The organism is Rhodococcus sp. NPDC056516, assembly GCF_042794655.1.
Lineage (GTDB): Bacteria > Actinomycetota > Actinomycetes > Mycobacteriales > Mycobacteriaceae > Rhodococcus_F.
In genome coordinates this window covers 56,968-114,638 of sequence record NZ_JBHTTG010000007.1, presented here as the reverse complement: position 1 = coordinate 114,638, position 57,671 = coordinate 56,968, and the positions used below count along the sequence as shown (strand labels likewise).

Genomic DNA, 57,671 nt, shown 5'->3' with positions numbered 1-57,671 from the left:
TGTTCTTCATTCTCGTCGCGATCATCTACGGAGTGTTCACCGCTCTGTCACGCACAGGTATCGAGTGGGCCGGACTGACGGCCATCGTCCTGTCTGCAGGTCTGACGCTCATCGTGGGTACCTACTTCCGCTTCGTTGCTCGTCGTCTGGACACCCGTCCCGAGGACTACGACGACGCTGAAATCTCGGACGGTGCAGGAGAACTGGGCTTCTTCAGCCCGGGTAGCTTCTGGCCGATCCTGCTGGCCGCCGCTGCTGCTCTGGCGGCAGTGTCGCTGGCGTACTTCCAGCCGTGGCTCATCGCAGTCGCAGTTGTCTGTGTGCTGGCCGCAGCTGCCGGCCTGGTGTTCGAGTACTACACCGGACCCGAGAAGCACTAGTTTCACCTGCACTCGAACAGAGGCGCCGAATCCATCCGGATTCGGCGCCTCTGTTGTCGTTGATGCAGGTGTAGGGCGGACAAGCTTGCCGAGTATCAACGGCTGTCTGTCAGTCGTGGAGTAGGTATTCGAGGTCGTAGCGGTGCAGACCGTCCACGACCTCGAGTTCGAGAGTGCCCGAGATACCCTTCAATTCGCCGGTTCCGGAGCCCGGCACGATCTCGTACAGGAGCTTCTGCGTTCCATCGATCATCTGACCGAACTGCTGCAGGGCGAACGACCCCACCGCTTCCTCGACTTGCCCGGTGACAACCTCCAACGCGACGTAGCCGGCTTCACCGTGTGTCGGGTCGCCGGCGGACAGCATGAGGCCGGACGACGTACCTTCGATGCCGCCGACGAATGTCTTGTCGAACTCGAAGCGGCCGACGCGTCCGGCGAGCTCAGGATCGGCAGGGCGGAGATCGATCTCGAAGGTGCCGAGCGCATGGAATGTCATGGTCCGAGTATCTCACCAGGCGGCAACGCCTCGTGGGGACTCTCGAGAACGTGAAACACTTCGCCTATGATCCTCGAACATGCCGTCCTGCAGGTCGATCCGGCGCAGTCAGCGCAATTCGAGTCCGCGTTCGACGTGGCCCGCGCCATCATCTCCGAGGTTCCCGGATTCATCAGGCTGCGGCTCTCGCACTGCGTGGAAGCGCCGGAACGGTACCTCCTGCTCGTCGAGTGGGAGGACTTGGAGTCTCACACCATCGGGTTCCGTCAGTCCGCGGGATACGAGAAGTGGCGAGAACTTCTCCATCACTTCTACGAACCGTTCCCGACGGTCGAGCACTATTCGTCCGTCTTCGAGGTCTGAGATTGGGCGTACTGCCCTTCACACCGGCCGCATACGGCGAACCGGGGGAGTGGCAGAACACCTGGTGGTTCTTGGAACTGAATCGCTCAGAGAACGAGTGAGGCCCCGAACCGGAATCCGGTTCGGGGCCTCACTGGTCAGCTGTCGTTCTTAGTGGAGTTCTCCACTGGAACCGTTGGTCTTGCCGTTGGTTCGGTTCTGGTAGTCCAGAAGGATCTGAAGCTGCTCGTGCTCAGCTTCGTGATGAGCGGCTTCGAGAGCCTCGCTCTCCTCGACCGGGTCAGCGGTGATGAGGCTACCGCTACCGGGCTTACCGGCGAGGCCGAGCTTGTTCATCTTCTTCGGGACAGCGGCACCCTGGTACTCGAGCGGGATCGGGTGTCCGTGCTCGTCGACGGGGCCGAGCGGCTGGTGGATCTCGATGTACTGGCCGTTCGGCATCCGCTTGATGATGCCGGTCTCGATGCCGTGCTCGAGGACTGCACGGTCACTGCGTTGCAGGCCGATGCAGAACCGGTACGTCACAAAGTACGCAATGGGCGGAAGGATGACCATGCCGATACGGCCGATCCACGTCATTGCATTCAGCGAGATGTGCAGGTGGTACGCGATGATGTCGTTGATGCAGGAGATCGTGAGCACCAGGTAGAACGCGATGGACATTGCACCGATAGCGGTACGGACCGGCACGTCGCGCGGGCGCTGCAAGATGTTGTGGTGAGCGTCGTCTCCGGTGAGGCGCTTCTCGATCCACGGGTACGCGATCAACAGTGCGAACACGAGACCCATGATCAGGGCGACGGCGAACACAGCGGGGATCGTGTAGCGGTTGAACAGGTAGATCTCCCACGCCGGCCACAGTCGAGCAAGGCCGTCCGTCCACATCATGTAGATATCGGGCTGGGAACCAGCCGAGACCTGAGACGGGTTGTACGGACCGATGTTCCACACGGGGTTGATCTGGAACAGACCGCCGAGCAGTGCGAGCACGCCGAAGGTCATGGCGAAGAACGCGCCACCCTTCATCGCGAAGACCGGGAGAATACGAACGCCGACGACGTTCTGTTCCGTACGGCCGGGGCCGGGGAACTGCGTGTGCTTCTGGTACCAGACCAACGCGAGGTGGCCGGCGATCAGGGCCAAGATGATGCCCGGGAACAGCAGCACGTGCGCGACGTAGAGGCGCGGAATGATGAGGTCGCCGGGGAAGTCGCCGTCGAAGATCAGCCAGTGCATCCAGGTACCGACGATCGGGATACTCATCGTGATACCACCGAAGGCGGCGCGGAGGCCGGTGCCCGAGAGCAGGTCGTCGGGGATGGTGTAACCGAAGAAGCCTTCGAACATCGCCAGGATGAGCAGCAGGCAGCCGATGACCCAGTTCGCCTCACGCGGGCGACGGAATGCGCCGGTGAAGAAGATGCGAGCGAGGTGAACGATGATCGACGCCGCGAACATCAGTGCAGCCCAGTGGTGAATCTGGCGAACGAAGAGACCGCCGCGCACCTCGAAGGAGATGTTCAGGGTCGTCTCGTAGGCGCGAGACATCGTCACACCGCGTAGTGGCTGGTATGCGCCCTGGTAGACGACGTGTGCCATCGACGGATCGAAGAACAGCGTCAGGAACACACCGGAGATCAGCAGGATCACGAAGCTGTAGAGCGCGATCTCGCCGAGCATGAAGGACCAGTGCGTCGGGAAGACCTTGTTGATCTGCCTGCGCATGCCTGCAGCGAGGTGGTAGCGGGAGTCCATAGCCTCCGCTTGTCCAGCCGCTGCCGCGCTGATCTTGGACGGTTTGGTTGTTGTTGTGGTCACGGTCGACGCTCCCAAAATGCCGGGCCGAGTGCTTCGATGAAGTCACCGTCGGCGACCAGGAAGCCCTCTTCGTTCACTGTAATAGGCAACTGCGGAAGTGCGCGAGCAGCGGGACCGAAGATCGGCTTGCCGTAGGTCAGTGCGTCGAACTGCGACTGGTGGCAGGGGCACAGAATACGGTTGCTCTGCTGTTCGTAGAGCGAGGTGGGGCAACCCAGGTGGGTGCAGATCTTCGAGTAGGCGAAGTAGTCGCCGTAGTTGAAGCTTTCCTGGCCCTTGCGCTTGGTGACACGCGCGGTGTCTTCCGTGCGCAGGCGGATGAGCATCACCGAGTTGCGAATGCCGCGCAGTGCTGCGAGCAGAGCATGCTCGTCGCCACGGTCGGACTCGCGGAACGGGAAGACCGTTTCCATCGATCCGGCATCGAGATCTTCCGGACGAACGAGGACGATGTCCTCGGGACGGCCGGTGTCACGACGCAGGTAGATGGTCTCGCCCGGGTAGTTGGGGGTCCAGCCGGACACCCACAGGGGTGAGTCGTCGCCCTTGGCCCACGGGTTCTTGATGAGTCCGCCGAGAGGCATGACCATCATGACGCCGAGTGCGCCACCACCGAACATCAAGCTGCGCTTGATGGCCTTGCGGCGGGGGAGGGTGGACGTATCGAGGGTGTCACCGAGTTCGGCAACGATCGTGCGACGATCGACCTCTGTGGAACCACCGTCGTGGCGATCCTGGATCGAAACCTCTTCGGGGATGAACTTCTTCGTGAACTGAACGGCACCGATACCGACGCCGAGGATCGCCAGACCCATGGTCAAGCCGATCAGCGGGGTGTACAGGCTGTACTTGCCGTAGTTCTCGTCACCGGCACCGGCGTACTCCCAGGGCCAGAACAGGTAGATCGCGATGAACGCGATCGCCGAAACGCCGGCGAGGCCGAACCAGAAGGCGACGTTGCGCTCTGCGCGCTTCTCCGCCCTGGTGCCCTTTACCGACCAACGATCACGGCGGTAGACGACGTCGACGCCATCGAGATTGGTACCCAGCTTGACCAGGTCGTCGCGTGACATCGCGTCGAGCTCTTCATCTGTGTACTTCTTAGGCGTATCGCCGCCATGCTGGCCAGCGTCGCTCATGACCTTGCTCCGATCCACAATGCTGCACCGACGACAGCGATGATTCCGACGGCCCACATGGCGAGACCCTCAGAGGCCGGACCGAGGCCACCGAGCCCGTACCCACCGGGGTCCTTCGACTCGCCCGACGACTTGACGTAGGCGATGATGTCCTTCTTCTCCTCGATCGTCAGCTGACGATCCGAGAACTTCGGCATGTTCTGGGGGCCGGTAACCATGGCAGCGTAGATCTGCTGCTCGCTGGCCGGATCCAGGACCGGGGCGTACTTGCCCGAGGACAGTGCGCCGCCGCGGCCGGTGAAGTTGTGGCAGGAAGCGCAGTTGAGCCGGAAGAGCTCACTGCCGCGTCCGATGTCGCCACCGCGCAGCGAGGACTGGGCGATTTCGCCGTTCTCGTCGCGGATGAGCGTCGGGCCGCCGCCGTTGGCCTGGATGAAAGCGCCGAGGGCGTCGGTCTGCGCAGCATCGAACTTGGGGTCCTTGCGTGCAGCCTGGGCCTCGTTGCGAGCTGCGGGCATACGACCAGAGGAGACCTGGAAGTACACGGCTGCTTCGCCGACGCCGATGAGGCTGGGACCGCGGTCCTGCACGCCCTGCAAGTTCGCGCCGTGGCACGTGATGCATGACGTGTCGTAGAGCTGCTTGCCTTCACGAATCAGGGCTGCTGAATCGTCACTGGCGGTCGCAACCTGCGGAGCTGGTGTCAACGCCGAAGCGAGGAAACCTGCGCTGATCAATCCCATCATCAATACGAGCGCGCCGGTAACGCGCCGGCGGATTTTCCGCTGGCGACGCGACTTCGCGGCATTCGCTGAGTTATCGGATGCGGGAGGGGGGGATGAACTCATCTGTATCCCTTTGGTATGTCGGGACGGAACTGGACGTCAGGGGCTGCCTGGGGCGTACAGCTGATTAACGGATGAAATAAATCGTGGCAAACAGCGCGATCCACACGATGTCGACAAAGTGCCAGTAGTACGAAACAACGATCGCGGCGGTGGCCTGGGCGGGCGTGAACTTGCTGACCCGGGTACGTGCGATCAAGAAGACGAAGGCGATGAGACCGCCGATGACGTGCAAACCGTGGAAGCCGGTGGTCATGTAGAACACCGAGCCGTACACGCTGCTCGAAATCGTGGTGCCCTCGTGCACAAGGTGGTAGTACTCGTAACCCTGGCCGGAGACGAAGAACGCCCCCATGATCAAGGTGATGGTGTACCAGCGACGAAGTCCGAAGACGTCGCCACGCTCAGCCGCGAAGACACCCATCTGGCAGGTGAACGAAGATGCGATCAGCACCAAGGTCACCGGCACGGCCAGATACAGGTTCAATTCGGTTGGCTCCGGCGGCCAATTTCCGTTCGCCTGAGCTCGTGCCACGAAGTACATGGCAAAGAGCCCTGCGAAGAACATGAGCTCACTTGACAACCACACGATGGTGCCAACGCTGACCATATTCGGCCGGTTCAGCGAGTGCACGCGTTGGGTGATTGCCGATCCTGAAGTCCCTACTGCGCTCGTCACAGACAGAAGTATGACGCTTCGTCGTAAGAGACGACCACTCGGGTCCACCATCGGCGCGTCGCTCGGCTCGAGTTCGCGGGATCGGGCGGCGAACGCGCTGGTGGCGTGGTCGGAATATGCTGGCGCGATGGCAGCTACACACAAGAGTAGACCGTGGTTCCTGAGAATTTTCGGCACAAAGATTCCGACGCCGCTCGACGCGGGGCGGTCGGATCTGGTCGTCGTTGCCGAGGGCTTCGACGACGCCGAGGCGAGTTCGACCGCTCTCGAACGTGCCAGCTCCACCGAGCCGGAGTTCCAGGCGGAGTCCGAAGTGGTTCTGCGGCACCATCTGGACCTGCCGGAGGGTGCGGTTGTCGATGCCGAGAACATCGTCGCCCAGGACGGCTATGTGCGAGGCGTGAGTCGGCCCGAGGACGTGGCTCAGGCGGTCGAGAATTCGGTTCGCGTCATCTTCGAGCGTGTCCAGGTGCTGGACGCCCTGCATTGCTCCCAGGAGCGATCACGAATGGCCGGTCTGGCCCAGCGACTGGGTGGTTCGGTAGCCGGGTGGGATGCGCTTCAGCCCCCACCCCTTGCGGAGGCGACACCCAAGCGCGGCCGCCGAAAGTCCTGAGCGGCCCTATTCGGTGTCCTCGCTACCTCACTGACTAGGCTGCGAGGGTCAGAGACAGCACGTAAAGACAGCACGAAATCCAGCCCACATGAACGACAGGGGACCAAGGCACTATGGCCGGCACCGACGCATCCAACGCCGTGAACGTCGATTCGAGTGCAGTGATGCGGTCCTGGCCGATGATTCTCGGATTGCTCACGGACGGCAGTGACTTGTCGGAGGCGGACTCCCGTTGGGCGATGGGCGAGATCATGTCGGATAACGCCACTTCCGCTCAGATCGCAGCTTTCGGCGTCGGGCTGAAGATGAAGGGCGAAACTCCCGCGGAGTTGGAAGGGCTCGCTGCCGCGATGCTCGAACATTCCCGGCGCGTGCCGGTCGATTCCGACGTCGTCGACATCGTCGGTACGGGCGGTGACCGCTCCAACACCGTCAACATCTCGACGATGGCCTCGATCGTGGTTGCCGCGTCCGGTGTGCGAGTTGTCAAGCACGGCAACCGCGCTGCTTCGTCCAAGAGCGGCGGAGCGGACGTGCTCGAGGCGCTCGGCGTTCGCATCAACCTCGGGCCGGAGCAGGTGGCGAGGTGCGTCGAAGAGGTCGGCATCGGCTTCTGCTTCGCGCCGGTCTTCCATCCCGCACTGCGCTTTGCAGCGGTGCCCCGCAAGGAAATCGGCATCCCGACGGCGTTCAACGTGCTCGGTCCACTGACCAATCCGGCTCGCCCGCGCGCCGGCCTGATCGGGTGCGCATTTCCGAAGCTGATCTCGGTTGTCGCGGGAGTACTTGCGCAGCGCGGCAATTCGGCATTGGTGGTGCGCGGAGACGACGGACTCGACGAGCTGACCACCTCCACGACTTCGACGGTCCACATCGTCGGCGGCGGAAGTGTGCGAACCGTCACGTTGGATCCGCGTGATCTCGGAATCGACCGCGTTCCTCTCGAGGAGTTGCGCGGAGGAGACGCCGAAGTCAACGCCACGGTCGCGCGAACGCTGCTCTCCGGGCAGAAGGGCCCCGTCCGGGACGCGGTCTTGCTGAATGCGGGAGCAGCCATCGCGGCATTCAACGGTGTCGGCGACGACCTCGAGGGTGCGATCTCTGCCGGGATGAACGCCGCCGCTGCCGCGATCGACAGCGGCGCGGGCGCTGAACTGCTTCACAAGTGGGCGGCACTCACCGCTGATCTGGCCGACCAAGCCTGATCGACGTCAGTCGAAGAGGCGTCGATCAGGCTCGGTCGACGGGCTACTCGCCCAGCGAGAAACCGGCTTCGACGTCGGCGCTGGAGAACGACTGGAATGCAATGTGTGTGGCGGTTCGGAGAACACCGGGCACCTTGTTGATTCCTCCGGTGACCACGTCGGCGATCTGGGCGTGGTCACGTACTTTCACGATGGCGATCAAGTCGACGTCACCTGCGCACGAGTAGACCTCGGTCACTCCGGACAGGTCGGCGACGGCCTGAGCGGTTTCCGGGATCCGGGCGGACTCGGCGTGAATCATGACGATGGCGTTGATCATTTCTCTCCTCGATTTCCCGGCGGGTTGTGATGACCCGGTGGTTTCGATCGAGCTTAGGGGTGCCGCCCCGCCGTTACGTCATCGATGTTCGGATTCGGTACCGGCTCGCGCGAGTCGGCACCAGGCTTCCCACTTGCCGGCGCCGCCCACCGGTTCGACGTAGCCGGATGTCGCCGACACGATTCGGACACCGTCCGATCCGAGCCACCTGGCGATCAGTCCCAGTTCTTCGGGCGAGGCGCCGCGAAACGGGGCGTCGTCCGGCAACACGGTTTCGGCCGCCGCTGTGATGGCGTCGACGACGGGCATCGGGTGTGTTCCGCGCCCGGCGAGTCCCGCGGAGGCGAGCCGTCCGGAGCGGATCACGGACAGCTCCCAGCCGCCGTCCCCCGTGGGGCGGGCGAGAACGAGTTGTTCGATCGCCGCGACTGCGGCGAGCCGCTGTGTGCGCCGCACTGCGGTAGCGACTGCGACGGTTCGGTCACGTAGACGAGCAGCATTCTCGAACAACGCGTGTGTGGACAGTTCGTCTATCCGCGCCTGCATCTGTTGTAGAGGAGCGTCGTTGGTCCCCCGGAAGAAACCACGCACAGCCTCAGGGGCCGCCGCGTAGTCCTCTGCAGTGATTTCCGGGGCCCAGGAGGCCGGACACGCTCCCAATTCGCGAGCGGGGCAGTCAGGGCCGTGGACGGCGCCCCGCCCCAGTCGCTTGGTGCAGGTGCGTAGCCGACTGAACTCTGCGACGGTTTCGGCGACGTCTACTGCATCGGCGCGAGAGGTGAACGGGCCGATCGAATCGGCCGTCGGCGTGCGAACCACGGACAATCTCGGGAATGCCTCGTCCGTCATGGTGATCCACCAACCGCGCTTGGGAAACTTGGAGCGGCGGTTGTACGGCGGCGCATGCGCGCTCAGCAGGCGCAGTTCGCGGACCCCGGCTTCCAAAGCATGCGCGCACTCGACGTGGTCGACGCGAGTGGCCAGCGCGACCATTTCCTTCATACGGCCGCGCGTCTCCGAACCGGTGAAGTAGTTGCGGACGCGGCGTCGTAGATCGGTAGCAGTTCCTATATAGAGGGCTTCGTCCGAAGGACCTCGGAAAAGGTAGACGCCGGGGCTTCTCGGCAGGTCGGCGGCAAAGGACCGTTTGGCCCGTTGATGCGAGGAAATATTGGGCAGGTAGTCGACGAGTTCGCTGTAACTGTGGACGCCCTGGTTTCCGACCCTGTCGATCAGTCCGTGGAGGACGTCGACGGTCGCACGCGCGTCGTCGAGAGCCCGGTGCGTCGGCTGGGTGGTCACTTGGAAGAGATGGGCGAGTGCGGAGAGCTTCACCGAAGGTGCTTCGTCGCGTGTGAGTACCCGTCGGGCGAGTTTGACGGTGCACAGGACACGGAATGCCGGCCACGGGCGTGCGCTGCGTGACGCCGCTGCTTTGAGGAAGCCGATGTCGAACGGCGCGTTGTGTGCCACCAGCACCGCGCCCTCGGCGAACTCGAGAAATGCAGGCAGGACACGCTCGATCGGCGGTGCGCCGATCAGCATGGCCGTGGTGATTCCGGTCAGCTCGACGATGTACGGCGGAATCGACCGGCCGGGGTCGACGAGTGTGGCCATTTCACCGAGTACCTCGCCGCCCCGGATCTTGACGGCGCCGATCTCGGTGATGGAGTCCTGGTCGGCGCTTCCACCTGTGGTCTCGAGGTCGACGACGACAAACGTTGTCTCGCTCAGCGGTGTGTCCAACTCGTCGAAGCTCAGTTGCCGCCCGACGTCGAATTTCTCCCCGTCGGAGAACGGGGGCGGAGACGGAAATTCTCGGGCCGAGGCGGGACTCACATCGCAGACAGTAGAAGGACCCCCCGACAGGAATTGGCGAGTGCTGACGCGGAATGCGGTTCACTCCGACTTCCATTGGGAAAGCAGCGGATCGACCCCCGACAAAAGTATGAGAGACGAGGATCACACTTGTGGTGGGAACTCGCGAATGCGGCCTTGCGCCTACTTGCCGGTAGGGCGATTCGTGAGGTTGTTGCTACGACGATCAGTCGCCGAAAATGCTGGATTGATCGAAACAGGTTCTAGTTTCAAGTAATCGGCGTTGAACTGCAGGGAAGATCGGATTGTCGGGTTTGGTGACCCTTGCCAGTGGGTATCAAGCGCAGGTTTGCGGGCCAGGTGAGCCTCGCCGAACAGACCTGTTGTTATCTCTTCGTGACCCGTTGGGAGTATCGCGGGCGCGGCAGCACGATTTCCGGCGAATCGGACGCGATTGTCACGAAGCGGTCGACATCGTCGCGATCATTTCGTAACCTTCCTGAGACCTAACGAAGTCTTGCCGGACCAAACAGGACCGGCATCGTCAGGAACCGCCTAATCGGGATCTCCGCGAGGAACCCGAACCGGGAACCCAAGTTTCCACTGGGGTGAATCCCGCCTGGGGTGCAGCACGCACGATCGCTGCAGACCACGCGGGTAGGGCTGATCTTCCCAGCCCGAACCCGTCAGCTAACTCGGTCGGCGGATGAATGGAAGAAATGGAGCACCCCTTAAGTGGCGTCACAGAGTTTCAAGCGTTCAGCGCAGTTGGCAGTAGCCGGCGCGCTTGCAGTCGGTGCATTTGCTGCAACCGCTGCACCTGCCTCGGCAGACCCCATCACGATCCCCGGCGTCGGCACCTTCGAGGTTCCGGGCGTTTCTATTCCTCAGTTGCCGGTCATCCCGGGCATCACCGACATCGCACCGGCCGCACCGGCCGCTCCCATCTCCAGTGTTGGTGAGCAGGCAGTTCGCGCCGCCGAGAGCAAGCTGGGCTCCCCGTACGTGTACGGCGCATCGGGCCCGGACGCATTCGACTGCTCCGGACTGGTCCAGTGGGCATACAAGCAGGCCGGCCTGAACCTGCCCCGCACGAGCTACGACCAGGCTGCAGCCGGCGTTGCCGTTGCGCAGTCCGATCTCCAGGTCGGCGACGTGATCTCCTTCTACGGCGGATCGCACTCGGGCATCTACGCCGGCAACGGCAATGTCATCCACGCGTCGACCGCTGGTCAGCCCGTGAAGCTCGCACCGGTGTCCTCGATGCCGTACGACGGTGCTCGCCGTTACTGATTTCTGATCACGCTCGACGGCTGTCTCCGGTAGGCAGTCGGAACGATCCGCCGCTGCAAGGCGGCGGAGCTCGGGGGAGCTCCGGATCTTCGAATGTGGGCCTCGAATCTTCTGATTCGAGGCCCACATTTTTGGTTTCTCGACAATCCGCCAGTACTCCACCCCGACACGCCTACCGGCGAGTAGACACAAACGTATGCCGTTCCGTAACCTTACCGAGACATTGCGCGGCCGAGACAGGTACTGTGGATAGTTGACAGCCAGCTAACAGATCGTCGACCGGTCCCGGTCGACGTCGCTTCATCGAGACGGAGAGTTGCATTCCGTGGTTTCATCGAAAAACAACAGTCGAGTACGCGCCGCATTGACAGTGGGAGTGCTGGCGTTCGGACTCGTCGCAGGGCCTTCGATGCAGGCCGGTGCCGACCCCGTCATCACCAATCCGACCGAGGCACTCGACAAGCTGGGTGAGCTCTCCCGGGTATCCGAGCAGACCAACGAAGCGCTGCACAACGCGCAGATCGATCTCGACGCGAAGCTGGGCGTCGCGAACGATGCGGACGCGCGATCGGCAGCCGATCAAGGCCTTCTCGACGCGGCTTCGGCACGCGTCGCCGAGTTCGCTCCGGCGGTAAACCGCATTGCCACAGCCAATTACCAGGGTGCGCGGACCAATCGCCTCTTCGCTTTGATGGTGAGCGATTCGCCGCAGCAGTTGCTCGACCAGATGTCCGCGCTCGACGTGATCTCCAACGACGCCGCAGTGCAGGTCTCCCAGTTCAACCAAGCTACTGCCGATGCGCGTGCTGCCTCGGAAGCGTCGAAGCGATCGGCCGAAGAGGCTCGCACCGCCGCCGATCAAGCCCGTGCACTCAGTGACGACTTGCAGCGCAAGCAGAGTGAACTGCAGACGCAGATCGCCGATGTGACCAAGGCATTCCAGAACCTCACCGATGCCGAGCGTAACCAACTGAGCGGTACGCCTTTCCCGCCGGACGTCGATCTCAGCAAAATTCTAGCTAACTTGACGCCAGGTTCTGGCGCCGCGGCGCTCCAGGCAGGCCTGACCCGTATCGGTGATCCGTACGTCTGGGGCGCAACCGGCCCGAACGAGTTCGACTGCTCAGGTCTGGTGGTCTGGGCCTACAAGCAGATCGGGAAGTCTCTGCCCCGTTCGAGCCAAGCGCAGGCGCAGGGCGGTGTTCCGGTCTCGAGGGACCAACTACAGCCCGGTGACGTCGTGACTTTCTACAGCGACAACTCGCATGTCGGTATCTACGCCGGCGACGGAAACATTCTGCATGCGTCGACGTTCGGCGTACCGGTAAAGGTTCAGTCGATGGCAGGCATGGAGTTTTCCACTGCGCGTCGTTACTGACGGCTTGCTACGTCCGGGCGACGTGTGGCCAGCCGCCGTGAAGCGTCGAGTCGAGTTCTCCTACACTCGGCACCGTGCCGACTGAACCGATGACGACGCCCGACGTCGGCGCAGATCGAAAACGCCGTTGGGAGTACCCAGCTCTCGTGGCACTCGGTGTTGCCGTGGTGCTCGTTCTCGGATTGACGATCTTCCTGACGAACAGGTCCGATTCCGACGAAAATGCAGCCAGCGAACAGGATGCCGAACGAACCGCTCAGGTACAGGCCTTTCTCGATGCCTGGGCTGCGGCGCAGATGTCCGACGATCCGTCAGGGCTGGCGAAGTTCGTCGACGATGCCGCCGCACCCGGTGTGCTCGAAGCGGAAATTCGACGAGCCACTGCAGCGGGAGCGCTCGACTTCTCCGACTGGGGATACGAGATTCCCAGCGGCGGCCTGACTCCGGCGCCGCGAACCGGTGCGCCGGACGGAGACGTCGAAGTATGGAATGCGCAAGTCCTGTTGCGGTACGCCCTCGACGGCGTCGACGCGTTACCCACTCGCAAGGGCGTGTCCATGACGCTGGCGAAACGCGCTGATCAGTGGTCGGTTCTTGCTGACGGGGCGATCGTCGGGCTGGACGGAGCCCGAACGACGGGCGAATCCTGGAACGGCCCTTGGGACTTCGGCCCGCTGGCCGTCGCCGAAAATTCTGCGGGTAACGCGCTGGTGATCGGGCATCCGGGTCAGCAGGCGTTTGTCGATGCCTTGGCGTCCGATGTGGACTCGGCCATCGAGAACACGACGCAATTGTGGGGTCCATGGTGGTCCGAGCGAGCGGTGCTCATGGTGGCTGGGTCGGCGGAGGAATTCACCGCGCTGGTCGGCTCCCATCACGACGGCGCTTCGATTGCCGCAGTGTCGGTCGCGGATGCGACGGCGGACGGGTCTTCCGACGTGAGCGGCCAGCGGGTGGTTTTCTCGCCTGCCGCGGCTTCGAGGTTGACCGACATCACCAGGCGAACGGTGTTGCGCCACGAACTCATGCACATAGCCGCCCGATCGAAAACCCGTGACGGGTCACCGATGTGGGTGTTGGAAGGGTTCGCCGAATACGCGGGCAACCGCGGCTCCTCGCGGGCCTGGGGCGAGATCGCGCCGACTCTGGCAGCAGCGGTACGCGCCGGCGATACTCCTACCGAGTTTCCGGACGACACGCAGTTCGGCGGTGTACCGGTCGTGAGTTCACTGGCGTACGAATCGGCGTGGTCGATCAACGCGTACATCGCTGATCGATTCGGAGAGGCCAAGCTGACCGACCTCTTTCGGGCCCTGGCCTCCGGAAAGATGACGGCCGAAGACCTCGACTCGCGGATCAGAGCGGTGCTCGGCGTCGGAACCGAGGAACTACGAACCGGATGGGTCGACTGGACCAACAGCCATCTGGGCTGAGTAGTCGGCGGTACGGTCGTTCGCGGCTGGGTCGTTCGTAACTGCGAGGTGACCTTGTCACGTCTCCACGAACCGGGTGCCCTACGGTGGACGGATGCGCCGGACCCTCTTGGTGACCAATGATTTTCCTCCCCGCCCCGGAGGTATCCAGTCTTATCTCCACACGTTCGCAGGGCATCTGCCGGCGGACAAGTTGGTGGTGTACGCGCCGCGGTGGCGGGGCGACTCCCACAAGAAGTTCGACGCGGCACAGCCTTTCGAGGTCGTTCGGCACCCGACGACGCTGATGCTGCCCTCGCCTTTTGTCGCTCGTCGGGCCGCGAAGCTGGTCAAGAAGCACGACTGTGAGTCGGTCTGGTTCGGTGCGGCGGCGCCGTTGGCATTGTTGGCGCCGGTTGTTCGGCGCGCGGGAGCGAGCCGAGTGATCGCTAGTACCCACGGCCATGAGGTCGGATGGTCGATGATTCCCGGTGCGCGGCAGTCGTTGCGCGTGATCGGTGATCACACGGATGCTGTGACGTTTGTCAGCAAGTACACCCGTGGACGGTTCTCGGCGGCTTTCGGCCCGCAAGCGGCACTCGAGCACTTGCCGTCGGGCGTCGACACGTCGGTATTCCACCCGGACTCGGTCGCCCGCGCAGAACTGCGCAAGCGATATGGGCTGGGGGAGCGGCCCACGATCTTGTGCTTGTCGCGGCTCGTGCCCCGCAAGGGCCAGGACATGCTCATCAAGGCGCTTCCGGCCATTCGCAAGAGCATCGACGGGGCGGTACTGGTGATAGTCGGCGGTGGGCCCTACGAAGACCACCTCCGTCAACTGGCGCGTAAAACCGGGATGGACGATCACGTCGTCTTCACCGGCACGGTGCCCGCCGCGGAGTTGTCGGCTCACCACACGATTGCCGACGTGTTTGCGATGCCGTGTCGTACGCGAGGCGCCGGCTTGGACGTCGAAGGATTGGGAATCGTCTACCTCGAGGCTTCGGCGACCGGCGTTCCAGTCATCGCCGGGCGCAGTGGTGGCGCTCCGGAAACGGTGCAGCAGAACAAGACCGGGCTCGTGGTCGACGGCACCTCGGTTCGTGACGTGGCCGAATCGGTGATCGAGGTTCTGTCCGATCGTGATCGAGCGGCCGCGATGGGAGCAGCCGGCCGGGCGTGGGTTGCCGAAGAATGGAAGTGGGACACGCTCGCTTCGAAGCTGCGTAATCTCCTCGGCTGAGCTACTGCGGACTCGAACGCCAACGGCCCGCACCGAATTCGGTGCGGGCCGTTCACTGCGGCGGAGACCTAACTGTCGAAAAACTACTTGGCGTAGATCTTTTCGATGTCCGCGGCAAAGCTCTCGTGCACGACGTTGCGCTTGAGCTTCATCGTGGGCGTGAGTTCGCCTGTGTCCTCGGAGAAGTCGACCGGAAGAATGCGGAACTTCTTGATCGCCTCGGCGTGTGAGACGAGCTTGTTGGCCTCGTCGATGGCGTCCTGGATTTCACCGACCAGTTCGCCGTCCGAGACCAGGTCGGCAGCTGTGGTTCCCGCGGCCTTGTTGTTGCGCTCGTTCCAGGCGGGGAGAGCCTCGGCGTCGATGGTGATGAGAGCGCCGATGAAGGGCTTCTGGTCGCCGACCACGATGGCCTGGCTGATCAGCGGATGGGCACGAAGGGAATCTTCGAGCTGAGCGGGAGAGACGTTCTTGCCGCCTGCCGTGACGATGATTTCCTTCTTGCGTCCGGTGATGGTGATGTAGCCGTCCTTGTCGACGGTGCCCAGGTCGCCGGTGTGGAACCAGCCGTCCTCGATCGACTCGGCGGTCGCCTTCTCGTTGCGCCAGTAACCGGTGAAGACCACGGGTCCCGAGAGGAGGATCTCGCCGTCTTCGGCAACGCGAACGGAGTTGCCGGCCAAGGGCTTTCCGACGGAGCCGACCTTCTGGGCGCCGATGGTGTTGACGGCGAACGCTGCGGTGGTTTCGGTCAGTCCGTAGCCCTCGTAGATCGTGACGCCGATACCTCGGAAGAAGTGGCCGAGTCGAGCGCCGAGAGGTGCGCCACCGGAAATGGCCAGCTGGCACTGTCCGCCGAGTGCAGCGCGCAGCTTCGAGTAGACGAGCTTGTCGAAGAGGGCGTGCTTGGCTTTGAGGACGATGCCGGCGCCGCCCTTGTCCTGGGCCTCGCTCCAGGCAACCGCAGTGTCTGCGGCCGCGTCGAAGATCTTGCCCTTGCCGTCGCCGTGCGCCTTGGCACGTGCGCTGTTGTAGACCTTCTCGAATACACGCGGCACCGAGAGGATGAAGTCGGGCTTGAACTCACCGAACGTCGGAACGAGGTTCGGGATGTCGCTCGTGTGCCCCAGCGTTGCACCGGCATCGAACGACGCGATGCTCACTGCGCGAGCGAGAACGTGCGCGAGCGGCAAGAACATCAGGGTGCGAACACCGGGAGTCTTGAGCAGCGTGCCGAGGTTGGAGTCGAGGATGCCTTTCGACTCGGCAATGAGGTTGGAGTGCGTCAGCTGGCAACCCTTGGGTCGGCCTGTGGTGCCCGAGGTGTAGATCAGGGTTGCGGGATCGGAGGCCTTCAGTGCAGCGACGCGGGCGCGGACGTCCTCGTCGGAGATGTCGACGCCCAGTGCTGTCAGTTCCTCGACAACACCTTTACCGCCCGCCGCGGCATCGATCTGGTAAACCGAGCGGAGCGCGGGTGCGGCTGCAGCGACGTCCTTCACGGTCGCGGCGTGCGTGTCGTTCTCGACGATGAGGTCGATTGCCTCGGAGTCCTCGAGAATCCAACGAACCTGCTCGGCTGCGGAGGTTTCGTAGATCGGAACCGTCACGCCACCGGCTGCCCAGATTGCGTAGTCGACGAGCGGCCATTCGAAGCGAGTCGCCGACATGAGGCCGACGCGGTCGCCCTGCTTGACGCCGATCGCGATGAGCCCCTTGGCGACGGCGGTCACCTGAGCGGCGAAATCGCCTGCAGTGACATCGACCCATGCGTTTCCGACTTTGCGCTTGTAGACAACCGCCGCCGGCTTCGTCTTCGCGAAGGCGAAGACCGAGTCGACCGCGGAGGCATCCTCGGGAATGGTGAACGTCTGGGGTGCGCTGAACTCAGGCACGAAATACCTCCGACACTGCGAAATACTGACGAGTAGGGTTTTCGTCTCCTACTGTAGTCGCATGTCCGACGCAGTTGTGGCCAGGCTTACAGTCTGTCCGGTATGTAGTGGTGCGACACCCCTCGACGCTTCGCCGACGCGATATGTGAAGCTACTTCGGTGAGCAGCATTCAGGTCGCAGACCAGACTTTCATCGCCGCCCCGCCCGAGCGGGTCGCCGAACTGTTGTCCTCGCGTGCGCGGTGGCGTCGCTGGTTCAGTGATATTGCGCTCGAAGTCCGGGAAGATCGTGGCCCCGCAGGATTTCGCTGGGGAGTGTCAGGTCAGCTGGTCGGCACCATGGAGGTGTGGCTCGAACCGGTCATGGACGGGACGATCGCGCACTACTTCCTGCACTGTGAGCCGGTCGGCGTATCACCGTCCGATCTGGCGACCCTCGACCTCGCCGGGATGAACCGAAAGCGTCGGGTCGACGGCAAGGTCATGTCCTTCGAGCTCAAGCGCGAACTCGAAGCAGGACGTGCCGCCGGAGTGGCACCGGCCTGATAATCGAAGCAGTGCAGGTTCTGGACTCTTGACGAAGGAAGGTAGCGCAGTCGTATGGCCGAGAAGACCAAGGGGTTGATCAGCATCGACGCCCCTGCCGACGCCGTGATGAACGTCATCGCCGATTTCGCGCAGTACCCCGAATGGGTGGCCGCGGCGAAGTCCGTCGAGGTGACGGCGCCGGGGCAGGGCGGCCGCGCGGACCGAGTACGTTTTGTCCTCGACGCGGGAATGGTGAAGGACACCTACGAACTGCAGTATTCGTGGGCGCCGGACGGTATGGCGGTGAGCTGGGAGCTGATCTCGGGTGAGATCCAGAAGTCCCAATTCGGTTCGTACACACTCGAACCCGGCCCGAATGGCACCACCTCGGTCACCTACGAGTTGACGGTCGACCTGACGATTCCGATGATCGGGCTGTTCAAGCGCAAGGCCGAGAAGATCATCACCGACACAGCTCTGAAAGAACTGAAGAAGCGAGTCGAGGGCTGAGTGCCGGAGCAACGATCGCGCGTCCAACTGTTCGTCGGTAAAGGCGGAGTAGGCACGACGACGCTTGCCGCAGCGACTGCTGTGTCGGCTGCGGCCGACGGGGCGAGAGTGCTGCTCGTGTCGATCGATCAGGCGGGTTCTCTTGCAGACGTCCTGGGCGTGCCGAATCCGCGAACGACCACATCTCTCACCGAGCGTCTCGATGTCCGGCAACTCGACACGTCAGCGCTCCTCGAGGACAAGTTCCGAGGATTGTCGGGGTTGATCGACGCTGCAGGAACTTTCGGAGCGGGAGATCACGAACACGGTTCGTCGTTCGAGGGCTTGGAACCGGAAGAGTTGACGGGATCCCTGGGCGTCCAGGACATACTCGGGCTCTCCGAGATCGTCGACTTCTCGGACAGCGGCGACTACGACCTGGTGATCGTGGACTGCCCGGCCGCAGCCGAAGCGCTGCGGATCCTCGGGTCGCCGTCGATGGTGTCGGAGTACCTCGAGCGAGTGTGGCCGCGGCACAGGCGGATGGTCGCCGTGACGGGCACGGACATGCGATTGCTGTTGCTCGTGTCCGTCATCGAACGGGTGCTCGCGTCGGTGGATCGAATCGCAGTGCATCTCACGGATCGGGAGAACACCAGCGTCCGTGTGGTGACGTCGGCGGATGGCGTGTCGGTCGCGGCGACTCGTCGGACGTTGTCAGGGCTGGCTCTCGCAGGTTTGCGAGTGGACGCGATTGTGGTCAACAACCTTGTCCCGCAGTTCAACTCGCCAGTTGCAAAGAGTGTCGACGATTCGCCAGCAGCGCAGTGGCTCGCTTCGATCCGGGCGTCACAAGAACTCGTCGTCGACGAATTTCGTGGATCAACCGATGGAATGTCCGTCACAACGGTCGAACGCGCCCGCGTCGAACCGGTAGGGTTGGCGGCTCTGGGCGAGATCGCGGCCACCTTCGAGGGTGAAACGGGCACTTTCGACACCGTCGATACCGCGGACAACATCGTGGTCTCGTTGGAGTCGGGGGCCGGAGTCGATTCGGTGTACGTGATGCGGATGTACCTTCCGCTCGTGGATCCGTCGTCGTTGTCGTTGGGCCGGGTGGAGGACGATGTGCTGGTGGGAGCAGACGGCGTACGACGCAGAGTTCGTTTGGCGTCGGTGCTGCGTCGTTGTGTCGTGAACGGGGCGGAGTTGGACGGCAGTTATCTGATCATCCGGTTCAGCCCGGATCCCGCGGTGTGGCCGGTATGAGCGAAGAGCACGAGCGCCTCGTCGCGGAATTTCGCGCGCTGGCGGATACCGTTCTGACACGGCTGGAACCGATGTTGCAGAAGGCTGCCGCAGCAACGGCCGACGTTGCGAGTGACTCGGCGTCCACGGACACGCAGCCGGTGTTCACCGGCTGCAGTTGGTGCCCGGTGTGCGCCCTCGCTGCACTGGTTCGCGGTGAGCACCACGAACTGCTGGCATTTCTCGCGGGTCAGGCAGCAGCGTTCCTTGCGTTGCTGCGCGAGATTCTCGACGAATTTCTCGGGGGGCCGTCCGGCCCGGATCGTGGACCTGACAGTGGTGCGACGACATCAGGGGCCGAGCGAACTCGGACGGCAGCATTTGTCCCGATCAACGTGACGGTCAAGGACTGACTTAGTACCCCGGGTAGAACGAACGGCTCGCGTTGAGCACAATCGACACAATGGTCACCGACGCACGAGGCACCGATACCGGGTGCGCACTCCAGCGGGCGCCGCTCGCGCGGGAATTGTCGCGATGAGCGCGCGCCGCTTGAAAGCGGTCTCCGACTCCTCCATGGACGACATCTTGACGGTCGGCATCGACGTCGGCGGGACGAGCATCAGGGCCTCCGTCGTGGACGTGGACGGACAAGTGCTCGAGATGATTCAAGCTCCGACTCCGCAGTCGGCGAGAGCTCTCGAAGACGGTCTTGATCGCGTCGTGCGAGAGTTGGTCACCAGGCACGAGGTATCGGCCGTGGGGTTGGCGGTCGCCGGGTTCATCACGTCCGATCGAAGCTCGGTACGCTTCGCGCCGCACTTGCCGTGGGTGGACGCCCCTGTCGGAAGCGACTTGAGCAAGCGACTCGGACTGCCGGTCGTTCTCGAGCACGACGCCAACGCAGCAGCATTCGCCGAACATCGATTCGGCGCGGCCGCAGGGGGCCGCAATGTCGTGATGGTGGCAATCGGGACCGGAATCGGCGGCGCGCTCCTGATCAACGGCGAGCTGTACCGGGGGAGTCACGGCGTCGCCCCCGAACTCGGCCACATCCAGGTCGTGCCAGGCGGGCGGCAATGCGCGTGTGGCAAACGTGGGTGCTGGGAGCGCTATTGCAGCGGAACGGCGCTCGTGGACACGGCAATCGAACTGCTTGCCGCCGACCCGGCCGCGTCGACGGTTCTGGCGCGTGAGGTAGCGGTGGATCCGGGTTCCCTCACCGGTCGCCGGATCGCGAACGCCGCGCAGGACGGTGACCCACTCGCGCTGGCGACCATCGCCGAGTTCACCCGTTGGCTGGCCGTCGGATTGGCGATGGTCGGCGACGTCTACGACCCCGATCTGGTGGTGATCGCCGGCGGCGTCGCAAGTTCGGCCCCACTGTTTCTCGACGACGCCCGTGAGCAGTACGCGACATTGTTGACGGGCGCGAAGCACCGCCCGCTGGCACGAATCCGTTCGGCTCAGCTGGGCGAAGCCGCGGGGATGGTCGGCGCCGCAGCCTTGGCTCGCTCGGTAGTGCCTCAGGATCTCGGTGGGGTCGACGGCGCTGGAACCACATCTGCCGGACTGTGATCGGCGCGATCCTGCAGGGGCGTGTGTAGCGGGGGTTACGGGTCGGCAGTAAGGTCGTACTCAGCGAAATTCAGTTGTGAATGGGAGGGACGCCGTGTGGTATTGGCTCTTCAAGTATGTGTTGCTGGGGCCGATTCTCTGGCTGCTCGGGCGTCCGACGGTCAAGGGTCACGAGAACATTCCGACTGACGGAGCGGCCATCCTGGCCAGTAATCACCAGGCGGTTCTGGACTCGTTCTACCTTCCGCTTCGCGTCAACCGCCGCATCACGTTCCTTGCCAAGAGCGAGTACTTCACCGGTTCCGGCCTGAAGGGCGCTTTTCAGAAGTGGTTCTTCACCGCGGTCGGTCAGGTCCCCATCGACCGAACCGGCGCGGACGCCGCGCAGGATGCGCTCAACGCCGGTCTCAAGGTTCTCGGTTCGGGCAGTCTGCTGGGTATCTACCCCGAGGGAACGCGCTCGCCTGACGGTCGCCTCTACAAGGGCAAGACCGGAATGGCGCGCCTCGCGCTCGAATCGGGTGTCAAGGTGATCCCGGTTGCGATGGTCGGTACCGACAAGATGAATCCGATCGGCTCACGGATGTGGCGCCCCGCCAAGGTCACCGTGATTGTCGGCGAACCCATCGATTTCTCCCGCTTCGAAGGCATGGGCGGAAACCGCTTCGTCGAGCGCGCTGTGACCGACGAGGTGATGTACAAGCTGATGAAACTCTCCGGCCAGGAGTACGTGGACATCTACGCGGCGAGCCTGAAAAACCAGGCGCCCACGAAACCCGAAGTTGCCGTCGACGTTCCGTCGGAAAACGGTGAGTCGGTTGTTGATCTCGTGACCTCGGCGGAGTCGAAGGAAGCCTCGAAGACCGACAAGGATTCGGTCCGGGACGCACAGGCCAGCTAGAGATTTCCCACATCTGCCGCACGCGCATTGGCTCCAGGGCCTGCGCGTGCGGCATAGTTTTCGGACGTGCGCTACTTCTACGACTGTGAATTCATCGAAGACGGTCGAACCATCGATCTCGTGTCCATCGGCGTTGTCTGCGAGGACGGCCGGGAGTACTACGCGGTCTCGACGGAGTTCGATCCCGCCCGCGCCGGTAGTTGGGTGCGCAAGAACGTGCTTCCGAAGTTGCCGCAGCCGTCGTCGCCGCTATGGAAATCACGCGAGAAGATCCGCGACGACCTACTGAAATTCTTCGTTCCGCGGCCGATGGTCGTTCCGGAACTTTGGGCGTGGGTCGCCGCCTACGACCACGTCGCGCTGTGCCAACTGTGGGGCGATATGACCGAACTACCGCAGTCGATGCCGCGCTACACCCGCGAACTGCGACAGTTCTGGGAAGACAACGGCAGTCCTGTCCTCCCGTCAGCGCCTGCCGACGCACACGACGCACTTGCCGACGCCAGGCACAACCTCGTGAAGTTCGACGCGATTTCGGCAGCACGTTCACTTCGCTGACCCAGGTTTCGGTGCGCGAGAAGTGTCCCGATTGGGCTGCGATCGAGAGCCTGTGTGACGCGCCGACGGGCGAGCGAATATCCTGTAGAGGTGAACTGGACTGTCGACGTGCCGATCGACCGCTTGCCCGAACTCCCGCCGCTGCCTGCCGGACTGCGTAAGCAGCTCGACGAGGCGCTCGCGAAGCCCGCTGCTCAGCAGCCCTCGTGGCCCGCTGACCAGGCCGCCGCCATGCGGACTGTGCTCGAGAGCGTGCCTCCCATCACGGTGGCCAGCGAAGTCGAGGCGCTGCAAGAGCGTCTCGCGCAGGTCGCGCGTGGCGAGGCATTCCTGCTCCAGGGCGGTGACTGCGCCGAGACATTTGCGGACAACACCGAGCCGCACATCAAGGGAAACATCCGCACGTTGCTGCAGATGGCCGTCGTGCTCACCTACGGTTCCTCGATGCCGGTCGTCAAGGTCGCTCGCATCGCCGGTCAGTACGCCAAGCCGCGTTCCGCCGACATCGACTCGCTGGGTCTGAAGTCCTACCGCGGTGACATGATCAATTCGCTCGTCGCCGACGAGGCAGTCCGCGCGCACGATCCTTCACGTCTGGTGCGTGCATACGCCAACGCCAGCGCCGCGATGAACCTGGTTCGCGCACTCACCGGCGCCGGCATGGCCGACCTGCACAAGGTGCACGACTGGAACCGTGAGTTCGTCGCAGCGTCTCCCGCCGGCGCACGCTACGAGCAACTCGCTGCCGAGATCGACCGCGGCTTGCAGTTCATGAACGCGTGTGGCGTCACCGATCCGAGCCTGCACCAGGCACAGATCTTCGCCAGCCACGAGGCTCTGGTTCTGGACTACGAGCGCGCGATGCTGCGTCTCGACAACGACAGCGATCACCCCAAGCTCTACGACCTGTCGGCTCACTTCCTCTGGATCGGTGACCGCACCCGTCAGCTCGACGGCGCGCACATCGCCTTCGCCGAGTTGGTGTCCAACCCGATCGGTCTCAAGATCGGTCCGAGCACGACGCCGGAAATGGCGGTGGAATACGTCGAGCGCCTCGACCCCACCAACAAGCCGGGTCGACTGACCTTGATCTCGCGCATGGGTAACGGCAAGGTCCGCGACCTGCTGCCCGCGATCATCGAGAAGGTCCAGGCCACCGGCCACCAGGTCATCTGGCAGTGCGATCCAATGCACGGCAACACGCACGAAGCCTCCACCGGATACAAGACGCGCCACTTCGACCGCATCGTCGACGAGGTTCAGGGCTTCTTCGAGGTCCACAACGGTCTCGGCACGCATCCGGGTGGCATCCACGTCGAGCTGACCGGCGAGAACGTCACCGAGTGCCTCGGCGGCGCACAGGACATCTCCGACCTCGATCTCGGCGGTCGCTACGAGACGGCGTGCGATCCGCGACTGAACACGCAGCAGTCGTTGGAGCTCGCCTTCCTCGTGGCGGAGATGCTGCGAGGCTGACACCTCGCCCGTACTGATTCGCCGGTAAACGCCCTCACCCGCTCGCGCAGGTGGGGGCGTTCGCTATTTCGTGAATCGCGTGACAAATCGGCGCTGCCACGGCATTTCGACGGCGCGAGGTGAGTAGTGCGCGCGAACGTACGCGGTGGCGTCCTGACTCGGCACGCCGTCCACGACGGCGAGAGCGGCCAATGCTGTTCCGGTGCGGCCGTATCCACCACCGCACGCGATCTCGACTCGTTCGGTTTCCGAACGCACCCACGCTTCCTGCAGGGCGCTGCGCAGCGCAGCCGGATCGCTCGGCAACCAGAAATCCCGCCAGCGGACCCACACCGAATCCCACTCGGTAGCGGGAGGTTCCTTACCGGTCAGGTAGACGCCGAAGGTGGGGAGAGGTCCGGAAGGAAGTGGATTGCGGAGTCCTCGACCCCGGATCGATCGTCCCGACGGCAGGTCGAGTATCCCTAAGCTCTCGGGTTCCCATGTGACCATGAATTCAGACTAGGCCGAAGCGAACTGTCAGGGAATTGCGACGACGCTGATGTCGGTGCCCTTGGCAACGAGGTCGTTCTTGACGCTCTGGCTGATGATGACCGAGCTGTCGTTCTGAGTGAGCTGACGCACGGTGATCTCGAGGCCGAGGCGGCCGAGTTCTTCGCGTGCGGAGGAGACGGAGCGGCCGATCAGCGAGGGAACCTTGACGGAGTCGGAGATCAGGAGAACAACGGAGGTGCCGGCGTTGACGGAGGACCCGCCAGCGGGATCGGTGCCGATCACGTTGCCGCCCTCGACGGCGTCGTCGAACGTTGTTCTGGTGGTGCTGACGGAGATGCCAACCTTGTCGAGGGCGGCGCGTGCGGCGTTCTCGGACATGCCCTTCACATCGGGAATGTCGACTGGCGGTGACCCTTTGGACGTGATGACCTTGACCGAGGAGCCAACGGCAACTTCAGTTCCCGGTGCCGGGTCGAGGGCTGCCACGCCGCCGATCGGGATCTTGGAACTGAAGGTGTCCCCGCCGTCGACCGCCACGAGGGTGCGGTCGGAGAGTTGTGCGCCCAACGCCGTGACGTCGCCGCCGGCCGGAATGGGTGGGACCGTCGGACGCCCGAGCGAAGTCAGGAGCGCGACGGTCGAGCCTTTGGTGACCCTGGATCCGGAGGCCGGATCTGTCCCGATCACCGTGTCGATGGGTTGGGCATCGGAGTACTGACCCTGGACGTCGGGAGTGAGCCCGGCGTCCTGCAGGGCGGTGACCGCAGTGTCCTTGGTCAGCCCGTCGATCGAAGGAACGGCTGTGTAGCGGCCCGAGCCCATCCACCATCCGCCGAAGCCCAATGCAAGCGCGAGGACCGCGATGACGAGTAGCCAGATCAGGGTGGCTCGCCGCGATTTGCGTCGTGCCTCGACAAAATGAGCATGTGGATCGTGGGGCTCAAGTTGGTCGTCGCCGAAATCGGAACCGTCGTCGAAATCCGAGTCGCCGTCGACCGTCGCCGGACGAGCAGTTTGAGCGGTGACCGCGCGAGTGTGCTGGATGCCGCCGGGGGGAGGGGAGCCCGTGCCGAGCGCCGTCGTGGCTGCGGCAGCAGGGGCAACGCCGGACGCCAACACCGTCGTGGCAGCAGAGTTCGGGTGCGCAGCAGCGTTCGGGCGCGCATCCGTGGGGGGCGCCGGCGCCGGTTGTGGCCGAGCCGGGGCAACCTGTGCGCTTTGGTGCTGGGCGCTTCGGCGCGGCGCCGGAACGCGATACGACGGAAGCTCCAGTTGTTCGCTAACGCTGCGAAGTGCGGCTGCCATCTCACCGGCGTCGGCGAAACGATGTGCCGGCTCGCGATGAGTGGCTTCGGCAACCAGGCGATCGAACTGCGCCGGTACACCGGGGATGCGGGAACCGGGGCGCGGGACATCGTCGTGGATGCGTTGGTAAGCGATGGAGAGCGACGTATCTCCGGTGAAAGGGGTTGTACCGGTGAGAAGTTCGAACATCAACACGCCGGTGGAGTAGACGTCGCTTCGAGTGTCGGCAATTCCGGACGTCACCTGTTCCGGCGACAGATAGGCCGCGGTGCCGAGGATCACGCTGTTGGATGTGGTGGTTGCTGCCGCGGCCGCACGCACCAATCCGAAGTCGGCGATTTTCACTTCACCGGTGTCGGAGATGAGGATGTTCTCCGGTTTGACGTCACGGTGAACCAGTCCCGCTCGGTGCGCGACCGCCAGCGCGTCCAGGACAGGCGCTACGACCGCTGCAACGGCGTGAGGCGGCATCGGTCCGCGCTCACGGAGGAGTTCGCGCAAAGTTCCACCGTCGACGAGTTCCATCACGAGGAACACGTGATTGCGATCGCTGCCCTGGTCGTAGACGGCCACCAGGGCCGGATGCTTGAGCCGGGCCACGGCCCTGGCCTCGAACTCGAAACGAGTCAGGAACGCTGGATCACCGGCGAACTGCGGGTCCATCACCTTGATCGCGACAGGTCGATCCAACCGTGTATCGAGGCCTCGATACACGGTCGACATACCGCCGCGCGCGATCGGTGCGTCCACTCGATAGCGGCGCTCGAGCATTTCGCCGATCAACCCTCGACCTCCGTAATGACTGTTCCTCCGTATTTACGATCTGCGTGTTTACGATCTGTGTGGTGGCTATCGGCAAGTAAGTGGTTGTATGCGGCGCAATGGCCCCCGCCGTACGGGCGCCAATTCACGGTCACCGCGCATTCCCGGTTACTGATACGCCGCATCCCGTCCATCGTAGCCAGCGATACCGACGCGGAAGTCTCGAGAACGTCACAGAGCGTATTGGCCGAACCGGAGCGACGGTTTCGAGCACGCCGCCGGGCGGTACACAGCGGGCACGCCCGACCGGATAAACTTCCCGCGGTGAGCGCGATTCCTTATTGTGATGATGTCCTGGATTCTTCGGTTTCCCTGTTTCAACTGGTGGATGTGGCGAAGAACGTCGGGTTGCCGGTGAGTAAGGTTCACCAGTTGCTTCGCGATCACAAGATCATCGCAGTCAAGCGTCACGGTGTTCTCGGTGTTCCCGAAGTGTTCTTCGGCGAGGACGGCCAGATCGTCAAGTGGCTGCCCGGTCTCCTGGCGGTACTGCACGACGGCGGCTACACCGACATCGAAATCCTTCGCTGGTTGTTCTTGGCCGACGACTCCCTGCCGGGCCGTCCGGTAGACGCGCTGCACGGTCATCTCGCGCGTGAGGTCATCCGCCGCGCGCAGGCGATGGCTTTCTAACTTGCCGGCTTTCTGACAACTCACCCACTGCGCATTCAACCGCGCCGGATTTTCGCCGCGTACGTAGCCGACCGGACGAGACCGGGCGCCGCGACTCGAAGTCGCGTGCGTCCGGGAACGGATACTCGTCGATGCAGGATCCGGAAGTCGGCGCGCTCGACCTGATCGAGAATTGCTCCGTACAACACGAAAGCTGTGTGAATCGACGGCTGGACTCGCCGGTCGAGCATCGGGATTCCGGATTCGGCAGACCGATACCGTCCTCGCGTCACGGCAATGAAGTGTGCCAGTGCACGCTTGACGCGAACGTCCACCGTGCCGGTTCTGCGCCCGTGCTCGAGCATCTCGATGTCGACGCCGAATGCGGCGAACTCGCTTGCCGGTAGATACAGGCGTCCGCGGTCGAGGTCTTCGCCGACGTCGCGGATGAAGTTGGTCAGCTGAAACGCCTCACCGAGATTCGACGCGGGCACCACTGCTTCCTGCTGCGGAACGCTCACTCCGAGGATCGGGAGCATCTGCAAACCGATGACGACGGCCGAGCCGTACATGTACTCGCCCAGTTCGTCCATGGTGTTGTAGACGGGTCGAAACTTCGCCGTGTCGGGGGCGTCCATCCGCATGGACTCGAAGAAGGCTTCGAAATATGTACGAGGAATGTCGAACGTCTTCACGGCGTCGGCGAAGGCCGGCAGTACCCGGTTCAGGTCCGCGGGAACCGTCGCCGGGAGGTCACGGATTCCGGTGGCGTGCAGTGCCGTGAACGTCGCACGTTCGACGTCGGCGAGGACAGTGCCGCGTTCATGTGGACCCGACGGCTCGTCCACGATGTCGTCGACGACGCGAGCAAATGCGTAGAGGGCATGAACTGCGCGGCGTCGTGGCTCGGGTAGCAACTGGGCGGCCAGAAAGTACGTGCGGCCGTGTTCCTTTGTCACGCCCTCGCAGAATCCGTAGGACGCGGACAGTGCGTTCATGACCTGTGGATCGCGCGGATCAAGACGCCGAGGTCGCCGAGGCGGGTGTAGAGACTTCGGCCGGTTTTTCATGACGGCGACCACGAAGTCGGAGTGGGTCTTCCGTCTGTAAGGACATCGCCGCGATCACGGCGGCGAAGACGGCCAGAGCCACATGCGGGAAGGTGTACAGGCCGATGGATCCGTCCGGCTGGAACACGAGCATCAGCCAGGTGGACAGGCCGGTGAGTACAGCGAGGGTGGTCGGCGACATTGCAAAACCGGCCGCTACTGCCAGCGGCCAGGAGTAGTACCAGGGGAGTGCGGCGGGGGAGAGAACGACGATGGCGACCATCACGATCACGATGCCCATGACGGCGTCGCGCTCGGTCTTGCGGTAGCGCCACCACACGACGGCGATGATCGCGATCAACACTACTGCCGAGATGGTCCGGGAGACTTCGAGGATGTCGTTGAAATGGTCGCCGGCGAACCAGGAGGTGGCCATGGTTCCGATGTGCGCCACGATCGTGGGCAGTGAGAGCCAGTTGATGATCTTTGCCGAGCCGGAGAGTGCTGTTGTCCAGCCGAGACCGACGCCGGCAATCAGCGAGGTGGATCCGAGCACTGCCACGAACACCGCGAAACCGGCACCGGCCGTCTTGACGAACGACCGGATCGGTGACGCCGGTTCGCGGCCGGCGGCCGCGGCATCCTCCCGCTCGTGGATCATCCAGATCCAGACGATGAACGGAAGCGCAACGCCCGCGGTTGCCTTGATCGCGACGGCGAGTGCAATCAACCCAATTCCGAACAGATGCTTACGTTCGAGAGCGAGCGCGATGCCTGCGGCCATGAGGCCGACCATGAGCATCTCGTTGTGAACGCCGCCGATCAGGTGGATCAGGACGAGGGGATTGAGTACGGCGAGCCACAGAGCGATCGAGGTGTTTCCGCCGAGCTTCGTCGCGAGATGGGGGACGGCCCACATCATCAGGGCGAGTCCGGGGAGCATCGTGATCCGCAACAGCATCGTGCCCGCGATGACGTTCTCACCGGTCAGACGAACAATGGCGTCGGCGAGGAGAAGGTGAACCGGCCCGTACGGAGTAGTAGTCGTCGTCCACACGTTGGAGACGTTGTCGAGCAGGATGCCAGGATTGACGACGGGCCCGACGGCGTACGGGTCGAAGCCGTTGCGCAACAAGGCGCCTTGTGCCAGGTAGGAGTAGGCGTCACGGCTGAACATGGGAACCGCGAACAGCAGCGGAAACGTCCAGACCGGGACGACGTAGCGCAGACCGCGTAGCGAGACGTCACCGCGCAGGGTCGAGCGGCCCAGTCGAACCCAGGCGCCGATCATGCAGAGAACACCGATCCACACGATTGCCGCCGACAGGATCGATCCGTGTCCGAAACGTAGCCAGGACAGATGCATCGACTCGAGCAGCGGATCCTGGCGCCGGACGCTACCGGCGCCGAATCCACCGAAAGTGATCATGACTGCGCCGAAGAAACCGAGCAGTGCACTGTGACCTTCGGGAGTCCGAAGGAAATTGGCGGCCCTTAGGTGCCACGGTATTTCAGTGGCTGCGGCAGAGGACGTCATCGGTGCAGGTTCCTCCCCCGAGGAGATCGGTGTCGATCGGCGCGTGCAGCGCCCGAGTCGGTGAATCGTGGATGAATGGTCGGTTACGAGGGGCTAGTTTAGTTGCTCGCACGAGTGCCCACCGCGCTGGCTCGCTCGCGTGTACCGGTAATACGTTCGGCGGCGAGCCGACCGGACAGCAGAACGGTCGGTACTCCTACCCCCGGAACGGTTCCCGACCCGGCGAGAACGACGTTGTCGAAGCCGCGGGCGAGGTTCTTGCGTCGGAACGGCCCCGTCTGGGTGAAGGTGTGTGCCGCCGCGAACGGACTACCGGCGGCCATGCCCTTCGCGAGCCAGGTCTGCGGGGTGTCGACGTGATCGATCTCGAACGACTCGACCAGTCCCGTGTAACCGCGTTCCTGCAGCGTGAGGAGGATTTCGCGAACGTAGGGCATGCCGAGAGTCGACCAGTCGAGCGGCGCACTGTCCAGATTCGGGCACGGCGCGAGGACTGACAACGGTTCACGGATCCGGCCGTCTCGCGAGAAGGCCAGGCCCGGATCGGTCTGTGCCGGTCGGGTGACGAGCAGTGACGGATCACTCATCAGTTGCCCGCGGCCGCGGCGTGCCGTGATCTCGGCGAAGGTACGCTTCCACGCCTCGCCGAAGTCGATCATGTGGTGTCGCTGCGCGGGCCATCCGTCGGCGACAGCAGAGGAAACAGTGCCATGAATCACGACCGCGGACGGCGATGTACGCACTCGGCGCGGGCGGAATCGGGTATGTGGGCGCAAGAGCGAGTCCGTGACGGCCATGTCGGGAGTGAGGACAGCGGCGTCACAGTGGAAGCGCTCACCGTCGCGTGTGTGAACGGCTTGCACGCGCCGATCGCTCACTTCGAGGCGTTCGACAGTGCGGCCGAGATGCAGAATTCCACCGGCCTCGGTGAAGGCGTCGGCCATGGACTCGGCGATCGTGCGCATCCCGCCCTCGGGGAAGTAGACGCCGAGCGAGGTATCCATGTGCGCGATCGCCCCGTACACCGCGAGGGCTCGAGACGGAGCAACGCCGGCATACAGCGCTTGGAAGGTGAAGATCCGCCGAAGGCGAGGGTCGCGGATCTTGCGATCCACCTGCCCACCCAGTTTCCCGAATCCTCCCAGCGCGACGAGTCGGCTCAGATCCTTGACCGCGGCACGCGAATTGACCAGTCCGAGGGGAGAATCGAAGTCGGCGTCCATGAAGCGATCGAATTCGGCGTCGAAGATTCGGTTCAGCCATCGGCGCAGCACGCGATATCGCTGCGCTTCTTCCGACCCGCAGACGCGGGCTACTTCGGCAGCCATGTCTTCGGGATCGGCGTGAACATCGAGAGCGGTGCCGTCCGCGAATCGCGCGTGGTACGTCGGATCGAGCTTGTGCACAACGAATTTGGGGTTCGTCGAGTCGGGGTCGGCGCCGACGGCGGCAAGGGCGTTTTCGACGAGTTCGGGCATCGTCAGCACGGTGGCGCCGTTGTCGATGCTGTAGTCACTGCCTTCGTAGATGCCGACTCGTCCACCGACCGAACTGTTGCTCTCGAGAATCGTGACTTCGCGCCCGGCGCCCCGCAGATACAACCCTGCAGACAGTCCGGCGAGTCCGGCGCCGACGATCACGACCCGATCGGTCGGCGAGCTGACAGTTCGAGTGCGGTGCACGTCTGCCACGGTCAGTAGCTTCGCTTCGTGGCCGCGACCGCCATGTCGGTGAGACGAGCCTTGGCCTGCGCCGTTGCTGTGCTTGCACCGAGAGCGTTCGACGCTGCCTCGACGAGAGTGTCGATCTGCGTCTCGACGTCGGTGACGGCGCCGAGATCGGTCATCACCTCGCGCAGGGTGTCCACTTCGTTGGCGGTCAGGTCGGTGCCGATTCCGTTGCGAAGTAGTTCGGCCGCCGCCGGGTCCGCGGCGTCGGCGCGGGCGAGTGCCATCGCGAACAGCACAGTGCGCTTGCCTGCAATGAGATCGTCGCCCGAGGGTTTGCCCGTGACGGACGGGTCTCCGAACACTCCGAGTAGGTCGTCGCGAAGTTGGAACGCGATGCCGATGTCGGTTCCGAACGTGCGGTAAGCGTCGATCAGCTCGGCGTCTGCACCGAACAGTGCGGCGCCGAGGTGCAGTGGGCGTTCGATCGTGTACGCGGCGGTTTTGTAGCGGTTGACCCGCATGGCCGCCTCGACGGTTTCGTCACCGCGGGCTTCGTTGCTGATGTCGAGGAACTGGCCACCGAGCACCTCGGTGCGCATTGCCGACCAGACCGGGCTGACCCTTGCGGCCGCCTCGGGGCTGATCCCGGATTCTCGGATCATGTCGTCCGCCCAGGCCAACGCCAGGTCGCCGAGCAGAATGGCGACGGCCTCGCCGAAGTGCGCGGAGTCGCCGCTCCACTTCTCGCCGCGGTGCTGGTCCTCGAATTCGACGTGAACGGTCGGGAAGCCGCGCCTGGTCGTTGATGCGTCGATGATGTCGTCGTGGACGAGCGCGCAGGCCTGAACCAGTTCGAGGGCCGCGCACGCACGAATCACCGCGTCCGCGTCGCTCCCGTTCGGGTCGCCTCCGGCGCCGAGCCAACCCGTCCAGGCGAACGACGGCCGGACCCGCTTTCCCCCACGCAGGACAAAGGCCTCGAGGGTATCGACGGCCTTCTCGTATCCACCGCCGATGTTCGAGACGAGTTCGCGGCGTGAAGCGAAGAAGTCGCGGAGCGCTCCTTCGAACATGCCTGGCAGTTGGAGTGAGGTCGGATGCGGTGCGGTGTTGGTCGAACTCTGTCCAACGCGCGCGGTTCCTGCGGACAGGGTGGCCTCCAAGATCGGTATGTTCTCGCGCCGGAGGGTTACACGGAAGCGAGCTTGGAGCCCAGCTTAGTGGGGGTTGGAATCAACGGCGGGTCGGGCCGTGAACTGCGTGATCCTGACATTCGGGATGCGCAGTCCTGGGCGATGAGCTTGTTTGCGGCTGGAAAACATATGCTTGACCGGTGACATTCGATCCAGTCAGGGGCCGCTCCAGCGAGGGGTGGGCCACCCGAACACCGTCGATCGTCGATCGGATCGCTTCCTCGACAGGTAGCCGCATTCCGTTCTCGGTCGAGTTTTCGCCGCCGCGCGACGCCGACGCCGAAGCTCGTCTGTGGCGTGCGGTGCGTACCTTCGAGCGGCTCGGACCGGCATTCGTCTCGATGACGTACGGCGCAGGCGGGTCGACGCGCGATCGAACAGTGCGCGTCACCGGTGAACTGGCCGAAGAGACGACCCTGCTGCCGGTTGCTCACCTGACTGCGGTGTCGCACAGCACCGAAGAACTTCGTGCCATGGTCGGTGCCTACGCCGATCGTGGGATCAGCAACATCCTCGTGTTGCGCGGCGATCCGCCCGGCGATCCGCTCGGCGAATGGAAGAAGCATCCCGAGGGCGTCGAGTACGCCGAGGAACTCGTGCGGATGGTCCGTGATCTGGGCGACTTCCACGTGGGTGTGGCGTCGTTCCCCGAGGGTCACTACCGCGCTCCGGACTTGGCATACGACACGAAGTACCTGGTGTCGAAACTGCGTGCCGGTGCGGAGTACTCGATCACGCAGATGTTCTTCGACGTGGAGGACTACCTGCGTCTTCGTGACCGGGTGAGTGCGTATGACGCAGAACAGGGCGCCAAGCCGATCATCCCGGAGATCATGCCGGTAACCTCGCTGCGTTCGGTGAGGCGCATGCTCGAACTGTCGGGCTCGTCTCTGCCTCCCGCCCTCGAACGTCGATTCGACGCCGCGGCTGGAAGCGGTCAGGAAGAGAACCGTGCAGCGGTCCGTGAACTCGGTATCGATCTGGCCACCGAGATGGGTGAGCGGTTGATCGCCGAAGGCGCTCCGTGCCTGCACTTCATCACGTTGAACTTCGCGCGTGCCACCAGCGAGGTCCTCGATCGCCTCGGTCTCACCCCCGACACCTCGGTCGGGACAGCGCAAGCCGTCTGATCTTCGGTTGCCTCGCTCGACAACGATCGAGTGGGCAACCGCCAGACGCTACTTCGTGGTGTTTCTCGGGTTCTTGGTGTCAGCTTGCTTCGTGACGGGTGACTTCGTAACAGGCGTCTTCATGGCCGGTGCTTTCGCGGCGGGCGCGCGCTTGATCGGTGCTCGATTGCGCGCCATCCAGGCCATCGCACCGACGATAATCGCGACACCGAGCGCCAGCCCGGCCATGATTCCTGCCCACCCGGCGAAGCTTCGGGTGCTGGGGTCCGCGTAGTTGACCTCGGCGCGCATCGTGGACACCTCGCCGGCGGGCAAGGTCCACGACACCCGGGAATCGCCGTCTCGTGTTCCGTTGGTCGTGCCGACCCGTGCCGGGAAGGCGATGCTGACCTGGACGTCGGCGCCCTGAGTTGGAACCGTCTTCAGGTCTGCCTTGCCGTCGAGTGTGACGGTGTCCCCGGATCGCTTGAGGGTGATCTGGAACGACCCGGACCCCTCGGCGTACATGGAGCCCAGTTGGGCGACGTCACCGAAGGACAGATCGCTGAAGAACGCCTGGCTGCCGACGTATCCGTCCTTCTTGTACTCCTGAACCCGTATCTTGTCCTCCAGTGACGAAGGTGGGGTCAGCTGCGGACCCTTGTCCGCCTCGTTCGCCGGAATAGCAGCAGCTACCACCTGTCCGGTCACACGATCGTTCGCGGACACTCCCATCGACACCTGCACGCGGATGCACCCGGCAAGCAAGGGAACAAGCATCAGGGCGAGCGCGGCAACCGTCAGGAAACGTTTCCGACTGGTCGGCTTGGCGGCGGGATCGGTGGACTGTTGCACAGTGGTCATCGTGCCAGCCGTGGCGTAGCCAGTCATCGAGGCGGGGGCGTGTCGGCGGATGAAGTTCGGCGGGTGACCTTCACGACCTGCTCGAACGACGCATCCAACGACCAGTCGCACCCCGGCGGCTGTCCGACAGTGCGATTCGAGCGGCACTGCGACCACTGGCTCCGGACACCCCACCACCGGGATGCGTCGACGCACCGGTCAGATACAACCCGTCTGCTCCCGGAACGCGATGCCCGGACAGTTCCGGAAGCGGTCGCCACAACATCATCTGATCGAGTGACATCTCGACGTGCATGACATTTCCGCCGATCATCCCCAATTCCGACTCGATGTCGCGGGGAGTCTGAATGAAGCGGTCGAGGACGGAATCAGCGAATCCGGGCGCGACGGCCTCCATCTCGCCGACGATCCGGTCGGCCTCCGCCTCCGCGACCGACGCCCAATCACGATGTCCGCTGAGGCGATACGGTTGCCACTGCGACCACAGCGTCACCTGATGTCGACCGGCCGGGGAGATCGTGGGATCGATTCCGCTGAAACTCATTCCGAGAACCGCAGGGCGAGGAGGAAGTTCCCCAGCCAGTGCTGCGCCGTGTGCAGTGCGCAAGTGGGCGCGATCGGAAACGAGCAATTGCAATCCCGACGTGCTTTCCTGCGTCGTGGCGTCGCCGCGGTAGGACGGAAGCGCCGATGTTGCCAGTCGCAGTACCGCACCGATACCGGGGCCTACCCTGATACGGCGACGCCATCGTTCGAGCGTCTCGCCGTCGAAGCCGCCGCGGCCCAGGAGTTCGAGCGTGGTGAGGATGTGGCACCCGGCAATTACCTTGCGAGCGTGAATCTCTCGACCGTTCTCGGTCGTGGCGGTCCAGTGATTCGAGTTAGGGCGGATCGACGCCACACCGTCACCGAGTGAGATTGCGGCGCCGTCGACAGCCATGCGAGAGGCCAACGCAGCGCTCAGCGCGCCGCTCCCGCCGACTGCCCGCCCGGGAGGCAAGACGTGCATGAGGGCCGCGAAGCCGACCATCGGAGCGGTTCCCGGTTCCGACATCGGAGGCCCGGACTGGGCGCCGAACCACGCCAATGCAGCCTTGAGTGCCTCGCTGTCGAAATACTCGTCCAGCAGTGCGTCGCCGGGCGCGAGGAACTGCCGCGAGAGTTCGCTGTTGCCGCGTGCGGTGGCGAGACCTCCGAACGCACCGATCAGGTTCGATCCCGTGGGCGGCGCCGAAAACGCTTTCATGACGTGTCGACTGCGCTCCGACCAGACTGCGACGAACCGTCGATACGAGTCGGCGTCCTTTGTCCCGCAAGCTCGTTCGATGGACCGGCAGGTTGCGTCGAGGTCGCGGTGAAACACGATGCCCGGCCCGTCGGTGCCCGGCGCAGGCGGCGCGAACGCCCACGGGTCACAGTCGATGTAGCGCAGCCCGTGCGCGGCGAGTCCGAGCTCCTCGATGATGCCGCTGTGTCGAATCATGAGGTGCGCCGACGACCCCCGGTCCACCTTGTATCCGGGAAATCGTTCGACGGTCGAGACGGCGCCGCCGAGAACCGTGTCCTTCTCGAGCACCTCGACCGACCAACCCTCGCGTGCGAGGTAGGCGGCCGAAACGAGCGCGTTGTGTCCGGAGCCGACGACGACGGCGTCGAGAAGTGCGCTCACAGCGGCAGTCCACGGCCGAGGACCGCGAACGGTCGGTTGTCGCCGGCGAAACGAAATCTGCGGAGCACGTCACGAAAGCCGAGGCGACGGTACAGCCGCCAGGCACGGTTGTCCTCTTCGTACACCTCGGGGGTCGACAACAGAACACTGCGTTCGGGTCGATCAGCGAGGAGGTGGCGCAAGAGCGATTCGCCCAACCGGTGGCCTTGTCCGTTCGGATGCACGTGAAGTTCGGTGAGTTCGAAGTAGTCGCTCAGAATCGCGTCGATCTCGCTCTGGGGGCGACCCGAGCGCCGAAGCCCGTGCAGTACCTGCTGATGCCACCACTGGTCCGGGCTCCCGCGATACCCGTAAGCGATCCCCACCAGTGGCAGATTTTCGTGCGACGGTTGCTGGGGAACTGCCAATGCGCCGACGGCTTTCCAGCCGGGCCGGTTCGCATGCTCCTGCCACATCGGTGCGCGATGGAACTCGGTTCCTCGCGGATAGTCCATCGCTGTGACGTACACGGCCAGTGCCTCGTGGAGTCGACTCGCGAATTCTTCGCGGTCGAGGTCGACCGTATGTGGTGTCCAGGCGATCTGCGGGTCGACCGGTCTCACCTCTTCTCTTGACGGCGTGTCGGTGGGTGCAGTTATATTGAATAGGTCGAACAGATGTTCGATGTGGGTGATCCGGAGATGCCCGAAGGGAAGCGGGCATCTCCGGCCCACCTGGTCTTGGATCCTTACGGTGCAGGAGGTGCCCCGATGTCCGAGCGTGTGAAGCCTGAACGTGTGAATTCCGTACGAACTCTTCCTGCCGAGTTGTCGAGTCCGTCGGATGCCGCAATCTCTCGATTGTCGATGTCGGCGCGGCGGTCGTTCGGTGCGACGGCCACCAGCCACGGCAGTGTTCAAGTGGGAAAGTCCGGTGTGGCATGGGGACTGCTTCGGAAGGCCGATGCGCTTCTGGAAGAAGCGATCGGGGCAGGCGATCCTGCCGACCGGTTCCGGTGTGCTTACCTGGCGGCGCTGCGTGGTGCCGGGGCGGTCTTGGCGGCGGCCCCTGCCGGTGCCGGCTCGAAGCGTAAGCGAACTGGAAACGCGTGGGTCCTGATGGACGCCGCGGCGCCCGCGTTCGGTGCGTGGTCGAAGTTCTTCGCGGGGTGGTCCGCTACGCGTGCGGCCGTGGAAACCGGTGTGTCGATCGTGATCACAGACTCCGATTCCGACGCATTTTTTGCCGAGGTCGGTCGTTTTCTCACAGCCGTCGAAGATTTCATCGGTCAGGACACGTCCGCGCATTTGCAAGCGTCGTGAACAAATGGTCCGTCCCGGCAGTCGTTTCCGGGGAAATTCCTGGTCTGCGCGGGCAAATGGAGCCGAATCGGGGCCCTTCGGCACGAATACGTACGCTTGTGGCGGAACTCGTACCCGGAGTTGGTGGTCCGAGACCTAAACTGCTCGTATTATGAAAACAGGTAATCGTCCAAGTTGATTACCCGCCGCCTCACACCGTGAGGTGGTTGCCAAACTTCCAGTGCCGGGGGAGGTACCGTGCCACTCTCCGAGCACGAGCAGCGCATGCTCGATCAGATCGAGAGCGCTCTCTATGCCGAAGACCCCAAGTTCGCCTCCAATGTGAGGGGCGGCCGTATGCGGGCGCCGTCGAGTAGACGGCGATTCCAAGCTGCGGCTCTATTCGTGCTGGGTCTGGTCCTGCTGATCGCGGGGGTTGCCCTCCCGCTCAAGCCGGGCGGTTTTCCGATCATCAGCCTGTTCGGTTTCTTGTTCATGTTCGGCGCAGGGGTGTTGTTCCTCTGGGGTGGTGGACGTAAGTCCGCAGCAGCTGCCGACCCCGCTTCCGAAGGCGGCAATCATCCTTCCGGTCCGCCGGGTAGGGGTGCTGCCGGTGGTTCCGGACGGGGACGCGGCCGGAAGTCCGGCGGCGGATTCTCGTCACGGATGGAAGATCGATTCAAACGCAGGTTCGAGCAGGACTAGCTCTCCCGCCCTTCTTCGGGGCTAACTTCGAGAGTGATGCAGTTCGGACATGACGCCCTTTGCAGGGCACGAACGACCACACGTGTGGCGGTCGGCAACCAAGGTTGCCGACCGCCACACGCGTTGGTATGGGTGTTGTCGTGTGCGCTGGCGGGGTTACCGGCGAATCAGTGACGCGCGAGCGAATCACTCGCCACCCTGGCTACCCGTAGACGTGCCCACGGGCTTCCTCCACTTCGCTCCACCCGGTCCTCCACTTTCCTCCACCCTGGCCGAACTGCCACGCTCGACCAGCTCACGTATATTCGAAAACCGTGCTTGTACTGCGATTTTGTCCGGGGGAGCGACAGATCGTGGCGTGAAGGCTCGATATGACGGTGGTGTGGGCCGGGACACGGTTGCAAATTTCCCCCACGTCTCCCCACCTGCGCTGACCTGCTATTTATCAGCAAATGATGCTGAATAGGGACCATGTGCTCCTTGTTTGTGGGGGAAAGTGGGGTACTGTGGGTTCGGGCGGAGAGCTGAAGCACGATCCGCTCGATAGGGAGGGTTTCAGCGCAAGCTCGCAGGAGGTGTCGAGTGTTCCTCGGTACCTTCACGCCGAAGCTCGACGACAAAGGTCGGCTCACGTTGCCGGCAAAGTTCCGAGACGAACTGGCAGGAGGATTGATGATCACCAAAAGTCAAGATCACAGCCTCGCCATCTACCCTCGGGACGAGTTCGTCAAGCTCGCTCGAAAGGCAGCGGCAGCTCCACGCAATGATCCGGCAGCTCGGGCGTATGTACGTGCCCTGGCCGCCGGCACAGATGAACAGCACGCCGATGCCCAGGGGCGAATCACCCTCTCGGCTGATCATCGGCGTTACGCAAACCTGTCGAAGGAATGCGTAGTGACCGGCTCCGTCGATTACCTCGAGATCTGGGATCTAGCAGCCTGGGAGAGGTATCTCGGAGACAACGAAGAGGACTACTCGCAGGCAACAGGCGAATCTCTCAGCGAGATCGTCTAGGCGAAGAGCCCCCGGCGAATGCCGCGAGGCCTCTGCCCGGAAAGACCCTGACGCACTTCCCCAGCGCCAGGTTCTCCTTCGGGCAGGGACCTCGAAGCATTCGCCTTCTCGAACAGTCATCGCCTTCTCGGAAAGTCAGCAACTTTTCGAAAAGTCATCGGAAATCATGAAAGTAGGAGCCGGAGCAATCATGGTGGATCACGAGGTGAACGAACCCTCGGATGCCGATGGCTTCGCACACGTCCCTGTACTTCTGCATCGCGCCGACGATCTTCTCGGCCCTGCCATCACAGCTGTCGGTGACGGTGGTGCGGGCGCCTACATGATCGATGCGACGTTGGGGCTCGGCGGCCACTCCGAATTCTTCCTTGGCAAGTACCCGGGCCTTCATCTCATCGGTCTCGACCGCGACACCAATGCACTCCGTATCGCTTCCGAGCGTCTGGCGCCCTTCGCAGACCGAACCACGTTCGTGCACACCACGTATGACGGGATCGAAGACGCGCTCGAACAGGCCGGTCTGCCGTCAACGGAGTCGGTTCACGCGATCCTCTTCGATCTGGGTGTGTCGTCGATGCAGCTGGACGAAGCCGACAGAGGTTTTGCGTACTCGATCGACGCCCCTCTCGACATGCGAATGGATCAGACGGTCGGGCTGACCGCGGCAGAGGTTCTCAACACCTACAGCCACGGCGACCTTGCTCGCATTCTGAGCACGTACGGCGAAGAGAGATTCGCCGGAAAGATTGCGTCCGAGGTCCTTCGGCAGCGTGAGCGTGAACCTTTCACCACCAGTGCAGCTCTGGTCGAGTTGCTGTACCGGACAATCCCGGCCGCCACGCGACGTACCGGTGGACACCCGGCCAAGCGCACCTTCCAAGCGCTGCGGATCGAAGTCAATGCCGAGTTGGACTCGCTTCGTGCAGCGGTGCCTGCAGGGCTCGACGCACTGGCAGTCGGTGGACGAGTGGTGTTCATGTCCTACCAGTCGCTCGAGGACCGAGTTGTGAAGGCGGAGTTGGTTCCCCGCTCCAAGTCCACCAGTCCTGAAGGTCTGCCGGTCGAGTTGCCGGGAATGGGCCCGGAATTCCGCATTCTCACCCGTGGCGCAGAACGTGCGTCCGAGCAGGAAATCGAAGAGAACCCACGATCAGCTCCGGTGCGTTTGCGTGCCGCAGAACGCATTTCCAGGAGGCGAGCATGAGTGGTCAGGGCAAATCCGGTGCAGCGCAACGCGCATACGAGAAGCGCACCGCACGGGCGGCTGGTCGGACCGGAACTGCCGCTGCTGCCGGCCCGTCGATCTCTCCTCGAGCGATGCTCAAGGGACGAGTACCGTTCGTGGCCTCCGTCATCGGACTGCTGTCGATCGGTCTTGCGGTGACCCTGCTGCTGACCACTCGCGCTGCTGAGGATTCGTACCAACTCAGTGATGCGCGTGCTTACAACCAGTCTTTGGTCGAGCAGAAAGCAGCGCTCGAACGTGACTTCCAGTCGCGTAACTCGGCTCCGGAGTTGGCAAATCAGGCCAGCGCTCTCGGCATGGTCCCGGCCAAGGATCCTGCACGCCTGGTGGTGCATCCGGATGGTTCGGTCGAGGTCGTCGGAACGCCGACGCCCGCGACTGCCGGAGCGATGCCACCGCTCGATGCGCCCACGTCGGTCCCCGCACCGACCTCGACGCCACCGCGCACCACGCCGCCGGTAGTCCCGGGAGCCACGCCGAGGGTTCCCAATAACACGCGAAACCTCGCGCAGAGTGAACAATTGGTTCCTGTGATCCCCACGACGACAGCACCCGCCACCACGACGGCGGTGCCTGCTCCGCCTGAGGAACGTCGGTGAGTCAGAACTCCCGTAACAACCCCGGTCGGCGTCCGCGCCGCTCGGCTACCGCTTCCTTCCCGTTTCGCCAGCGAGTCGGTCGTATCACCATGTGTGGTGCGCTCGCCGTTGCGGCATTGCAACTCTTGTGGATTCAGGGCATCGACGCGCCGAGTCTGGCCGCGGAGTCCGCTAATCAACGAACCACGACGCAGGTTGATCCCGCCGTACGCGGCTCGATTACCGACCGCAACGGAAATCCTCTCGCGTTCACCATGGAAGCCAAGGCGCTGACCTTCCAGCCGGTGCGGGTACGCAAGGAGCTCGAGGAAGCGCGCGCCAAGAGCATCGAGCAGGGCGCCGAGGGCGCCAAGCAGGCGCCGGAAGTGAGCGATCGCCTCGCTGAGATCGCAGCCGGAATCCACGCCAAGCTCGGCGATACCGTTCCGGAAAAAGATCTACTTCAGAAGATGAACAGCAACGAAACTTTCACCTACCTCGCGCGCAGCGTGGACCCGGCAGTTGCCGCCGAGATCTCGGACAAGTTCCGGGAGGTCGGGCTCGAGCGACAGGACATCCGCGAGTACCCCGGTGGCTCTCTGGCCGCGAATCTCGTCGGCGCGACCGGTTGGGACGGGCACGGGTTGCTCGGCCTCGAAGATTCGATGGACTCCACACTCGCCGGAACCGATGGATCCGAGACCTACGACCGCGGTTCGGACGGGGCAGTGATCCCCGGTAGCTGGCGTGACAAGCAACCGGCCGTCAACGGTTCGGGCGTCGAACTGACCATCGATTCGGATCTCCAGTTCTACGTTCAGCAGCAGGTTCAGATCGCCAAGGACAAGTCAGGCGCAAAGAACGCCTCGGTTGTGGTCATGGACTCCAAGACGGGGCAGGTGTTGGCCATGTCCAACGACAGCACCTTCAACCCCGCGATCGGCATCGACAAGAACGCGCCGACAGTCGAAATGGGCAATCCGTCGGTCAGCACACCGTTCGAACCTGGATCGGTGAACAAGATCGTCACCGCTGCAGCGGCCATCGAGGACGGTAAGACAACTCCGGATGAAGTTCTGCAGGTCCCGGGCAGCATCACGATGGCCGGCGCCACAGTCAAGGATGCGTGGGATCACGGTGTGGCTCCGTACACCTCTACCGGTGTGTTCGGAAAGTCCTCGAACGTCGGCACGCTGATGCTCGCTCAGCGAGTGGGCGAGGATCGCTACGCAGACATGCTGAACAGGTTCGGCCTCGGACAACGCACCGACGTCGGACTTCCCGGCGAGAGCGCGGGCAGCGTTCCGAGTCGCGACCAGTGGTCCGGCGGAACCTTCGCGAACTTGCCGATCGGTCAGGGTCTGTCGATGACAACCCTGCAGATGACGGGGATGTACCAGGCTATTGCCAACGACGGTGTGCGAATTCCTCCGCGGATCGTGAAGTCGACTGTAGATTCTTCCGGCGCTCGAACCGAGACGCCGCAACCCGAGGGCGTCGAGGTGGTCAGCGCCCAGACAGCCTCGACGGTTCGGGACATGTTCCGATCGGTCACTCAGGAAGACACGGGTAACCAACGGGGAACGGGTGTTGCCGCGGGCGTCGAGGGATATCAGGTCAGCGGCAAGACGGGCACCGCGCAGCAGGTGGATCCCGCGTGCAAGTGCTACTCCAACTCCAACTACTGGATCACCTTCGCGGGAATCGCGCCGGCGGACAACCCTCGATTCGTGATCGGAATCATGCTCGACGCCCCGGTTCGCGGCGTGGACGGCGGGGGCGGTCAATCGGCAGCGCCGTTGTTCCACAACATCGCCTCGTGGATGTTGCAGCGTGACAGTGTTCCGATGTCGCCGGACCCCGGTCGCAAGTTGGTGTTGCAGGCGGACTGATTGCGGGTGTGGGGTTCGACACGGTCTTCGGGTTAATCCCGGACACGGTAATCTCAAACGCCGCAGTAATCTCATTCATTGCAGTGCGCCGTACCTTGCTTGCGCTGCGATCGCCACAGACCGACGACAGACCAACGACCGCCGTAGACCAACGACAATTCCCAGGAGTCGAGTGACAGTGCCGAATCGTTTGCAATCGTCGAACTCGGACGGCGCTCCCGGGACGCGTCCGACACAACCGGTTGCTACCGCGGTCACGGCGCTGTCCGAACTGTCCGGGGCTCGCCTCGAATGGGTCGGACAACCGGGATCACAGTCACCGGAGGTGGTCGTCAAGGGTGTCGACCTGCGTGCGCAGGGAATCGTGACCGATGACCTCTTCGCTGCTCTGCCCGGTGCCAGGACGCACGGCGCTCAGTTCGCCGTCGACGCTCTGGGGCGCGGTGCGACCGCGATCTTGACCGACGAGGCCGGCCTGGAATTGATAGAGGCCGCTGACAACGCGCCCGACCGTCCCGTTCCGGTTCTGGTTCATCCGAATCCGCGGGACGTGCTCGGCGAGATCTCAGCGGAAATCTACGGCCGACCTTCAGAGAAGATGCAGGTCGTCGGCATCACCGGCACGTCCGGCAAGACCACGACGTCATACCTGCTCGAAGCAGCGATTGCCGGAGCCGGCCGCAAGCCCGGCCTGGTGGGCACCATAGAGACTCGCATCGACGGCCGCCGGGTCCCCAGCGCGCTGACCACGCCGGAAGCTCCGCAACTGCATGCTCTGTTCGCCGTGATGGCGGAGCAGGGGATCGACACCGTCGTCATGGAGGTGTCCAGTCACGCGCTCGCCCTCGGACGCGTCGACGGCATCCGCTTCGACATCGGCGCTTTCACCAATCTTTCGCAGGACCACCTCGATTTCCATCGGGACTTCGAGGAGTACTTCCAGGCCAAGGCTCGGTTGTTCGATCCCGAGTCGACGGTGCGAGCCGAGCATGCCGTCGTCTGCGTCGACGACGTATGGGGTCGACGGATGGCCGAGTTGGCCGCGACCGACGAGAGCGATGCAGTGACCACGGTCTCGACCTCGACGGCCGAGGCCGAATGGAAGGTCGGTGCGGTCGAGGTTGCCGAGGACGGCTCACAGACTTTCGAGTTGGTCGGGCCCGACGGACAATCATGGCCGGTCTCGCTTCGCCTCCCCGGGCGATACAACGTGGCCAACGCTGCGCTGGCGTTGACCGTCAGTTTTGCTGCCGGCCTCGACCCGGACGCCGCTGTTCGAGCGCTCGGCACTGTGGATGTCCCCGGACGAGTTCAGCGGATCGACCGTGGACAGAGCTTTCTCGCTGTGGTCGACTACGCGCACAAGCCGGCAGCGCTCGAAGCCGTGATCGCCACGCTGCGCAACCAGGTTCCCGGCCGAGTTGCGGTGGTGGTCGGTGCGGGCGGAGATCGCGACGCCGGCAAACGGGCTCTCATGGGTGAAGCGGGTGCGCGAGGTGCAGACCTGCTGATCGTCACCGACGACAACCCACGTTCCGAGGATCCGGCGAAGATTCGTGCTTCGGTGATGCAGGGCGCCATGGACGTGCCCGAATCGGAACGCGGCGAGGTTCGTGAAGTGGGGGACCGGGCGACCGCGATCGAGCAAGCGGTCCGGTGGGCAGAGCCAGGAGATGTCGTCCTGGTGGCAGGCAAAGGCCACGAAGTAGGTCAAGAAATCGACGGGGTCAAGCACCCGTTCGACGACCGCGAGGTGTTGGGCGAAATGATCGGCCGATTCGCGATCAACACAGCACATGGAGGCAAGTAATGATCCCGATGACGCTCTCTCGGATCGCCGAGATCGTCGGAGGAACCCTGCACGACGTCGACGATTCGTCGACGCAGGTGACTGGAACCGTCGAATTCGATTCGCGCAAGGTCAGTCCAGGTGGGCTTTTCCTCGCACTACCCGGCGCACGTGTCGACGGCCATGATCACGCGGAAGCTGCGGTGGCGGCAGGCGCCGTCGCGGTACTCGCGGCGCGGCCGGTCGGAGTGCCGGCGATCGTCGTTCCTTCGGTGCCGAACGACGGTCCCAGTGCGGTGATGCTGCTCGAACACGACACCGACGGATCCGGGGCCGCAGTCCTGCACGCCCTCGGTCTTTTGGCCCGAGCAGTCGTCGACGAACTGGCAACTGATGGAACAGCAACTGATGGTGGGCTGACGCTGGTCGGTGTCACCGGTTCTGCGGGCAAGACCTCGACCAAGGACCTGATTGCAGCGCTGTTGCGCGAGCGCGGTGAGGTGGTTGCGCCGCCCGGATCGTTCAACAACGAACTGGGTTTGCCGTGGACGGTCCTCCGCGCGGACGCGAAGACTCGCTTCCTGGTCCTCGAGATGTCGGCACGGGGGGTCGGCCACGTCGGCGAGCTGACCGAGATTGCGCCGCCGAAGATCGGCGTCGTTCTCAACGTGGGTACCGCTCACCTCGGTGAATTCGGTTCCCGTGAAGCGATCGCTGTCGCCAAAGGTGAACTGGTGGAAGCACTCCCGTCGGCAGCCGACGGTGGCGTCGCGGTCCTCAACGCCGACGACCGCATGGTCGCCGCAATGGCGAGCCGGACCAAAGCCCGGATCGTATTCGTCGGCCAGTCGGAAGACTGCGACGTTCGGGCGACCGACGTGGTCGTCGACGATCAGGCCCGGGCTTCCTTCACACTGAGCTGTTCGCAGGGTTCGGCACGTATTCGTCTGGCCGTGCACGGCGAACATCACGTGAGCAATGCTCTTGCCGCTGCGGCTGTCGCACTCGAGAACGGCCTCGCGGTTGAAGACATCGCGCGTGTCCTCGAGGGCACGAAGGCAGCGTCCGCGAGGCGAATGGAAGTTACCGAGCGCGCCGACGGCGTCACCGTTGTCAACGACAGTTACAATGCCAATCCCGATTCCATGCGCGCCGCCCTCAAGGCGTTGGTGTCCATGGCACGATCGGATCGGCACTTCGGGCGTCGAAGCTGGGCTGTGCTCGGTGAGATGGGTGAACTCGGGCCGGAGTCGGTGGTCGAGCACGACGCGATCGGTCGCCTTGTCGTCAGGCTCGACGTCAGCAAGTTGATCGTCGTCGGAACGGGCCGCACCTCACGTGCGATGCATCAAGGAGCGGTGATGGAGGGGTCGTGGGGTGACGAGTCCGTCGTCGTGCCCGACGCAGCTGCGGCAATTGCCATCCTCGAAGCAGAACTCGAACCCGGCGATCTCGTACTGGTGAAGGCGTCCAAGTCGGTTGAACTGTGGACGGTCGCCGAAGCGATTCTGGCCGCAACGCCAGGCGCCGACGGCGAGAACACCGGCAGCGAGAACCACACTGGTGACGAGAACACTGACGGCGAGAACAGCGGGGATTCGCAGTGATCCAGATTCTTCTCGCCGCAGGCATCGCGCTCGCGGTCTCCATCATGCTCACGCCGATCCTGATCAAGGCGTTCTCGAAACAAGGTTTCGGGCAGGAGATCCGAACCGAAGGTCCGGCCAGTCACCAGGCCAAGCGCGGCACCCCCACCATGGGCGGCGTCGCGATCCTGACCGGAATCTGGGCCGGCTATCTCGGCTCGCACCTCATCGGTCTCGGCATGGACAACGCGGAGGGGCCATCGGCGTCCGGGCTCCTCGTTCTGGGTCTGACCACAGCTCTCGGCGGAGTCGGTTTCCTCGACGACTTCATCAAGATCCGCAAGCAGCGCAATCTCGGACTGAACAAGACAGCGAAGCTGGTCGGACAGTTCGTCGCAGCAATTGCCTTCGGTATCTTGGCCCTTCAGTTCCGCGGTGACGACGGGCTGACTCCGGGCAGTGTTCATCTGTCGTACGTTCGTGACATCGCCACCGTCTCACTCGGTTCCGTGGTCTTCATCGCGTTCTGCTACCTACTGGTCAGCGCCTGGTCCAATGCCGTCAACCTGACCGACGGCCTGGACGGTCTGGCCGCCGGGGCGATGAGTTTCGTTCTCGGCGCCTACGTCATCATCACGTTCTGGCAGTTCCGCTACTCGTGTGAGACCAACCCGGGCAAGGGTTGCTACGACGTCCGCGATCCACTCGATCTTGCGGTGCTCTGCGCGGCCGGCGCCGGCGCGTGCATCGGTTTCCTGTGGTGGAACGCCGCACCTGCCAAGATCTTCATGGGCGACACCGGTTCTCTTGCCCTCGGCGGCATGCTCGCGGGGTTGTCGATCACCACCAGCACGGAACTGCTGATGGTTGTCATCGGCGCACTGTTCGTCGCGGAGGCCGCGTCGGTGGTGATCCAGGTAGCGGTGTTCCGGTCCAGCCGACGGCGGGTGTTCCGAATGGCACCGTTCCATCACCACTTCGAACTCGCCGGGTGGGCTGAAACCACGGTGATCATCAGATTCTGGTTGCTGGCGGCTATCGCGTCGGCAATCGGATTGGCACTCTTCTACAGCGAATACCTCGCAGCGCTCGGAGGCTGAAAACCATGACCAGCTCAGCGGATTCCGAGAACGATCTGTCCTGGCTCCGCGGTACGCGAGTGCTGGTCGCCGGTGGGCGGGTGTCCGGTCAAGCCACCATCGAGCCTCTTGTCGCACTCGGAGCCGTCGTGACGGTTGCCGATTCGACTCTGGACTTCGCGGAGCGCTGCGCCGAACTCGGCGCGGACATGGTGACCACCACCTCGATCGAGGATGCCCCGGATTCGATCACCGACTACGGGCTCGTTGTCACCAGTCCCGGCTTTCGTCCGGATGCACCGATCCTGGCAGCCGCCGCCGGTCACGGGATTCCCATTTGGGGAGACGTCGAGTTCTCCTGGCGCGTCGACCACAGCGGGCACTTCGGCTCGCCGCGCAAGTGGCTCGTCGTGACGGGGACCAACGGAAAGACCACGACGACGTCGATGCTGGCCTCGATTCTCGACGCCGCCGGAGTTGTCGGCCGCGCCTGCGGGAACATCGGGCTGCCGATTCTCGACGCGCTCGCCGAGACGTCGCCGCGCGTGGAGTACCTCGCTGTCGAACTGTCCTCGTTCCAACTGCACTGGGCGCCTTCGGTACGTCCGGATGCCGGCGTGGTCCTCAACGTCGCCGAGGATCACCTCGACTGGCACGGCGGAATGAGTGCGTACGCCGAGGCCAAGTCGCGGGCATTGAGTGGAAAGGTCGCGGTGGTCGGCCTCGATGACGCAATCGCGTCCGAGCTGGGAACTCGCGCCACTGCAGACAAAGTCACCGGGTTCAGATTGGGTGAACCGGGCGAAGGAGAACTCGGTGTCGACGGGGGATACCTCGTCGACAATGCGTTCGGCGATCACGTCCGCTTGGCCGAAGCGGCGTCCATAGATCCGGCCGGTCCGGCCGGCGTCATGGACGCGCTGGCCGCTGCCGCCTTGGCACGGGCACTCGGATTCGACGCAGGCGTCGTCGAGCGTGGACTGGCCGCACACAAGGTCGGCCCACACCGCGGGGCGCTGGTCGGCCGTGTCGGGTCCGTTGTGTACATCGACGATTCCAAGGCCACCAATCCGCACGCGGCCAGACCGTCGATACTCGCGCACGATCGCGTCGTCTGGGTTGCAGGCGGTCTACTCAAGGGAGCAAGCGTCGACCAGTTGGTGAGCGAAGTCGGCCCGAGACTCTCCGGCGCTGTCCTTCTCGGCCGTGACGCTGGTGTGATCGAGGACGCGCTCGCGCGACACGCGCCCGATGTTCCCGTGGTGCACGTGATGTCGGGGGACGATGCAGTGGTGAGCGAAAACAGCAGCAACTCGACTCTCACCATCCGGCTGCCGCCGGGTGCCGACGCGGATGCCGTCATGGCCGCAGTGGTAGTCGAAGCTGCCGACTTGGCATCCCCGGGTGACGCCGTCGTACTCGCGCCGGCCGCCGCGTCCTTGGACATGTTTGTCAGTTACGGGCATCGCGGTGACAGCTTCGCCGCCGCAGTAGCCGCGCTGCCTGATCCGTATACAGATTCGCCTGGCGAAGCCGGGAACCTGCGATGACCAAGGGTCCCAAGACCCGAATCGGTGCCTGGTTGGCGCGTCCGTTGGCGTCGTTCCACCTGGTGGTGACGATTGCCACGATGTTAACTGTCTTGGGGCTCGTGATGGTTCTGTCGGCGTCGAGCGTCGAGCAGTACGTGTCCGGCGGCTCGGCATATTCGTTGTTCACCCAGCAGTTGATCTTCGCGATTCTCGGGGCGGTGCTCTTCTACGTCGCGCTGCGGATTCCGGCGAGAGTGCTCCGGCAGTATTCGTTTCCGCTGTTCGTCGTCGTGCTGATCATGCTGGTACTCGTCCTGATTCCGGGAATCGGCACCGAAGCGCAGGGCGCACGTCGCTGGTTCAACGTCGGCGGATTCTCGGTGCAGCCCTCGGAAATCATGAAGGTCGCACTGGCGATCTGGGGCGCACATCTGTTGGCCTCGAGGCGACCGGACGACCGATCCGTGAAGTCGATCCTGATTCCGCTCGTGCCCGCCGCGATGCTGGTCTTCGCGCTGGTCGTCGCGCAACCGAACCTCAGTACGACAATCGCATTGGGAATCATCGTCGGGGCCCTGCTGTGGTTCGGTGGGCTGCCACTGAAGCTCTTCGGCTCGATCGCGGTGACGGGCGTTGTCGTGGCAGGCGTGCTGGCCATGACGGCCGGTTATCGTTCCGATCGAGTTCAGGCCTTCTTCAACAAGAGCGATGACCTGCAGGGCAACAACTACCAGGCCAAGCAGGCTCTGTATTCCCTCGCCGACGGAGGCTTGCTCGGACGCGGACTCGGGCAGAGCGTCGCCAAATGGAACTACCTGCCGAACGCTCACAACGACTTCATCTTCGCGATCATCGGCGAAGAGCTGGGATTTGTCGGCTGTGCGGTAGTGATCGGGTTGTTCGCCGTATTCGTCTACACGGGATTGCGCATCGCAGCCCGCAGCATCGATCCGTTCTGGCGGCTCCTCTCGGCCACCGCAACTACCTGGATCGTCGGCCAGGCAATGATCAACATCGGCTACGTCATCGGACTGCTGCCGGTGACCGGACTCCAGTTGCCCTTGGTCTCCGCCGGTGGTTCGTCCTTGGCGATCACACTGTTCATGTTCGGTGTCATCGCCAATGCTGCTCGCCACGAGCCCGAAGCGGTTGCCGCTCTGAACTCCGGGCAGGACGGCAAGATCTCGAAGTTGCTCAGACTCCCCAAGCCGGTGCTGTACCACCCGCCTTCAGGGGGTCGGCCGATCCGTCGACCGAAGCCCACGCGGCAGATCGAACCGGCTCGCGGACGCGACGGCCGGCGTGCGATCGAGACGGGTGATCGACGCAAGCGGGCAGATCAAGGCGCTCGTACTACCGCGGATTCCGCCCGAGGTGCGGCCGCTGGGTCACGGAAGCGCACCGCGGGAGGGCAGAATGGTCAGCGTCGGCAGGCGCCGACACGTAGGGCACAAGATCCACGAGAAGTTCGAGAGCGAGGAATTCGTAGGTGAGCGGCAATAAATCGGCTCTGTCGGTAGTGGTGGCAGGGGGAGGCACGGCTGGTCATATCGAACCCGCTCTTGCGGTCGCGGACGCGGTCAAGGCCGCTGCGCCCGACACGAGGATCACTGCACTCGGAACTGCGCGTGGTCTCGAAACCACCTTGGTGCCTGCGCGCGGCTACACACTCGAGCTCATTCCGCCGGTTCCGCTTCCTCGTAAGCCCACGATGGATCTCGTCAAACTGCCGACACGCATCCTCGCGTCGGTACGCAAGACCCGCGAGGTACTCGATTCCGTCGACGCCGACGTGATCGTCGGCTTCGGTGGCTACGTCGCGCTTCCGGCGTACCTTGCCGCCCGTGGTGGTGTTCTTCGCCGCCGACGCAAGATTCCGATCGTCATCCACGAGGCGAACGCCAGTGCCGGAATCGCGAACAAGATCGGTGCTCGCCTGGCGACGCGCGTGCTTGCCGCCGTTCCGGGGTCGGGTGTGAAGAACCGCGGCGATCAGGACGCCGAGATCGTCGGCATTCCGGTCCGGGCGTCGATCGCCAATTTCGATCGAGCGGGACTTCGTTCGCAAGCGCGCGAGTACTTCGGACTGCCGCAGGACGGTCCCGTTCTACTCGTCTTCGGCGGATCGCAGGGCGCGAAGTCGCTCAACGACGCGGTCTCCGGCGCTGCCCAGGAACTCGCGAAAGCGGGAATCTCGGTGTTGCACGCACACGGACCCAAGAACTCCCTCGAGGTCACGCAGTACTCGGAGACGGCACCGTACGTGGCTGTTCCTTATCTTTCGCGGATGGATCTCGCGTATGCGGCAGCCGACGCGACCATCTGTCGTTCTGGTGCGATGACGGTCGCCGAGGTCTCGGCGGTCGGGCTTCCGGCCGTTTACGTTCCGCTGCCGCACGGCAACGGTGAGCAGGAGCTCAACGCGAAACCCGTTGTCGCAGCAGGCGGCGCGATCATCGTCTCCGACAACGACCTCACGCCGACGTTTGTCGCCGGTACCGTCGTCCCGATGCTCAGTGACAGCGCGCGCCTCGAAAAGATGAGCAGTGGCGCTGCCAACGTCGGACACCGTACGGCGGCAACCGAGATCGCACGGATCGTGCTCGACATCGCGGCAAAGGAAAACGCCGTCCAGGAAAACGCAAGGGGAAACCGATGACCGCGCTGCCCGCCCACCTCGAGCGAGTACACATGGTCGGAATCGGCGGTGCCGGCATGTCCGGCATCGCGCGAATTCTGCTTTCCCGCGGAGGCCTCGTCTCGGGTTCGGACGCGAAGGAGAGCCGAGGAGTCCTGGCGCTTCGTGCACGCGGGGCACAGGTCCGGATCGGTCATGACGCCGATGCTCTCGACCTGCTACCAGGCGGACCGACCGTCGTCGTCACGACCCACGCGGCCATCCCGAAGGACAACCCCGAACTCGTCGAGGCCGCTCGCCGCGGAATCCCGGTGATTCTTCGGCCGGCCGTCCTAGCATCACTGATGCAGGGCAATCGCACGTTCCTGGTTTCGGGTACACACGGCAAGACGTCGACGACATCGATGCTCGTGGTTGCCCTGCAGCACTGTGGTTTCGACCCCTCGTTTGCCGTTGGTGGCGAACTCAACGAAGCGGGAACGAATGCCCATCACGGCAGCGGTGACGTCTTTGTCGCCGAGGCGGACGAAAGTGACGGGTCGCTCCTGCAGTACGACCCCAACGTCATCGTCGTGACCAACATCGAGGCCGATCACCTCGACTACTTCGGCAGCGTCGAAGCGTATGTGCAGGTGTTCGACGATTTTGTCGACAAGCTACGCCCGGGCGGGCTCCTGATTGTCTGCCTCGACGATCCAGGATCGGCGGATCTCGCGAAGCGAATCGTGGCCTCGGGTCGTTCGGACATCCGGGTACTCGGTTACGGGTCCGCGGATACGCAGGAAGTGGAGGCGGGCACTGCCTTCGAGCCTGTCGACGGTGTCGAGGTCGGAGTCCGACTGCTGGGCTTCCACGCACACGACGTCGGCGGAGTCCTGCAGTTCCACCTGGCGGGGGAGAGCGCTGCGCGAACCGTGCGGATGGCAGTGCCGGGTCGGCACATGGCGCTCAACGCGCTGGCCGCTCTGCTGGCCGCCCGTGACGCCGGCGCCGAGACGGAGGAAATCGTCGAAGGGCTCGCAGGATTCGGTGGTGTCCACCGCCGGTTCCAGTTCACCGGTCGCGAGCGTGGTGTCCGGGTGTTCGACGACTACGCCCACCATCCGACCGAAGTTCGCGCGGTCCTCGGCGCGGCCGCGGATCTGGTTCGACCGGAAGACGATTCGTCGTCGACCAATTCGGCAGCCGGGCGTGTAATCGTGGTATTCCAACCTCACCTCTATTCGCGCACAGCCGCGTTCGCCGAGGAGTTCGCGCAGGCACTGGACTTGGCCGACGAGGTAGTTGTTCTCGACGTGTACGGCGCTCGCGAAGAGCCGATGCCGGGCGTCAGCGGTGCGCTGGTCGCTCAATCGGTCACCAAACCTGTTCACTATCAACCTGATCTGTCCCAGGCGCCGAAGCAGGTCGCGGCATTGGCTCACCCCGGCGACATCGTCATCACGATGGGTGCCGGTGATGTGACCATGCTCGGCAAACAGATCCTCGATGCTTTGCGTTCGGCGCCGCATCCCGCGCCGCGATGACACCCGACGCACGAAGTCGGCGCGGGCGTCGAGATCCTCGAGCCAGACAAGCCACCAGTACGCGTCGGCGCAGTACTCGCACCGAATCGCGATACTCGACGCGGTCGACGGAGCCGGCTCCCGAACCCACACCGACTCGTAAGTGGTTCAAGCGACCGCTGATCATGGCACCGCTGGCAATCGTGCTGGTGGTGGGAATTGCGCTGACGGCCTGGTTGTCTCCGGTGCTCTCGGTCCGGGGCACCGAAGTTCTCGGTGCGACGACCGTCAGTGAGGAACAGATCCTTTCACTCCTGGCCGTACCGACCGGTCAGCCGTTGATGCGGGTCGATACCGGCGCAGCCGCCGCACGTGTCGCGACGATTCCGAAGGTCGCCTCGGCCCGGGTGCAGCGGATGTATCCGTCGACCATCCGCGTCACGGTCACCGAGCGGGTACCGGTTGTCTTCGTCGACTCACCCGAGGGCGCACACCTGCTGGACGAGAAGGGCGTCGACTTCGAGATGGGCGTCCCACCGCCTGGGGTTCCGCGTCTGGTGACACCGACACCCGGGTGGAACGACGAGCCGACGCTCGCCGCTCTCGAGGTGTTGTCGGTGTTGCCGCCGGATCTGAGGTTTCAGGTGGGAGAGGTTGCCGCTCGGTCGATTTCGAGTGTCTCGCTGACCCTGCTCGACGGTCGCGTCGTAAACTGGGGTGGTGTCGAGCACTCGGATCGTAAGGCTGCCGTGACGCTTCCGCTGTTGACCCAGCCGGGGCAGACGTACGACGTGTCCAGTCCCGATCTTCCGACGGTGCGATAGCGCACGGTGCGCTCGTGCGTCAGTGCGTGGCAAATACTTCGGTGTGTCTCGGCGCGCCTAATGGCGGAACGCGACGACGGTGCATAGCGTTTCGTTTCAGATCGAATACTTGACATAACTCTAACCCTGTGGTTGAGGTTTAGGGTTTATCTCGAACAACAGCAGCAGCAAACACAGCAGCAGTAAAAACACAGCAGCAGTAAAAAGACAGCAGCACTGACAAGCAGCGTGAAACACGACACGGAAGGCGAGAGCCGATGACGCCCCCGCACAACTACCTCGCCGTAATCAAGGTCGTCGGCATCGGCGGCGGCGGCGTGAACGCAGTCAACCGCATGATCGAACAAGGACTCAAGGGAGTCGAGTTCATCGCGGTCAACACGGACGCGCAAGCCCTTCTGATGAGTGACGCCGACGTCAAGCTCGACGTCGGTCGTGAATTGACCCGTGGCCTCGGCGCCGGTGCTGATCCCGAAGTGGGTCGCAAGGCAGCCGAGGATCACAAGGACGAGATCGAAGAGGTCATCAAGGGCGCCGACATGGTGTTCGTGACCGCAGGCGAGGGTGGTGGCACCGGAACCGGTGGTGCCCCTGTCGTGGCAAGCATCGCCCGGAAGCTGGGCGCACTCACCGTCGGTGTCGTGACACGGCCGTTCTCCTTCGAGGGCAAGCGTCGTGGGGGACAGGCGGATACCGGAATTCAGGCGCTCCGCGAGTCCTGCGACACGCTGATCGTCATTCCCAACGATCGCCTGCTTCAGTTGGGTGATGCCGCAGTCAGCCTGATGGACGCGTTCCGCAGCGCCGACGAGGTTCTCCTCAACGGCGTCCAGGGCATCACCGACCTCATCACCACCCCGGGTCTGATCAACGTCGACTTCGCGGACGTCAAGGGTGTCATGTCCGGTGCCGGCAGTGCATTGATGGGCATCGGTTCCTCCCGTGGTGAGGGGCGCGCGATCAAGGCGGCGGAATCCGCGATCAATTCGCCTCTCCTCGAAGCGTCGATGGAAGGCGCCCGCGGCGTTCTGCTCTCGATCGCCGGTGGCAGCGATCTCGGCCTCTTCGAGATCAACGAGGCGGCGTCGCTGGTGCAGGAAGCTGCCCACATCGACGCCAACATCATCTTCGGAACGGTCATCGACGATTCGCTCGGTGACGAGGTTCGTGTGACGGTCATCGCTGCGGGGTTCGACGGTGGAGCTCCGGCTCGTCGTCCCGTGGAGTCGACCGCGCAGGGACGTGGAGCAATCGGCGCGGGGCGTGCAGGTGAGGTCGGCCGGTCACCGGTTGCCGCCGAACCTGCTGGCGAGCAGCCGATTTCCGCAGCGCGCGAGACCATCGGTTCGGGCAGCTTGCCTCCGATCGGTGGCCCACGCCATGCGCCGGTCCAGGAAGACGAGGGCGACGACGACGTCGACGTGCCCGTCTTCATGCGTCGCTGACGTAGGGCTACAAACAGTTTCGAGAACAGGGTGCCCGGAATTTCTGGGTACCCTGTTCTTGACTGGATGTCCGGTCACGTCTGAGCCGGACGACAACTTTCGACGTTTGTGAGCACACTTATCTTGAGTACCGAGAAGTCGACCACCCGCACCCGCATTCGCCGCGTCGTGACCAGCCGAGCCGGTGGTGTTTCCGCGTCGCCGTACGAGTCGTTCAATCTCGGCGATCACGTCGGAGACGATCCGGCAGCCGTCGATGCGAATCGCCGTCGTCTGGCACGCGAAATAGGCGTCGAGCCTGACCATCTCGTGTGGATGGAACAAATCCATTCGCGCAACGTCACTGTCGTGACGGAACCGACCGACGAGGTCGTTCCGGTGACGGATGCTCTCGTCACCACCGTTCCCGGCCTGGCGCTCGCCACTCTCAGCGCAGACTGTGTTCCTGTACTTCTTTCCGACGAGGAGGCCGGTGTCATCGCGGCTGTTCATGCCGGACGGATCGGTGCCCGCATCGGTATCGTCCCGCGCGTCCTCGCGGAGATGGTGCGACAGGGCGCGGACGTCTCGCGTATCGGCGCCTTCCTCGGTCCGGCGGCGAGCGGACGCCAGTACGAGGTTCCCGCCGCGATGCGTGCCGACGTGGAAAAGCACTTGCCGGGCAGCGCAACTCGCACCGAGAAGGGCACACCGGGACTCGATCTGCGTGCGGGACTGCGTAAGCAGTTGCTCGCCGCGGGTGTGTCCGGTGTCGCCGAGGACCCGCGATGCACGATCGAGGACCGCGCGCTGTTCAGTCATCGCCGAGAATCACTGACCGGACGTCAAGCTGCAGTGATCTGGATGGAAGCGCCCGCAGCGCAGGAAACCGTCTAGGCAGAAAATGCGACAGACGGAAATGCGGCTGACAGAAATATCGACGGCACTCGACTCGGTGAGGGCGCGACTGGCCGCCGCGTGCCTTGCCGCCGGTCGCGAAGTTTCCGACGTCGCACTGCTGCCAGTTACCAAGTTCTTTCCGGCGTCCGACGCCCGGATCCTGTACGAACTTGGCTGCCGTGAATTCGGTGAGTCTCGTGAGCAGGAAGCAGTGGAGAAGGTCGCGGATTTCGACGGCGCTGCTCGCAGCGGTGCGATCGACGATCCGGTTCGCTGGCACATGATCGGGCAGTTGCAGCGCAACAAAGCTCGGTCGGTAGCGAAGTGGGCCTACGCAATTCACTCGGTCGACAGTGCGCGGTTGGCTGATGCACTCGATCGGGCGGCGCTCGGCGCTTTGGCCGACGGCGAGCGCAAGGCGCCGCTGCGGGTGCTCATCCAGGTAAGTCTCGACGGAGACCCTGCGCGTGGCGGAGTTCCGACGGGGGAGTTAACCCCTCTTGCCGAGCGGATCGAATCAGCCGAAGGTCTCGAATTCGCGGGACTGATGGCCGTCCCGCCACTTGGATCAATTCCGGACGAGCAGTTCGAAATCCTCCGCAGGGCACATCTTTTGATTCTCGAATCGCATCCACGGGCAACCGAACTCTCCGCCGGTATGACCGGCGATCTGGAGGCTGCAGTGCGCCACGGTTCCACGTGCGTGCGTGTCGGAACCGCACTGCTCGGCTCACGACCAGTAATCTCGAGGTGATCGCTCAGGTGATCGCCCAACCCGTCCACACCGCTGCGACCGGTCGCAGTCGGATTGATTCCGCCGCGCCAAGGAAGGTCGATCAATGAGCAACCTGCATAAGTTCAAGGCTTACTTCGGCATGGTTCCCCTCGATGACTACGAGGACGAATACGTGGAGGAGCCCGATCAGGCTCGCCGCGCACCCCGTCGTAGTCACGACGGCTATGCCGAGCGCGACGACCGCGAGTTCGTCGAACCTGCCTTCTCGAAGGCGAGCTACGCGCCCAGTCGTCGTGACGAAGAGGACGCGGAGTTCGATCGTTACGATTCCCGGCCCCGCGTCGACACCGTTCCCAGTCGCAGTAGCCGCCCGGCGATGGCGCCGCGTCCGGCCAGCCGCGGCAACCTTGCGGTCGACGCGCGCGCCGAGCGACCCGAAGCGCGACGTGCGCCGGTTGTCGACGACGGCGGCCCGCTCGCCAAGATCACGACACTGCGTCCGCAGAGCTACGCAGAGGCCCGCACCATCGGTGAGCGTTTCCGCGACGGCACGCCCGTCATCATGGATCTGGTCGACATGAGCAACGCCGACGCGAAGCGTCTGGTCGATTTCGCGGCCGGCTTGGCGTTCGCATTGCGTGGTTCTTTCGACAAGGTAGCCACCAAAGTGTTTCTTCTCTCACCGGCTGACATCGACGTTTCCGCTGAGGAACGTCGTCGGATCGCCGAGACGGGTTTCTACAGCCAGAAATGATGGTCTCGACCGCAGTCCGGCCCCTGAGCAGGGGTGACGTGAGCACATTCGAACGGCGGCCCGTCTCGGCGGGCGCCGCATTCGGACCCATCGCCGGCCGTTACAAGACGGACTCGATGCGGACCGTTTCCGGAATTGCTGCGGTGTGTCTGTTTTGGACACAACGCAGAAGTCAGGCAGAGTG

53 protein-coding genes and 1 riboswitch (1 of these 54 running past the window's edge) are annotated in these 57,671 nt (G+C 63.8%); of the genes, 36 read left to right on the top strand and 17 right to left on the bottom strand.

The window, feature by feature from the left end:
• Window positions 1–380 carry the 3' portion of a cytochrome c oxidase subunit 4 gene (locus ACFQ6Y_RS21685; protein WP_003941723.1) on the top strand. It extends 37 nt beyond the left edge of the window, so only the last 380 of its 417 coding nucleotides appear in the window; its start codon lies off the left edge, out of view; it ends in the stop codon at window positions 378–380.
• A 109-nt stretch (window positions 381–489) separates the two neighbouring features.
• Here ACFQ6Y_RS21685 and ACFQ6Y_RS21680 read toward each other — a convergent pair whose 3' ends face one another.
• Window positions 490–879 (bottom strand): DUF3224 domain-containing protein, encoded by a 390-nt coding sequence (locus ACFQ6Y_RS21680; RefSeq protein ID WP_378637005.1) that lies wholly within the window; start codon window positions 877–879, stop codon window positions 490–492.
• Window positions 880–945: 66 nt separating this feature from the next.
• Between ACFQ6Y_RS21680 and ACFQ6Y_RS21675 the strand changes: the two genes are divergently transcribed.
• On the top strand, window positions 946–1,242 hold the full coding sequence (locus ACFQ6Y_RS21675) for an antibiotic biosynthesis monooxygenase (protein ID WP_230813585.1): 297 nt from the start codon (window positions 946–948) through the stop codon (window positions 1,240–1,242).
• Window positions 1,243–1,392: 150 nt separating this feature from the next.
• Here ACFQ6Y_RS21675 and ACFQ6Y_RS21670 read toward each other — a convergent pair whose 3' ends face one another.
• The 4 genes from ACFQ6Y_RS21670 to ACFQ6Y_RS21655 all read right to left on the bottom strand — a co-directional run bounded on the left by ACFQ6Y_RS21670 (window position 1,393) and on the right by ACFQ6Y_RS21655 (window position 5,723).
• Entirely contained in the window at window positions 1,393–2,997 is a 1,605-nt protein-coding gene (locus tag ACFQ6Y_RS21670) for a cytochrome bc complex cytochrome b subunit (protein ID WP_378538906.1), read from the bottom strand.
• A gap of 59 nt (window positions 2,998–3,056) precedes the next feature.
• Window positions 3,057–4,199: a ubiquinol-cytochrome c reductase iron-sulfur subunit gene (locus ACFQ6Y_RS21665; RefSeq protein WP_020908103.1), complete on the bottom strand. Its 1,143-nt coding sequence runs from the start codon at window positions 4,197–4,199 to the stop codon at window positions 3,057–3,059.
• Entirely contained in the window at window positions 4,196–5,047 is an 852-nt protein-coding gene (locus tag ACFQ6Y_RS21660; RefSeq protein WP_020908102.1) for a cytochrome c, read from the bottom strand. The genes ACFQ6Y_RS21665 and ACFQ6Y_RS21660 overlap by 4 nt, the downstream gene beginning before the upstream one ends.
• A gap of 64 nt (window positions 5,048–5,111) precedes the next feature.
• Entirely contained in the window at window positions 5,112–5,723 is a 612-nt protein-coding gene (locus tag ACFQ6Y_RS21655) for a heme-copper oxidase subunit III (protein WP_020908101.1), read from the bottom strand.
• A 127-nt stretch (window positions 5,724–5,850) separates the two neighbouring features.
• Between ACFQ6Y_RS21655 and ACFQ6Y_RS21650 the strand changes: the two genes are divergently transcribed.
• On the top strand, window positions 5,851–6,339 hold the full coding sequence (locus ACFQ6Y_RS21650; RefSeq protein WP_378636998.1) for a hypothetical protein: 489 nt from the start codon (window positions 5,851–5,853) through the stop codon (window positions 6,337–6,339).
• A gap of 113 nt (window positions 6,340–6,452) precedes the next feature.
• Complete coding sequence (gene trpD / locus ACFQ6Y_RS21645; RefSeq protein ID WP_378636993.1) at window positions 6,453–7,544, top strand: anthranilate phosphoribosyltransferase; 1,092 nt, start codon at window positions 6,453–6,455, stop codon at window positions 7,542–7,544.
• A gap of 43 nt (window positions 7,545–7,587) precedes the next feature.
• On the opposite strand, the gene ACFQ6Y_RS21640 is transcribed toward trpD, so the two are convergent.
• Window positions 7,588–7,863, bottom strand: coding sequence for an Lrp/AsnC family transcriptional regulator (locus ACFQ6Y_RS21640; RefSeq protein WP_003941677.1), 276 nt, complete (start codon window positions 7,861–7,863; stop codon window positions 7,588–7,590).
• Window positions 7,864–7,941: 78 nt separating this feature from the next.
• Window positions 7,942–9,624: a DEDD exonuclease domain-containing protein gene (locus ACFQ6Y_RS21635; RefSeq protein ID WP_378637661.1), complete on the bottom strand. Its 1,683-nt coding sequence runs from the start codon at window positions 9,622–9,624 to the stop codon at window positions 7,942–7,944.
• 599 nt (window positions 9,625–10,223) lie between these two features.
• A riboswitch (cyclic di-AMP (ydaO/yuaA leader) is annotated at window positions 10,224–10,402 on the top strand.
• Between the two features lie 14 nt (window positions 10,403–10,416).
• Here ACFQ6Y_RS21635 and ACFQ6Y_RS21630 point away from each other — a divergent pair.
• The 4 genes from ACFQ6Y_RS21630 (at window position 10,417) to ACFQ6Y_RS21615 (ending at window position 15,007) form a co-directional block, all read left to right on the top strand.
• Window positions 10,417–10,974, top strand: a complete 558-nt coding sequence (locus tag ACFQ6Y_RS21630) for a C40 family peptidase (RefSeq protein WP_151531771.1) — start codon at window positions 10,417–10,419, stop codon at window positions 10,972–10,974.
• Between the two features lie 325 nt (window positions 10,975–11,299).
• On the top strand, window positions 11,300–12,352 hold the full coding sequence (locus tag ACFQ6Y_RS21625) for a C40 family peptidase (protein WP_378538842.1): 1,053 nt from the start codon (window positions 11,300–11,302) through the stop codon (window positions 12,350–12,352).
• Window positions 12,353–12,426: 74 nt separating this feature from the next.
• Window positions 12,427–13,785, top strand: coding sequence for a peptidase MA family metallohydrolase (locus tag ACFQ6Y_RS21620; RefSeq protein WP_378538841.1), 1,359 nt, complete (start codon window positions 12,427–12,429; stop codon window positions 13,783–13,785).
• A 94-nt stretch (window positions 13,786–13,879) separates the two neighbouring features.
• Complete coding sequence (locus ACFQ6Y_RS21615; protein ID WP_378538840.1) at window positions 13,880–15,007, top strand: glycosyltransferase family 4 protein; 1,128 nt, start codon at window positions 13,880–13,882, stop codon at window positions 15,005–15,007.
• Between the two features lie 83 nt (window positions 15,008–15,090).
• Here ACFQ6Y_RS21615 and ACFQ6Y_RS21610 read toward each other — a convergent pair whose 3' ends face one another.
• Window positions 15,091–16,902 (bottom strand): AMP-dependent synthetase/ligase, encoded by a 1,812-nt coding sequence (locus ACFQ6Y_RS21610; protein WP_378538839.1) that lies wholly within the window; start codon window positions 16,900–16,902, stop codon window positions 15,091–15,093.
• A 159-nt stretch (window positions 16,903–17,061) separates the two neighbouring features.
• Here ACFQ6Y_RS21610 and ACFQ6Y_RS21605 point away from each other — a divergent pair, with 159 nt between their 5' ends.
• From ACFQ6Y_RS21605 to ACFQ6Y_RS21570, 8 genes are all read left to right on the top strand, one after another.
• Entirely contained in the window at window positions 17,062–17,448 is a 387-nt protein-coding gene (locus ACFQ6Y_RS21605) for a polyketide cyclase / dehydrase and lipid transport (protein WP_378538838.1), read from the top strand.
• A gap of 54 nt (window positions 17,449–17,502) precedes the next feature.
• A complete protein-coding gene (locus ACFQ6Y_RS21600) occupies window positions 17,503–17,940 on the top strand; it encodes an SRPBCC family protein (protein ID WP_378448008.1) in 438 nt (145 codons plus the stop codon).
• Window positions 17,941–19,188, top strand: a complete 1,248-nt coding sequence (locus tag ACFQ6Y_RS21595) for an ArsA family ATPase (RefSeq protein ID WP_378538837.1) — start codon at window positions 17,941–17,943, stop codon at window positions 19,186–19,188.
• Window positions 19,185–19,580: a hypothetical protein gene (locus ACFQ6Y_RS21590; RefSeq protein WP_378538836.1), complete on the top strand. Its 396-nt coding sequence runs from the start codon at window positions 19,185–19,187 to the stop codon at window positions 19,578–19,580. The genes ACFQ6Y_RS21595 and ACFQ6Y_RS21590 overlap by 4 nt, the downstream gene beginning before the upstream one ends.
• 124 nt (window positions 19,581–19,704) lie before the next feature.
• Window positions 19,705–20,745 (top strand): ROK family protein, encoded by a 1,041-nt coding sequence (locus tag ACFQ6Y_RS21585; RefSeq protein ID WP_051119159.1) that lies wholly within the window; start codon window positions 19,705–19,707, stop codon window positions 20,743–20,745.
• Between the two features lie 94 nt (window positions 20,746–20,839).
• Entirely contained in the window at window positions 20,840–21,646 is an 807-nt protein-coding gene (locus ACFQ6Y_RS21580) for a lysophospholipid acyltransferase family protein (RefSeq protein WP_378636986.1), read from the top strand.
• 66 nt (window positions 21,647–21,712) lie between these two features.
• The gene (locus ACFQ6Y_RS21575) at window positions 21,713–22,204 is read left to right on the top strand and encodes a polyadenylate-specific 3'-exoribonuclease AS (protein ID WP_378538834.1); all 492 of its coding nucleotides are present in this window, start codon (window positions 21,713–21,715) and stop codon (window positions 22,202–22,204) included.
• Window positions 22,205–22,294: 90 nt separating this feature from the next.
• Window positions 22,295–23,680 (top strand): class II 3-deoxy-7-phosphoheptulonate synthase, encoded by a 1,386-nt coding sequence (locus ACFQ6Y_RS21570; protein WP_007730070.1) that lies wholly within the window; start codon window positions 22,295–22,297, stop codon window positions 23,678–23,680.
• Between the two features lie 63 nt (window positions 23,681–23,743).
• Here ACFQ6Y_RS21570 and ACFQ6Y_RS21565 read toward each other — a convergent pair whose 3' ends face one another.
• Together ACFQ6Y_RS21565 and pknB are read right to left on the bottom strand one after the other, a co-directional pair.
• Window positions 23,744–24,172 carry a protein phosphatase gene (locus ACFQ6Y_RS21565; protein ID WP_378538833.1) on the bottom strand — a complete coding sequence of 143 codons (429 nt, stop codon included), beginning with the start codon at window positions 24,170–24,172 and terminating at the stop codon, window positions 23,744–23,746.
• 27 nt (window positions 24,173–24,199) lie between these two features.
• Complete coding sequence (gene pknB, locus ACFQ6Y_RS21560) at window positions 24,200–26,263, bottom strand: Stk1 family PASTA domain-containing Ser/Thr kinase (protein ID WP_378636983.1); 2,064 nt, start codon at window positions 26,261–26,263, stop codon at window positions 24,200–24,202.
• A gap of 303 nt (window positions 26,264–26,566) precedes the next feature.
• On the opposite strand from pknB, the gene ACFQ6Y_RS21555 reads away from it, so the two are divergent.
• On the top strand, window positions 26,567–26,935 hold the full coding sequence (locus ACFQ6Y_RS21555; RefSeq protein WP_378547095.1) for an Rv2175c family DNA-binding protein: 369 nt from the start codon (window positions 26,567–26,569) through the stop codon (window positions 26,933–26,935).
• A gap of 35 nt (window positions 26,936–26,970) precedes the next feature.
• Here ACFQ6Y_RS21555 and ACFQ6Y_RS21550 read toward each other — a convergent pair whose 3' ends face one another.
• The 4 genes from ACFQ6Y_RS21550 to ACFQ6Y_RS21535 all read right to left on the bottom strand — a co-directional run bounded on the left by ACFQ6Y_RS21550 (window position 26,971) and on the right by ACFQ6Y_RS21535 (window position 32,333).
• Window positions 26,971–27,912, bottom strand: coding sequence for a phytoene/squalene synthase family protein (locus ACFQ6Y_RS21550; protein WP_378636978.1), 942 nt, complete (start codon window positions 27,910–27,912; stop codon window positions 26,971–26,973).
• A gap of 19 nt (window positions 27,913–27,931) precedes the next feature.
• A complete protein-coding gene (locus tag ACFQ6Y_RS21545) occupies window positions 27,932–29,500 on the bottom strand; it encodes an alpha-(1->6)-mannopyranosyltransferase A (protein ID WP_378636973.1) in 1,569 nt (522 codons plus the stop codon).
• Window positions 29,501–29,598: 98 nt separating this feature from the next.
• The gene (crtI, locus tag ACFQ6Y_RS21540; protein WP_378636970.1) at window positions 29,599–31,191 is read right to left on the bottom strand and encodes a phytoene desaturase family protein; all 1,593 of its coding nucleotides are present in this window, start codon (window positions 31,189–31,191) and stop codon (window positions 29,599–29,601) included.
• 2 nt (window positions 31,192–31,193) lie between these two features.
• Window positions 31,194–32,333, bottom strand: coding sequence for a polyprenyl synthetase family protein (locus ACFQ6Y_RS21535; RefSeq protein ID WP_378636967.1), 1,140 nt, complete (start codon window positions 32,331–32,333; stop codon window positions 31,194–31,196).
• A 170-nt stretch (window positions 32,334–32,503) separates the two neighbouring features.
• On the opposite strand from ACFQ6Y_RS21535, the gene ACFQ6Y_RS21530 reads away from it, so the two are divergent.
• Entirely contained in the window at window positions 32,504–33,493 is a 990-nt protein-coding gene (locus ACFQ6Y_RS21530; RefSeq protein WP_378547110.1) for a methylenetetrahydrofolate reductase, read from the top strand.
• 48 nt (window positions 33,494–33,541) lie between these two features.
• Here ACFQ6Y_RS21530 and ACFQ6Y_RS21525 read toward each other — a convergent pair whose 3' ends face one another.
• The 3 genes from ACFQ6Y_RS21525 to ACFQ6Y_RS21515 all read right to left on the bottom strand — a co-directional run bounded on the left by ACFQ6Y_RS21525 (window position 33,542) and on the right by ACFQ6Y_RS21515 (window position 36,607).
• Window positions 33,542–34,336 carry an LppM family (lipo)protein gene (locus ACFQ6Y_RS21525; protein WP_378547114.1) on the bottom strand — a complete coding sequence of 265 codons (795 nt, stop codon included), beginning with the start codon at window positions 34,334–34,336 and terminating at the stop codon, window positions 33,542–33,544.
• A gap of 70 nt (window positions 34,337–34,406) precedes the next feature.
• Window positions 34,407–36,005 (bottom strand): phytoene desaturase family protein, encoded by a 1,599-nt coding sequence (locus ACFQ6Y_RS21520; RefSeq protein ID WP_378547117.1) that lies wholly within the window; start codon window positions 36,003–36,005, stop codon window positions 34,407–34,409.
• Window positions 36,002–36,607 (bottom strand): GNAT family N-acetyltransferase, encoded by a 606-nt coding sequence (locus ACFQ6Y_RS21515; RefSeq protein WP_378636964.1) that lies wholly within the window; start codon window positions 36,605–36,607, stop codon window positions 36,002–36,004. Before ACFQ6Y_RS21515 ends, ACFQ6Y_RS21520 begins: the two co-directional genes overlap by 4 nt.
• Window positions 36,608–36,754: 147 nt before the next feature.
• On the opposite strand from ACFQ6Y_RS21515, the gene ACFQ6Y_RS21510 reads away from it, so the two are divergent.
• The 18 genes from ACFQ6Y_RS21510 to ACFQ6Y_RS21425 all read left to right on the top strand — a co-directional run bounded on the left by ACFQ6Y_RS21510 (window position 36,755) and on the right by ACFQ6Y_RS21425 (window position 57,487).
• A complete protein-coding gene (locus tag ACFQ6Y_RS21510) occupies window positions 36,755–37,306 on the top strand; it encodes an SAV_6107 family HEPN domain-containing protein (protein WP_378636961.1) in 552 nt (183 codons plus the stop codon).
• 237 nt (window positions 37,307–37,543) lie between these two features.
• Complete coding sequence (locus ACFQ6Y_RS21505; RefSeq protein ID WP_378538821.1) at window positions 37,544–37,990, top strand: DUF3040 domain-containing protein; 447 nt, start codon at window positions 37,544–37,546, stop codon at window positions 37,988–37,990.
• Window positions 37,991–38,572: 582 nt separating this feature from the next.
• On the top strand, window positions 38,573–39,004 hold the full coding sequence (gene mraZ / locus ACFQ6Y_RS21500; protein ID WP_003941779.1) for a division/cell wall cluster transcriptional repressor MraZ: 432 nt from the start codon (window positions 38,573–38,575) through the stop codon (window positions 39,002–39,004).
• Between the two features lie 190 nt (window positions 39,005–39,194).
• Window positions 39,195–40,208: a 16S rRNA (cytosine(1402)-N(4))-methyltransferase RsmH gene (rsmH, locus tag ACFQ6Y_RS21495; RefSeq protein WP_230813526.1), complete on the top strand. Its 1,014-nt coding sequence runs from the start codon at window positions 39,195–39,197 to the stop codon at window positions 40,206–40,208.
• The gene (locus ACFQ6Y_RS21490) at window positions 40,205–40,849 is read left to right on the top strand and encodes a hypothetical protein (RefSeq protein WP_378636958.1); all 645 of its coding nucleotides are present in this window, start codon (window positions 40,205–40,207) and stop codon (window positions 40,847–40,849) included. The genes rsmH and ACFQ6Y_RS21490 overlap by 4 nt, the downstream gene beginning before the upstream one ends.
• Complete coding sequence (locus ACFQ6Y_RS21485) at window positions 40,846–42,720, top strand: peptidoglycan D,D-transpeptidase FtsI family protein (protein WP_378547131.1); 1,875 nt, start codon at window positions 40,846–40,848, stop codon at window positions 42,718–42,720. Before ACFQ6Y_RS21490 ends, ACFQ6Y_RS21485 begins: the two co-directional genes overlap by 4 nt.
• 178 nt (window positions 42,721–42,898) lie before the next feature.
• Window positions 42,899–44,530 carry a UDP-N-acetylmuramoyl-L-alanyl-D-glutamate--2,6-diaminopimelate ligase gene (locus tag ACFQ6Y_RS21480; protein WP_378636955.1) on the top strand — a complete coding sequence of 544 codons (1,632 nt, stop codon included), beginning with the start codon at window positions 42,899–42,901 and terminating at the stop codon, window positions 44,528–44,530.
• Window positions 44,530–46,116, top strand: coding sequence for a UDP-N-acetylmuramoyl-tripeptide--D-alanyl-D-alanine ligase (gene murF, locus ACFQ6Y_RS21475; RefSeq protein ID WP_378636952.1), 1,587 nt, complete (start codon window positions 44,530–44,532; stop codon window positions 46,114–46,116). Before ACFQ6Y_RS21480 ends, murF begins: the two co-directional genes overlap by 1 nt.
• Entirely contained in the window at window positions 46,113–47,195 is a 1,083-nt protein-coding gene (mraY, locus tag ACFQ6Y_RS21470; RefSeq protein WP_003941699.1) for a phospho-N-acetylmuramoyl-pentapeptide-transferase, read from the top strand. The genes murF and mraY overlap by 4 nt, the downstream gene beginning before the upstream one ends.
• 5 nt (window positions 47,196–47,200) lie before the next feature.
• On the top strand, window positions 47,201–48,724 hold the full coding sequence (murD, locus tag ACFQ6Y_RS21465; protein ID WP_378636949.1) for a UDP-N-acetylmuramoyl-L-alanine--D-glutamate ligase: 1,524 nt from the start codon (window positions 47,201–47,203) through the stop codon (window positions 48,722–48,724).
• The gene (gene ftsW / locus ACFQ6Y_RS21460; RefSeq protein ID WP_378636945.1) at window positions 48,721–50,199 is read left to right on the top strand and encodes a putative lipid II flippase FtsW; all 1,479 of its coding nucleotides are present in this window, start codon (window positions 48,721–48,723) and stop codon (window positions 50,197–50,199) included. Before murD ends, ftsW begins: the two co-directional genes overlap by 4 nt.
• The gene (gene murG / locus ACFQ6Y_RS21455) at window positions 50,196–51,365 is read left to right on the top strand and encodes an undecaprenyldiphospho-muramoylpentapeptide beta-N-acetylglucosaminyltransferase (protein WP_378547147.1); all 1,170 of its coding nucleotides are present in this window, start codon (window positions 50,196–50,198) and stop codon (window positions 51,363–51,365) included. The genes ftsW and murG overlap by 4 nt, the downstream gene beginning before the upstream one ends.
• Window positions 51,362–52,870 carry a UDP-N-acetylmuramate--L-alanine ligase gene (gene murC, locus ACFQ6Y_RS21450; protein WP_378538813.1) on the top strand — a complete coding sequence of 503 codons (1,509 nt, stop codon included), beginning with the start codon at window positions 51,362–51,364 and terminating at the stop codon, window positions 52,868–52,870. The genes murG and murC overlap by 4 nt, the downstream gene beginning before the upstream one ends.
• 164 nt (window positions 52,871–53,034) lie before the next feature.
• Complete coding sequence (locus ACFQ6Y_RS21445; protein WP_378538904.1) at window positions 53,035–53,673, top strand: cell division protein FtsQ/DivIB; 639 nt, start codon at window positions 53,035–53,037, stop codon at window positions 53,671–53,673.
• A 257-nt stretch (window positions 53,674–53,930) separates the two neighbouring features.
• Window positions 53,931–55,118 (top strand): cell division protein FtsZ, encoded by a 1,188-nt coding sequence (ftsZ, locus tag ACFQ6Y_RS21440; protein ID WP_230813510.1) that lies wholly within the window; start codon window positions 53,931–53,933, stop codon window positions 55,116–55,118.
• A 108-nt stretch (window positions 55,119–55,226) separates the two neighbouring features.
• Complete coding sequence (gene pgeF / locus ACFQ6Y_RS21435) at window positions 55,227–55,994, top strand: peptidoglycan editing factor PgeF (RefSeq protein ID WP_378448031.1); 768 nt, start codon at window positions 55,227–55,229, stop codon at window positions 55,992–55,994.
• 7 nt (window positions 55,995–56,001) lie between these two features.
• The gene (locus ACFQ6Y_RS21430) at window positions 56,002–56,751 is read left to right on the top strand and encodes a YggS family pyridoxal phosphate-dependent enzyme (RefSeq protein ID WP_378636932.1); all 750 of its coding nucleotides are present in this window, start codon (window positions 56,002–56,004) and stop codon (window positions 56,749–56,751) included.
• Between the two features lie 85 nt (window positions 56,752–56,836).
• Window positions 56,837–57,487 (top strand): cell division protein SepF, encoded by a 651-nt coding sequence (locus ACFQ6Y_RS21425; RefSeq protein ID WP_003941752.1) that lies wholly within the window; start codon window positions 56,837–56,839, stop codon window positions 57,485–57,487.
• Window positions 57,488–57,671: the final 184 nt, after the last annotated feature.

Bases quoted from the DNA above. Each gene is read 5' to 3' on its own strand.
- ACFQ6Y_RS21680 (WP_378637005.1), bottom strand. From the start codon at position 879: ATGACATTCCATGCGCTCGGCACCTTCGAGATCGATCTCCGCCCTGCC.
- ACFQ6Y_RS21675 (WP_230813585.1), top strand. From the start codon at position 946: ATGATCCTCGAACATGCCGTCCTGCAGGTCGATCCGGCGCAGTCAGCG.
- ACFQ6Y_RS21670 (WP_378538906.1), bottom strand. From the start codon at position 2,997: ATGGACTCCCGCTACCACCTCGCTGCAGGCATGCGCAGGCAGATCAAC.
- ACFQ6Y_RS21665 (WP_020908103.1), bottom strand. From the start codon at position 4,199: ATGAGCGACGCTGGCCAGCATGGCGGCGATACGCCTAAGAAGTACACA.
- ACFQ6Y_RS21660 (WP_020908102.1), bottom strand. From the start codon at position 5,047: ATGAGTTCATCCCCCCCTCCCGCATCCGATAACTCAGCGAATGCCGCG.
- ACFQ6Y_RS21650 (WP_378636998.1), top strand. From the start codon at position 5,851: ATGGCAGCTACACACAAGAGTAGACCGTGGTTCCTGAGAATTTTCGGC.
- trpD (WP_378636993.1), top strand. From the start codon at position 6,453: ATGGCCGGCACCGACGCATCCAACGCCGTGAACGTCGATTCGAGTGCA.
- ACFQ6Y_RS21640 (WP_003941677.1), bottom strand. From the start codon at position 7,863: ATGATCAACGCCATCGTCATGATTCACGCCGAGTCCGCCCGGATCCCG.
- ACFQ6Y_RS21615 (WP_378538840.1), top strand. From the start codon at position 13,880: ATGCGCCGGACCCTCTTGGTGACCAATGATTTTCCTCCCCGCCCCGGA.
- ACFQ6Y_RS21600 (WP_378448008.1), top strand. From the start codon at position 17,503: ATGGCCGAGAAGACCAAGGGGTTGATCAGCATCGACGCCCCTGCCGAC.
- ACFQ6Y_RS21590 (WP_378538836.1), top strand. From the start codon at position 19,185: ATGAGCGAAGAGCACGAGCGCCTCGTCGCGGAATTTCGCGCGCTGGCG.
- ACFQ6Y_RS21585 (WP_051119159.1), top strand. From the start codon at position 19,705: ATGAGCGCGCGCCGCTTGAAAGCGGTCTCCGACTCCTCCATGGACGAC.
- ACFQ6Y_RS21565 (WP_378538833.1), bottom strand. From the start codon at position 24,172: ATGGTCACATGGGAACCCGAGAGCTTAGGGATACTCGACCTGCCGTCG.
- ACFQ6Y_RS21550 (WP_378636978.1), bottom strand. From the start codon at position 27,912: ATGAACGCACTGTCCGCGTCCTACGGATTCTGCGAGGGCGTGACAAAG.
- ACFQ6Y_RS21545 (WP_378636973.1), bottom strand. From the start codon at position 29,500: ATGACGTCCTCTGCCGCAGCCACTGAAATACCGTGGCACCTAAGGGCC.
- ACFQ6Y_RS21525 (WP_378547114.1), bottom strand. From the start codon at position 34,336: ATGACCACTGTGCAACAGTCCACCGATCCCGCCGCCAAGCCGACCAGT.
- ACFQ6Y_RS21510 (WP_378636961.1), top strand. From the start codon at position 36,755: ATGTCCGAGCGTGTGAAGCCTGAACGTGTGAATTCCGTACGAACTCTT.
- rsmH (WP_230813526.1), top strand. From the start codon at position 39,195: ATGGTGGATCACGAGGTGAACGAACCCTCGGATGCCGATGGCTTCGCA.
- ACFQ6Y_RS21490 (WP_378636958.1), top strand. From the start codon at position 40,205: ATGAGTGGTCAGGGCAAATCCGGTGCAGCGCAACGCGCATACGAGAAG.
- murF (WP_378636952.1), top strand. From the start codon at position 44,530: ATGATCCCGATGACGCTCTCTCGGATCGCCGAGATCGTCGGAGGAACC.
- murD (WP_378636949.1), top strand. From the start codon at position 47,201: ATGACCAGCTCAGCGGATTCCGAGAACGATCTGTCCTGGCTCCGCGGT.
- ftsW (WP_378636945.1), top strand. From the start codon at position 48,721: ATGACCAAGGGTCCCAAGACCCGAATCGGTGCCTGGTTGGCGCGTCCG.
- murC (WP_378538813.1), top strand. From the start codon at position 51,362: ATGACCGCGCTGCCCGCCCACCTCGAGCGAGTACACATGGTCGGAATC.
- ACFQ6Y_RS21445 (WP_378538904.1), top strand. From the start codon at position 53,035: ATGGCACCGCTGGCAATCGTGCTGGTGGTGGGAATTGCGCTGACGGCC.
- ftsZ (WP_230813510.1), top strand. From the start codon at position 53,931: ATGACGCCCCCGCACAACTACCTCGCCGTAATCAAGGTCGTCGGCATC.
- ACFQ6Y_RS21430 (WP_378636932.1), top strand. From the start codon at position 56,002: ATGCGACAGACGGAAATGCGGCTGACAGAAATATCGACGGCACTCGAC.
- ACFQ6Y_RS21425 (WP_003941752.1), top strand. From the start codon at position 56,837: ATGAGCAACCTGCATAAGTTCAAGGCTTACTTCGGCATGGTTCCCCTC.